This is a genomic window from Vibrio sp. V10_P2A27P122, from assembly GCF_963874335.1.
GTDB lineage: Bacteria > Pseudomonadota > Gammaproteobacteria > Enterobacterales > Vibrionaceae > Vibrio > Vibrio anguillarum.
In genome coordinates, this window is the sequence record NZ_CAWNHY010000255.1 from 1 (window position 1) to 57,671 (window position 57,671).

Here is a 57,671-nt window from a genome sequence, read left to right on the forward strand (position 1 = left end):
AATAGCAGCCACAAAGCATCAAAAGAGAGCATTTCGCTCTCTTTTGATAGGCTTTAATCTCTCGATCTTAAATAAAAGCGTAGGCATCAGCAAACATGTGATCGCTTTTTGCATTTTTGTATTGGGTAAACTGTTCTCTTGCTGCTCCAGCCATATCAAAACGACCTGCAATATAAATGTCGTACGCTTCTAACGACTCGAAATCATCATTGATCGCTTGGAGTACATTGCCAACTTTACCATTCCAACTTTCATCAGCCGTTTCAACAACAGGTACAAAGTGGATGTTCTCAAATTGCTGAGCAATCTCACTCAGTTCTGTTTTTGCATAGAGTTGGTAAACGTCTTTTGCTCCCCAGTACAAATAGATAGCGTTACTTTTCTTTTGGCTAATACAGTGATCTAAAATCGAGCGTACATAGCTAAAACCTGTTCCTCCAGCAATGAGTAGTAGAGGGCGCTCATTTTCTTTTACCCACGCATCACCGTGAGGTGCATCTATATTGACTAAACCATTGTTGCTTAATGCCGTTCTCATTTTCTCAACCACTTCCTGTGCATAAGCATTGTGCTCGGCGGCACCAATGTGCAACTCTAGTTCACCAGAACGGCAAGGGCTGCTTGCGATAGAAAATGGACGTTTATCTTTCTCACCCATTTCTACCATGAGATATTGCCCAGCTTTAAATGCAAGAACACTTTCAGGTTGGAGGATGATTTTATAAGTATTAGAGGCTAATGGCTCAATTGACTTTACTTTACATTGGGTGGTCATGTTTTTCCTCTGACTTACTCTGCAAAAGTAAGTACTAAGTTACTTGTTGCAAAGGCTTGGCAAGGGAATATCCAACCTTGTCGCTGCTCTTCGTCAGTCAACATAGGTTCTAAGTTATATTCCACTACACCTTCTAATTTTCTGCACATACACATAGCGCATGCACCTATTTGACAACGGTGTGGAAAAGAGATGTTCTTGTTGAGCGCAGCTTCCAACACCGTTGTACCGTCTTGCACTTCAAAAGTATCGCCTTTCGGCAGCAAGATCACCGTATAAGTCATAAAATACCTAGCTCATCCCAGAGCGAGTCTATTTTGGTGACGACCTCGTGATCTTTTTGGATTGGCGTCCCCCACTCTCGCTGAACTTCACCAGAGAGTTTGTTGGTTGCATCCAGTAGGAGCTTGGAACATTGCCCTTCATTAGCTTCTATACGATCAGTATCTCGAGACGGATCCATGCGCGTGGTTATCGCCCAAATCACATCATTCCAATCTCGGATATTCACATCATCATCACAGAGCACAACAAACTTCAGATTTGAAAATGTCTCTAAAAATGCCCATATCTTTTTTAACAGCTCTTGAGATTGACCAGCGAACGCTTTGTTCATGGATACAATCAAGAAACCATCATTAGAAAATGGCACTAAATAGATATCAACAATCTCAGAATGATGTGCTCTAAGCTGATCCAAATGCTCAGCTTTGATCTGAGGAGCCGTTGATGGGGATGACTGTTGTCTTGTACCGTCACTCTCAACATCCCATTTAATGGTAGCATCTAAGCCCATTTTGGAGCCTAGCCCCACCACTGGAGAGGCAAAATCAAGTGAATCAATCGGTGTATGTTCGATGAATAAAGTGTCTCGGACTGGGTCCATATGTGTTGTCATTGCATTGATAACTGAATTCCAATCACGAGCATCGACTGATTCATCGCACACCACCACATATTTAGTGTACATAAACTGGCGAAGGAACGACCAAACTCCCATCATGACTCGCTTTGCATGACCAGGGTATTGCTTTTTCATCGTCACCACCGCCATTCGATAAGAACAACCTTCCGGCGGTAAATAGAAATCGACGATTTCAGGGAACTGTTTTTGGAGTATAGGTACAAACACTTCATTTAACGCAACACCAAGCACAGCTGGTTCATCAGGTGGGCGTCCGGTATAAGTGCTATGGTAGATAGGATTGCTGCGCATTGTGATATGCGTAACCGTAAAGACACGATGCTTTTCAACTTCATTATAGTAACCCGTGTGATCACCATAAGGCCCTTCGTCAGCATATTCGTTTGGATCTATGTAGCCTTCCAGCACAATTTCCGCACTAGCAGGCACATCTAGATCATTACTGAGCGATTTAACCACTTCTGTTTTACTGCCTCGTAGCAATCCCGCAAAAGCATATTCAGAAAGCGTATCTGGCACTGGTGTCACCGCGCCTAGAATGGTTGCAGGATCAGCACCAAAAGCCACTGAAACTGGGAAATTCTCTCTGGGGTGAGTGTCCATCCAATCTCTTAAATCTAGAGCACCACCACGATGCGCCAACCAACGCATGATGACTTTGTTTTTACTGAGTTTCTGTTGGCGATAAATCCCGAGATTTTGTCGCTTCTTGTTTGGCCCTTTAGTGATGGTCAGCCCCCAAGTCAGAAGAGGAGCAACATCATCGGCCCAACAACTCATCACTGGGATTTTGTCTAAGTCAACATCGTTGCCCTGCCAAACAATCTCCTGGCAAGGAGCCTTGCGTAGTCGTTTGGTTGGCATGTTGAGCACTTGCTTAAATAAAGGCAATTTATCGATAGCATCTTTGAAGCCCTGTGGTGGCTCAGGCTCTTTGAGATAAGCCAGTAATTTGCCGACTTCCCTTAACTCTTGGACATCTTTACGCCCCATGCCGATCGCGACGCGTTTTGCGGTGCCAAACAAGTTAGTGAGCACCGGAACCGTATAACCGATCGGGTTTTCAAATAGCAAAGCAGGACCTGCGGCACGCAAAGTGCGGTCGCTAATTTCCGTCATTTCATAATGAGGGTCAATCGGGCAAGTAATGCGTTTTAGTTGGCCTGTTTTTTCCAGATGGTCAACAAATTCACGTAAATCCTTAAAGCTCATAGGCCTACTACATCGCTGATTAAACTGCAGGCAGTATAACAAAAACAACCCATTAACGATCCCCAAATTTCATAGGGTTATTGAGAGAGGGCTTGCAAAATACCACGACTTTTCACCTGAGAATTACTCACCAGTAAATCCTTTAGCCAGCGGCTGTGTCCTTGCTCGACCAAAGCAGTGGCCACTAAATTGACCTCTTCATTGATTGACATTCTGGCTATCAGAAAGTCGCGGATATCAGAACGCATGGGGCTGATGCGAACTAATGCCTTAATCGCTTGTACTTTTAAACTTGGATTTTCACTGGCGGCCATGATCTGTTTTATCGCAAATTCATCGCTTACGCTGGCTAATCGTGTGAGTTCCTGCTGAATGGAGAAATCGACCCGCATCAGCCACAGGAGTTTATAAATTTTAGGATCTTCACTAACTTGAGCTAATCGAACCATCACTTGTGTGGAAGGCAACCATCCGGTCACTGGCTCTGATGTCAGTTGCTCAGTGAGCGCAGCTAAAGCACTTGGGGATAGTGTATCTAACTCGCGGATCAGTAACGTTTCGCGAATTTTTACTTGATATTGAGTCCCTGACAACCATGTTTTCAGTACTAGCTCTTGGCGCTCCGCCTTCACCAAGAAATCGAGAATGGTTTGTTCCTGCCGCCAACGCTTTAATAAACGGCTGGCTATCGCAGAAGAGTCAAAAGCTGGGGTTGAGAATTCATAGCCTTGTTCTTTTTCGACAACTTGATAAGTGGGTGCAAGCGCTTGCTGCTCTTCAATGAAGATCACCATATTCGGCGTTAGCGCGAGATCCAACTGCTCGATTTTTTGCAGCAACAGAAAACGTGCGGCTTCTTGCGGTAATAGCGCTAAACGTTGTAATGAAAAACGCAAAGAATCAAATTCATCATGTACCGCGTACTGCAATAGCTCTGCACTTTTATGGCGAATTTGTTCTTCCTGAAGCCATTTTTGAGCTGTATCAGACGTTATTTCTATAGAGGCAGCACTTGGCCACGCACAAAATAAAAATAGCGAGAGGAGAAGCGACGACAACATTCCTTGTTGCATTTTAACCTCCTTGTAACATTTAGCCTATTGTGGAAGGTTAATGGGTCAAATGCAAACAAAAACGCCACCGATAAACGGTGGCGTTGGTCATACTAAACTTAGCGTCTATTATTGACGGCGCATCGCATCAAAAAACTCATCATTAGTTTTCGTCATCGCGAGCTTATCAATTAAGAATTCCATTGCGTCACTTTCACTCATTGGGTGAACGATCTTACGCAGAATCCACATTTTTTGTAACTCATCAGGCTTAGTAAGCAACTCTTCACGACGAGTACCGCTGCGGTTGAAGTCGATAGCAGGGAAGACACGTTTTTCCGCAATTTTACGGTTAAGGTGCAATTCCATGTTACCTGTACCTTTAAACTCTTCGTAGATAACTTCATCCATTTTAGAGCCAGTATCAACCAGTGCCGTCGCAATAATCGTTAAACTACCGCCTTCTTCTACATTACGAGCCGCACCAAAAAAGCGCTTAGGACGTTGCAATGCGTTGGCATCCACACCACCAGTCAACACTTTGCCAGATGACGGGATCACTGTGTTGTAAGCACGAGCTAAACGTGTGATGGAATCAAGCAGGATAACGACATCTTTCTTATGCTCAACCAAACGTTTTGCTTTTTCGATCACCATTTCTGCCACTTGTACGTGACGCGAAGCTGGCTCATCGAACGTAGAAGCAACCACTTCACCTTTCACAAGGCGTTGCATTTCCGTTACTTCTTCAGGACGTTCGTCAATCAGTAGCACCATCAACACACAATCAGGATGGTTGTTAGCAATACTTTGCGCGATATTTTGTAGCAACATGGTTTTGCCCGCTTTTGGCGGAGCAACAATCAAACCACGCTGGCCTTTACCAATCGGAGAGGCAAGGTCTAGAACTCGTGCCGTAATGTCTTCTGTCGAGCCATTACCACGCTCCATGATCATACGTTCATTGGCATGCAGTGGAGTTAAGTTCTCAAATAAAATCTTGTTACGTGCATTATCCGGTTTGTCGTGGTTAACGGTGTTAACTTTTAACAATGCGAAATAACGTTCGCCTTCTTTTGGTGGGCGAATTTTGCCAGATACTGAGTCACCGGTGCGTAAGTTGAAACGGCGAATTTGGCTTGGTGATACGTAGATATCATCAGGGCCAGCTAAATATGAACAGTCGGCGCTACGTAAGAAACCAAAACCGTCTTGAAGAATTTCCAAGACCCCATCACCAAATATATCTTCACCACTTTTTGCGTGCGCTTTTAGGATGGAGAAGATGATGTCTTGTTTTCTTAGACGCGCTAGGTTTTCGAGGCCTAGGCTCTCACCAAGTTTCACAAGATCAGACACAGGTCTGTTCTTCAATTCTGTTAGATTCATTGTGGTGGATACTTGTTTAGTCAAAATAGGATCTATTTTCTAGTTAAGATGGATTTTGGTCTCAGGATCGACCAAGAAGTGAACACTTGTCTAATTAACGTGCGATAAACTAGCACTAAATAATAGCCTAGTCTAGAGTTTGTTTCTTTTCAAAAAAACAAAGCCGTGCATCAGAAAATGTACGGCTTTGCGATACCTGTTATAGGTTTGCGTCCAAAAACTCTTTCAATTGAGTTTTTGATAACGCACCAACTTTCGTTGCAGCGACGTTGCCATTTTTGAACAGCAGCAAGGTTGGGATGCCACGAATACCAAACTTAGGTGGAGTACCTGCGTTGTGGTCGATATTTAATTTACCGATAGTCAGTTTGCCTTCGTACTCGCTAGCGATTTCATCCAAAATTGGTGCAATCATCTTACAAGGACCACACCATTCTGCCCAAAAATCAACAAGAACAGGGCCTGCAGCTTTGATTACATCGTTCTCAAAACCATCATCTGTAAGCTGCAAAATCTTATCGCTCATCTTCCACTCCAATATGTTTTTCTGCACTGATTATAAGCTAACCAGTAAATAGATGCTCTATTGGAATGTATTTACTTTCGTATTGCAAGCTTAAGCTGATATTCTATGGCGATGAAAAAGACACATATCACAGAGCAAAAGTTCGCCGATTTGGGATTACATCCTCAAGTTGTTGAAGGATTGGAAAAAAAAGGGTTCGATTACTGTACCCCGATCCAAGCCTTGGCGTTGCCGGTACTGCTCACCGGCCAAGACATTGCAGGCCAGGCCCAAACAGGGACTGGTAAAACGCTTGCGTTTCTCGCTGCTACTTTTAACCACTTACTAACAACCCCTGAACATGAAGGGCGAAAACCGACGCAGCCGCGTGCCATTATTATGGCTCCGACTCGTGAGTTAGCGATTCAAATTTATAACGACGCCGAACCTCTGATTGCCAGTACTGGCATCAAAGCCGCGCTGGCTTACGGTGGTGAAAGCTACGATAAGCAATTGTCTAAGCTGCAAGATGGTGTCGACATATTGATCGGTACAACAGGACGTATCATCGATTTCTACAAACAACACGTGTTTAACTTGAATAATATTCAAGCTGTAGTGCTGGATGAAGCCGATCGCATGTTTGACCTTGGTTTTATCAAGGACATTCGTTTTCTGTTTCGCCGTATGCCTGAACCTAAAGAACGCCTGAACATGCTATTTTCAGCCACGCTTTCTTATCGCGTTCAAGAATTGGCGTTCGAGCACATGCATAACCCTGAGCACGTGGTTGTTGAACCAGAACAAAAAACTGGCCATCGCATCCAAGAAGAGCTGTTCTACCCGTCTAACGAACATAAGATGGCGCTATTACAGACACTGATAGAACAAGACTGGCCAGATCGCGCCATCATTTTTGCCAACACAAAACACCGCTGCGACTCTATTTGGGGTCATTTAGCCGCAGATGGGCACCGTGTCGGCTTGCTAACGGGCGATGTACCACAGAAGAAACGTGAAAAGATCCTTGAGCAATTCACTACCGGTGATGTCGACATTCTTGTTGCAACCGACGTGGCAGCGCGAGGCTTACACATTCCTCAAGTCACACACGTATTCAACTACGACTTACCTGATGACTGTGAAGACTACGTGCACCGTATTGGTCGTACAGGTCGCGCAGGAGAGAGTGGTCACTCGATTAGTTTTGCCTGTGAAGAGTACGCCATTAACCTAACCGCGATTGAAGAGTACACCGGGCACGCAGTTCCTGTTTCTGATTACGATGCATCGGCGTTGATTGAAGACTTACCACCGCCAATTCGTCTGCGTTCTCGTAATCCTCAGCAGCGCCGTACTAATAACAATGGCCCTCGTACTGGCAACCGTAAGCCACAAAGTCGTCGCCCACGTCAACCGCATCAAAGTAATAAGGGTTCGTAATCCATTTATGAGTAAAGCCGTCTCCTCGCCGCTCTACGCTGCCATCGACCTTGGGTCGAACAGTTTTCATATGCTCATCGTGCGTCATATTGATGGCAGTGTACAAACGATGGCCAAAATAAAGCGCAAAGTACGCTTGGCCGCCGGGTTAGATGATAACAACGCTCTTAGCCAAGAAGCGATGCAGCGAGGATGGGACTGCCTCAGTTTATTTGCGGAACGACTACAAGATATACCCGCCAGCAATATCCGTATTGTTGGCACTGCCACACTGCGTACAGCCACCAACGTTGAGCTGTTTTTAACTCAAGCCAACCAAATACTCGGCCACCCCATTCAGGTTATTTCCGGTGAAGAAGAGGCGGCCACTATCTATAAAGGAGTGGCGCACACTTCGGGTGGCTTAGGACGACGCTTGGTTGTCGATATTGGTGGGGCCAGTACTGAACTCATCATTGGTGAAGGGTTCGATGCCAAAGCGTTAACCAGTTTAAAAATGGGCTGCGTCACTTGGCTTGAGCGCCATTTTAAAGACAGACAGCTTAACGCGGCTAACTTTAATCGAGCGATCGATGCGGCAAAACAGACGTTAGCGCCTATCCTTGAGCAGTACACACAGTTAGGTTGGGATGTGTGCGTGGGTGCCAGTGGCACAGTACAAGCGTTGCAAGAGATTATGCTGGCGCAAGGGATGGATGAGGTGATCACTCATACCAAACTAAAACGCTTGCAAAAACAAGCGATGCTCGCCGATCACTTGGAAGAGCTTGATATTGAAGGCTTAACTTTAGAGCGAGCGTTAGTTTTCCCAAGTGGCCTATCGATTTTAATTGCCATCTTTGAACTGCTCGAGATTGAATCGATGACTTTAGCTGGCGGCGCATTGCGTGAAGGCTTAGTGTATGAAATGGTCGAAGAGCTGCGCCAAGATGACATTCGAACGCGTACCATCAATAGCGTTCAGGTGCGATATCAAATTGATGTTGACTACGCCAAGCAAGTGGCTCAACTTGCCCAATCGCTGCTCAAACAGTGTGGGGGGGAAGATTGGATTGCGGAACCGCAAGCTGAAATGCTGCTCACTACCGCTGCACAATTGCATGAAATAGGGTTAGCGATTGATTTAAAAAAAGGCGGTGAACACAGCGCCTACCTGCTACAAAACCTCGACTTGCCCGGCTATACCCGTGCACAGAAACACTTTCTAGGCGAAATTGCTCGTCGTTATCGCGAGCAGCTCTCTTCATTGCCAGAGCAGTACGCTCTGTCGGGTAACAGCGCCAAGCGGGTGTTACGTTTACTGCGCCTTGCCGTATTGCTCAGCCATCGTCGTAACGAGGCTCTACAGCCTAAATTTACACTGCAAGCTCAAGGTGACCAACTGACTCTTCGGTTATCCGCCAAATGGTTAGCGGCCAATCCTCTCACCACCGCCGAACTGGATATTGAAGCAAACCGTCAAAGCGACATTGGTTGGCCACTCATTATCGACCCATCATAGTTATAAGATGCAGACACATGAAAAAGCCCGAGCAGCACTTGCTCGGGCTTTGATTTTCTCTCTTCCTAGTATAATGGCTTGCTACTCCACTACTGAACATTTCAACTACTGAGCATTGATCCCAACGGTTCGAAAATCAGGGTTGACCGCTGTCAGCTTCCGGATCAAGTAATTGAGCAGCACACCGTACATCGGCACAAACAGGCCTAAACTGATCACCAGTTTAAAACCATAATCAACCAAGGCAATTTCGGTCCAATGTTCAGCCATGAACGGATCGGGGCTTTGATAGAAAGCAATCGCAAAAAAAGCGACCGTGTCTAATGCATTACCAAATAACGTAGAACATGTTGGCGCAACCCACCACTGCTTCATCTGGCGCAGACGATTAAACACATGCACATCCATAATTTGCCCTAGCAAATACGCCATAAAACTGGCAATCGCAATACGAGCAACAAACAGATTAAACTCATGAAGCTGAGCAAGCCCTTGGAATTGACCTTCAAAAAATAGCACCGAGAGTGCATAAGAAACAATCAAAGCCGGTAACATCACTAAGAAAATGATTTTACGAGCCAACGCTGCACCAAAAATGCGTACAGTGAGATCCGTTGCCAGAAAAATGAATGGGAAAGTAAATGCGCCCCAAGTGGTATGTAAACCGAATACAGTAAAGGGCAACTGAACCAGATAATTGCTTGATGCAATAATGATCAAATGAAATAGCACTAAAAGTGCCAAAGCTTTGCGCTGCTGCGCAAGGGTAAAGTAACTCATTGTGTACCTTTTTAGTTTGTTTTGGGGGCGAGGGAACCCAAATCGAAGAATTAGTCTTGCATTAATTTATAGGCCTAACACGCGTTCATATTCAAATCACGAGCTCAGCGGCGGGCGATTATACAGTAATAAACCCCCTCGACAAGCCTTGAAATAAGAGCAAACGTTTACTCATTGAAGAAAATATAACCATTCCAAAATTCCCCTTTCACAGCTAAAGGCCGACCTTTTTGTTGTAGACATCCATGGGAACGTGCTACTCTTCGCCTCCATTTTTTCTGGCCTTATTTTCATTTTCTAGGATGAAACTCTCTGGGTCAGTGCTATCTTTTAACATGCTGATAGACGCAAATATCAGTATTCAATCCTAACCTAACGTGGAACAGAACAGATGGGCAAAGGTACTCTTTATATCGTCTCTGCACCCAGTGGTGCAGGCAAATCAAGCTTGATCTCTGCGATGTTGGAAACCAACCCAACCTATGCGATGAAAGTCTCTGTTTCACATACCACACGCGGCATGCGCCCGGGCGAACAAGATAGTGTTCACTACCATTTTGTGCAAAAAGAGCTGTTTGAAGAGTTGATTGCTAAAGGTGAATTTCTCGAACATGCTGAAGTATTTGGCAACTACTACGGCACCTCTAAGGTATGGATTGAAAATAACCTCAACAAAGGCATTGACGTTTTTCTTGATATTGACTGGCAAGGCGCGCGTCAAATACGCGACAAAATGCCTGATGCAAAAAGTGTGTTTATCCTTCCTCCTTCAAAAGAAGAATTGGAACGCCGCTTGAATGCTCGTGGTCAAGACAGTGAAGCCGTCATTGCTAAACGTATGAATGAAGCTCAAGTTGAAATCTCGCATTACACCGAATACGACTATGTCATCATAAATGATGATTTCGATGTGGCATTAATGGATTTCAGAGCTATTTTACGTGCTGAACGATTGAAGCAAGACAAGCAAGCTGCTAAATATAACAGCATGCTCAACGCGCTACTGGCGGAATAATCACCCGCTCAAACAAGGCAAAGTCTATCGCTAGTATAAACAAAGATTAGACTGTATACTTTCTCGTCATTTAAAAATTTTTAGTTAACTATTTGGAGTTCTCATGGCACGCGTAACTGTTCAAGACGCTGTTGAAAAAGTGGGCAATCGTTTCGACCTAGTTCTGATTGCGGCTCGCCGCGCTCGTCAAATGCAAACTGGCGGTAAAGATTCATTGGTGCCAGAAGAGAACGATAAGCCAACCGTTATCGCTCTGCGCGAAATCGAAGAAGGTCTTATCACGAAAGATGTGCTTGATGCTCGTGAGCGCCAAGAGCAGAAAGAGCAAGAAGCCGCAGAATTGGCCGCCGTAAGCAGCATCGCTCACAACCGTTAATTCTGCCATTCAAATTCAACAACCTTCCGGGCCTATAATTTGTATCTATTTGATAGCCTTAAAGACGTTGTCCAAGAATACCTAACAGAGCCTCAAATTGAGGCTCTGCGTCAATCTTATGTGGTCGCACGTGAAGCCCATGAAGGGCAAACCCGTTCTAGCGGCGAACCTTACATTATTCACCCTGTTGCGGTTTCTCGAATTTTGGCTGATATGCGCCTTGATTTGGAAACGCTACAAGCAGCGTTATTACATGATGTCATCGAAGATTGCGATGTCACTAAAGACGATCTTGAAGCGCAATTTGGTCACGCCGTGGCGGAATTGGTAGACGGGGTTTCTAAACTCGACAAGTTGAAATTTCGTGATCGTAAAGAAGCCCAAGCCGAGAACTTTCGTAAGATGGTGCTGGCAATGGTGCAAGACATTCGCGTTATTCTCATCAAACTTGCTGACCGCACACACAATATGCGTACCCTTGGCGCATTGCGCCCGGATAAAAAGCGTCGTATTGCCCGTGAAACGTTAGAGATTTACGCGCCTCTTGCTCACCGCTTAGGGATTCATAACATCAAAACTGAGCTAGAAGAGCTTGGCTTTGAAGCATTGTACCCGAATCGTTATCGCGTATTGAAAGAAGTGGTGAGATCCGCTCGCGGTAACCGCAAAGAGATGATCCAACGCATCCACAGTGAAATTGAAGGCCGCTTGCAAGATTTCGGTTTGAAAGCACGCGTGGTCGGCCGTGAAAAGAACCTGTTCTCCATCTATAACAAGATGAAAACCAAAGAGCAGCGCTTTCACACCATTATGGACATCTACGCTTTTCGAGTCGTGGTCGACACTGCAGATACCTGTTACCGTGCATTAGGCCAAGTTCATAGTTTGTACAAACCTCGCCCGGGGCGCATGAAAGATTACATCGCCGTGCCCAAAGCGAACGGCTACCAATCTTTGCATACCTCGATGGTCGGCCCACACGGCGTCCCAGTTGAAGTGCAGATCCGCACTGAAGACATGGAACAAATGGCCGACAAAGGTGTTGCTGCTCATTGGTCTTACAAAGGTAATGGCGAACGCACTGGCACCACCGCGCAAATTAAAGCACAGCGCTGGATGCAAAGCCTACTTGAACTACAACAAAGCGCTGGCAACTCGTTTGAGTTTATTGAGAACGTTAAGTCGGATCTTTTCCCTGATGAAATCTACGTCTTCACCCCCAAAGGCCGCATCGTTGAGCTGCCTGTCGGGGCAACTGCGGTTGATTTTGCCTACGCGGTACACACCGATGTCGGTAATACCTGTGTTGGAGCTCGTGTTGATCGAAACCCTTATCCGTTAAGTAAATCACTGAAAAACGGCCAAACGATTGAAATCATCAGCGCACCTGGGGCTCGCCCTAATGCCGCTTGGCTCAACTATGTGGTCACATCTCGCGCTCGTACTAAGATACGTCAAGTGCTCAAAACCATGCGCCGTGAGGAATCGATCACACTTGGTAGACGTTTGCTCAATCACGCGCTGGGTGATCTTTCACTCAGTGACATCAGTGACGAGAACATTAAGCATGTGATTGGTGAGCTTAAAATGGCCACGGTCGATGATCTGCTGGCCGCGATTGGTTTAGGCGAACTGATGAGTATTGTCATTGCGCGTCGTCTGCTTGGCGATGCTGATGAGCTGACCGAAGTGGAAAGCAATGATGGCAAACCGAAAAAGAAACTGCCGATCCGCGGCGCTGAAGGTATTTTGCTCACGTTTGCTAACTGCTGCCACCCCATCCCAGACGATCACATCATTGCGCATGTATCTCCGGGTCGTGGTTTAGTGGTGCATCGTGAAACCTGCCCTAATGTTCGTGGCTACCAAAAAGAGCCGGATCGTTACATGGCGGTTGAGTGGTCTAAAGATTACGACCAAGAGTTCATCACCGAACTGAAAGTGGACATGCAAAACCACCAAGGTGCGTTAGCGGAACTGACGAATGTAATCTCGAAAACAGGTTCCAACATTCATGGCCTCTCCACCGAAGAGCGTGATGGACGTTTGTATACTGTTACTGTGCTGCTGACCACCAAAGATCGCATTCACTTAGCAAACATCATGAAAAAAATTCGTGTGATGCCTCATGCACTGAAAGTGCGACGCCGGAAAAATTAAACTATCCAAATAAATAAAACCCCTTGCGGCTAACCACTCATGGGGTTTTTTATTTGCCGATACCCTACTTCATCTTGCATTTTAGACGTCACTATTCAAATTAGCCGATGGCCTGCCGCTTATCGACCATTACATGATTTTATGCTGTACAAAAAAACAGTTCGATGGTTGAATAATACATAACGATACTGTTAATGAGCCCTGTTATGTCACAGCTACTGTCCGCGATTCCTCTCACCTCACTCTCTGGCGTGGGCGCTAAAGTGGCTGAAAAACTGGAAAAGGTTGGCTTAATCAGTGTGCAAGATCTGCTGTTCCATCTCCCTTTACGTTATGAAGACCGAACACGGATCTACCCTATCGCTAAATTGCATCCCGGGCTTTGGGCCGCTGTGCAAGGTAAAGTCATGGCGGTGGATACGGTTTTTGGCAAACGCAAAATGCTCACAGTAAAAATAAGCGATGGTAACGGCACCATTACGCTGCGTTTTTTTAACTTTACGGCTGGGATGAAAAACAATTTTGCTGAAGGTAAGTTAGTGCACGCTTACGGTGAAATTAAGCGTGGTGGATTCGGCCTTGAAATTGTTCATCCTGATTATAAATTTTATGCTCCTCAGCAACAGCCAGATGTCGAAGCTAACTTAACACCCGTTTACCCAACAACCGATGGCCTGCGCCAACTCACGCTACGCACACTCACTGATCAAGCATTAAGTTTACTCGACAAAGCCGCCGTACAAGAATTGCTACCTGCCGGGTTGTATGATCACCAAATTACGCTCTCTGAAGCGCTGCACATCATTCACCGACCGCCGCCGGGCATTAACCTGCAACTGTTTGATGAGGGGAAACACCCGGCGCAGGTTCGCTTAATTATGGAAGAGCTGTTGGCGCAAAACCTCTCCATGCTGGCTGTACGCCATCAAGGCCAGCAAGATATCGCATTGCCACTGGCTGGGTCTGGCAAACTCAAACAACAACTGCTTTCACAACTGCCTTTCTCTCCCACTAAAGCACAAACACGTGTTGTAACAGAGATCGAAGCCGATCTGGCACAAGCTCACCCCATGATGCGTTTAGTACAAGGTGATGTGGGCTCAGGGAAAACCTTGGTCGCAGCATTAGCCGCCGCACGTGCTATCGAACATGGCTATCAAGTAGCATTAATGGCACCGACGGAATTGCTGGCCGAGCAGCACGCAATTAACTTTGCCAACTGGTTTGAAGCAATGGGCATCCAAGTCGGCTGGCTGGCGGGTAAATTAAAAGGCAAAGCGAAAGAAACAGAACTGGCTCGCATTGCCAGCGGTGAGGCAAAAATGATAGTGGGTACTCACGCTCTTTTCCAAGAACAAGTTGAATTTCATCACCTTGCGCTCGTCATCATTGATGAACAACACCGCTTTGGCGTCCACCAGCGTTTAGAACTGCGTGAGAAAGGGGCGAAGCAAGGCGCATATCCGCACCAGTTGATCATGACCGCAACGCCGATCCCACGAACTTTAGCGATGACCGCTTACGCTGATTTAGAAACCTCCGTTATTGATGAACTGCCACCGGGACGAACGCCCATTCAAACTGTCGCTATCCCAGATACAAAGCGTGATGATATCGTCGAGCGCGTACGTCATGCCTGTTTGAATGAAGGAAAACAGGCTTATTGGGTCTGTACTTTGATTGATGAGTCTGAGGTGCTAGAAGCGCAAGCCGCCGCCGACACAGCGCAAGAGCTACAACGCACTCTGCCCGATGTCAAAATCGGTTTGGTGCATGGACGAATGAAGCCGAGCGAAAAACAAGCGGTGATGCAAGCCTTTAAAAACAATGAACTGCACTTGCTGGTTGCCACAACGGTGATTGAGGTTGGCGTTGACGTGCCGAATGCGAGCTTGATGATCATCGAAAACCCTGAGCGTTTGGGCTTAGCACAGTTGCACCAATTACGCGGCCGCGTAGGGCGAGGCTCTGTCGCCAGCCATTGCGTATTGCTCTACCATGCACCACTATCGAAAACCGCGCAAAAACGCTTGGGTGTACTGCGTGAGAGCAATGACGGTTTCGTAATTGCTCAGCGAGACTTAGAAATTCGCGGTCCGGGGGAGCTGCTTGGTACCAAACAGACTGGCCTCGCGGATTTCAAAATTGCGGATTTAGTCCGTGACCAAGGTTTAATTCCTGAAGTACAGCGCATTGCTCGCTACTTACACGACCATTATCCAAGCCACGCGACCGCCATTATCGATCGCTGGTTAGGAGAGAAGGACATCTACGCCAAAGCATAAGATTGTTCGTTCTGTATTCCCCTCTCCCTTACACAGCAAAGCAAACGTTTGCTTTCTTGCGTAAACCCTCTATAATTTCGCCAATTTTTTTAGTGAACTACTCACTTATCCAGTCCGAGCAGATTCTGATTAACAGCAATCACAGATGACGTGTCTGCTCCACTTAGTGCTCCCACTCAGCGAACGCTAAGACAATAACGCACCATTAGGAAAACAGTATGACTATCCACAACGCTTCGCGTAAGTCTGATTTGGTTTATCAACTCAACGATAGGCCACCGCTACCCCAAACCATTTTCGCCGCTTTACAACATTTGCTAGCCATGTTTGTTGCGGTCATCACCCCTTCGCTCATTATTTGCCAAACACTTGGTGTTTCTGCCGAACAGACCAACACCATCATCAGCATGTCGCTGTTTGCATCTGGCTTATCCTCCTTTATCCAGATCCGTACCATTGGCCCGATTGGCTCCGGTTTACTTTCTATCCAAGGCACCAGTTTTAACTTTCTTGGGCCAATTATTGGCGCAGGCTTGTCATTAAAAGCAGGTGGTGCAGATATAAGCACTATGATGGCGGCGATCTTTGGCACCATTTTAGTCGCCTCTTTTGCTGAAATCCTATTATCACGAGTGCTGCAATACGCGCGCCGCGTGATCACGCCGCTGGTGTCGGGCATTGTGGTTACCCTGATAGGCTTAACACTGGTACAAGTTGGTTTAGTTTCTATGGGTGGCGGCTATGCTGCGCTCAGCGATGGCACTTTTGGCAGCTTAGACAAACTGGCGCTGGCGGGAACCGTGCTTGGACTTATCGTGCTGCTCAACCGCTCAAGTAACCCATACATTCGCGTAGCATCGATTGTGATTGCGATGTTCGTCGGTTATATCATGGCCTACTTGATGGGGATGGTGAACACTGATTCACTGAGTGAAACGGCCCTGATTGCACTACCAATACCTATGCAGTTTGGTTTGGGTTTTGATTGGTCACTCTTTATCCCTCTGGTACTGATTTTCTTGATCACCGCATTGGAAGCGATTGGTGATATCACCGCCACTTCTGAAGTGTCGGGCGAGCCTGTCAAAGGGCCGATTTACATGAAGCGTATTAAAGGTGGTGTGCTGGCTGATGGTTTGAACTCCGCGCTGGCGGCGGTTTTTAACAGTTTTCCCAACTCGACCTTTAGCCAAAACAATGGCGTAATTATGCTCACCGGGGTTGCCAGCCGTTATGTGGGTTACTTTATTTCCGCCATGTTGGTGTTGCTCGGCCTGTTCCCAGGCGTGGCAAGCTTTGTACAATTGATTCCTGAACCGGTACTTGGCGGTGCAACCATCGTAATGTTCGGCACCATTGCAGCCGCAGGTGTGCGTATTATTTCCCGTGTGGATCTCGACCGCCGCGCGATTTTAATCATGGCGCTGTCGTTTTCGATGGGGTTAGGCATTGCGCAAAAGCCAGAGATTCTGCAATTTATGCCCGAGTTCATTAAGAGCATTTTTTCATCCGGCGTAGCGGCTGGCGGTATCACCGCCATTTTGCTCAACTTGCTACTGCCAGAAAAATTGCCACGCGAAGAAGAAGAACTCGAAGAGCTCAAAACCAACTGATTGCATGGATGGGCCCAAAAACTTCGGTCAGCAGCCGAAAAGACATAAACCGCAAACACAATGGGCTCAACTGAGCCCATTGTGTTATTTAGTGAATAAGCCCCTATTTGGTCGGGAAGCTCAGTTGCGCTTTGAGTCCACCTTCACTGCGGTTACTCACCACAACGCTGCCATGATGCTGGCTAACAATCCGTTTCACTATCGCCAAACCAAGTCCTGTGCCTTCACTGCCGCGCGCGGTATCACCACGCGTAAAAGGTTCAAACACTTTACTCACTTGGCTAGGATCAATACCCGGGCCATTATCCTCCACACAAACCCAAGCCATTTTGTTATCTGCGGTACTGCCCGTGCTCACCTTAACCCAACCATTACCATAACGAATGGCGTTCACCACTAAGTTGCTCACCGCGCGTTTAATGGCGATCGCATTGCCAAAGGCTGGCTGCATTGGTAAATACAGCGCGACATCGATTTTGATCTCGTAGCCCCCTTCGGCAGTGGCGACATCATTGGCGATCTCATTGAGATCAACGGCGGTAAAGGTCTGTTTATTGACGGGTTTAAGGTAGTCCATAAACTGACTGATGATCTCGTTACACTCTTCCGTATCACTGATGATCCCTTCGGCGAGATAACTCTCTTCTGGAGACATCATTTCCGTGGCTAAGCGAATACGAGTCAGCGGCGTACGTAAGTCGTGGCTGATCCCCGCCATCAATAATGAGCGATCCTCTTCAAGCGCTTGGATCCCTTTCGACATTTGATTAAACGCCAACGTCACCGCGCGAATTTCAGAAGCGCCTTTGAGCGGCAATGGTGGCGGGTTCTCACCTCGGCCAACGGCTTTGGCGGCTTTTTCTAAGGCAATTAAGGGACGATTTTGCAGACGAATAAACAACCATCCTCCTAAGACGATCAGTAACGCCATCACCAAACTATTGTGAAATAGTGGCGCAAAATCCTCTTTTTGCAGCTCAGAGAGAGGGATGCGTATTAATGACCCCGGAAAAGAGTCCACTTTCATCCATAAAATATAACTCTCTTTACCCAAAATCATCCGCACATCGGTCGGCGAGCCGAGCTCATTGCTCATCTCCTCGCTCATCAAATCAATGCTGATGGCATCGTGATACTCTTGGGCCATCTCACTCTCTTCACTATGAATGGTGACGCCCAATTGTTCTAACACTCGGCGGCGCTGTAAGGCGTCCATTCCCAGCTTCGATGTATTGTTCGCCGCATCGTCCAGCATTAGGTTGATCTCATGGCCCAAAATCTTATTGAACTGCTGCAAACTGGGCATCAAAGCATAGTTAAATACGGCGTAATAAGAATACACTTGGCTGGCGATCAGCAATGAAAAGAAGAGCAAAATCGATTGAGTAAAGGAACTGCGAATGCGCATAGGAAAACCCGCTATGAACGTACTATCAAAAAGGCGACAAAAAAGCTCCTGCGGGTTAACCGACAGGAGCTGATTGAAATTTAAGACTCTTTACCATCTGGAACGAAGACGTAACCTAAGCCCCACACCGTTTGTATGTAGCGTGGTTTGCTTGGATCCACTTCAAGCATGCGACGTAAACGCGAGATTTGCACATCAATCGAGCGCTCCATTGCGGAGTATTCACGCCCTCTTGCCATATTCATCAACTTATCGCGCGACATTGGCTCACGCGCATTGGTGACTAAGGTCTTCAATACGGCAAATTCACCGGAAGTGAGCGGCATCGGCTCATCGCCACGGAACATTTCGCGGGTACCTAAATTCAGGCGAAACTCACCAAATTCAACCACCGATTCTTCAGCACTTGGCGCGCCGGGGGCTTCAATCACTTGGCGACGTAGCACGGCTTTGATTCGCGCCAGTAGTTCACGCGGGTTAAACGGTTTGGGCAGGTAATCATCCGCACCCACCTCCAAGCCAACAATACGATCCACTTCGTCGCCTTTGGCGGTCAGCATTAAAATCGGCAACATGTTATTGGCGTTACGCAAGCGGCGGCAAATAGACAAACCATCTTCACCCGGTAACATCAAATCAAGCACCATTAAGTGGAAGTTTTCACGAGTGAGCAGGCGATCCATCTGTTCGCTATTGGCGACACTACGCACCAGAAAACCTTGCTCTGACAAGTAACGCTCAAGCAATGCACGTAAACGCGCATCATCATCCACCACTAAAATTTTATAGTTTTCTTGCATCTGAGATCCCACCTAATTCTGAGCTTCAGCCAATATCAAACCGAGCGAGTAAAATGTAACACCGTTGCGGCTAAAATCATGCAAAGAATTGTTAACGTTTATGTCTTTTGTCGCGCTTCGTTGTTAGACACTAAGCGGATGACATCGTTTGTCAGTTCGGCTCTTTATCAAAGCGGCCAAAGCGATAGCGATAGCCTAAACCAAAGGCAATATCGGTGCTGTTGTTGGCATTAAACATATTTTCGACCACAGTAATTTCAATCGCTGAATGGCTCATTTGATAACGATACCCCAAAATAAACTCGGTCGATGGTTTAGAAAAGTCATCCTCCCCCGTTGAAAGGCCTTGATAGAATGAGACCTGCCCAATCAGATAATGGCGTTCTAACCACTGATATCGATAACTGGTACCCATCGACCAAGTGCTCGAATGATACTGGGTTTGGCCTGGTACATTGGTCGGGTTGCGAAAGGTGATAGCCAACAGCGTATCAAGTGCATGCTTACCTCTTCGGTAGCCATAATTAAGCTGCACCGCTTGTTCAAACTCGGATAGGTTGAATATTCCATGGTGTGGATCGTTGTAATAGAGTGAAACTCCCAATGACAAACCGTGATGAGGCTTATCCACCAGCTGGTACTGTAAATAGCTGGTCAACGCACGGCTCAATGTCTCGCCTCGGAACGCTTCCTGATCAATGCCGTACTCTGGCATTTGAATGATGAAGCGATCGTTATCGACATCCTCACGCCCATTTTGATCAATGCCAAACCAGTCATGAAAAGCAATGGTTAAGCCATCTAAATGATTATTGGCAGCAAAGTTCCAACGATAATTAAACTCAACCTGCCACTTCGAAGTGAGCTGCCATTTACCGCCCATTGCAAGCTGATTCTGGTAATAATCCAGCGTATAGTCAGGCGTGATCGCCCAAATGCTGGCGATAGTCGCGCTGGTGTAGAGCTCCACTTCTTCCTCTTGCATCGAAAAGCCGGAGCGAAGTTGTGCAGAAAGGCTATTGGTATGCAGTGGCGATTGCACATAGCTTTGCGCAGGCCCGTAGTCAATGTCCGCCCACGCCGAGGGGATGGAAAGAGAAAAGAGAATAAACCAACAAATGCACTTACACTCCGTCATGCATACTCTCCGGCCAAAGCAACCTTTTGAATATATTAGACAATCATTAACGCTTAGTGAGTGACCATATCCCTTAATGATGATCTACCGTACACATTAAGTGTATGCGCTAATTCAGAAATATCATGAGATAGTGCTAACTTTTTCCGCAAGCTAGGGCGTTTTCAAATTCGGATTATCAAATTTTTTTTGAAAATGAATTAAGCAAGAGGCGGTTTCTTGTTTGGACTCAGTCCGTTATCTTAGCGCCATCTCGAATGTTATCTTCCCTAGGAGGGAAAAATGAATATTGTTCAAGCATCGCAAGCGCGCTATTCCACCAAAGCGTTTGACACCAACCGTAAACTGACTGAACAGCAAGTCGCTGATATTAAAGAACTGGTACGCATGAGCGCCTCTAGCGTCAATTCGCAGCCTTGGCATTTTATTTTGGCGGCTAGCGAGGAAGGCAAAACGCGTATCGCCAAAGCGGCGCAAGGTCAATTTTCCTTTAACGAACGCAAAATTTTGGATGCGTCTCACGTGATGGTGTTTTGCGCCAAAACCGATATTGATGATAACTACTTATTGACGCTGCTGGAAAACGAAGAGAAAGATGGCCGCTTTGCCAATGAAGAAGCGAAAACAGGCATGCACGGCGGACGCAGCTATTTTGTTAACTTGCATCGAGAAACGCTCAATGACGCCGAACACTGGATGCAAAAACAAGTTTATTTAAATGTTGGAACACTGCTGCTCGGAGCGGCTGCGATGGGCATTGATGCTGTCCCCATTGAAGGGTTTGATGCCGAGGTGCTCAACCAAGAGTTTGGCCTGACTGAAAAAGGGTTCACCAGCTTAGTGATTGTACCGCTCGGTTACCACAGCGAAGAAGATTTTAACGCCAAGCTGCCGAAATCTCGCTGGCCAGAGCAAACCGTCTTTACTGAGTTATAAGCCATGATCCACTTATTAGCCGAAATCAAAGCCCTTCCCGACTCAATAGAGCGAGTGCAAGCCATGCTTGAAGCGCTGCTTGAACCGAGCCGCAACGAAACAGGCTGCTGCCAATATGAGCTCTATCGTGATAACTCGATTGACGGCTTATTCTTGATGCAGGAGATTTGGTGCTCAGAGGAGAGCTTGCAACAACACCAACAGAGTGCACATTTTCAGCACTTTCAACAACAGCTTAGCGAGCAAGAGGCATTGGAATACCTACAAATCCGCCCGCTAACGTTTGTTGGCTAATGCGGGATTAACTCTCACGCTGTTTGATGGCTGTCAGTACCGCTTGTCGTTGCTGGCAGCCTTTTCCACGAATAAATTCCTGAAAAGCGCGAATGGTTGGGGTGATCAAACGTCGATCTGCGCACACGATATAAATTGGCACTGGCCCACTTTCCCATTGCGGTAAAATGCGTACTAAGCGCCCATCAATAATATCCTGACTGATATCCATTAATGACTTATTGGCAATGCCTTTGCCTTTAACAGCCAATCGATGTACCACGTCACCATCGTTGCATGCGGGGTTTCCTTGCACTACCACACTCTGCGTTTCGCCCTCTCGGCTCAAAACCCACTTATTATGCAGCGTGTCGGCCAGCATATAACAAAGACAATTGTGATGTTGCAGATCGTCAGGATGGAGGATAGGTGGATGCGTTGCCAAATATTCTGGCGAGGCGCACAACACGCGCTCGTTTGATTCACACAGCGGCATCGCAACCAAATTGGAATCAGCAGGATGGCCATAACGAATCGCAATATCCATCGGGTGAGCATACATATCCGCTAAGCGATCAGAGAGATCCAGTTTAACAATGACATTCGGGTGCAAGGCAATAAATTCATCGATCCAATCCAGCAGTAAATTGCGCCCCAAATCCGAAGGGGCACTGAGGTGCAGCTTCCCCGCCAGTTGACCGCGCGCGCATGCTATCTGATCGAGCCCTTCTTGCAACGTGGCAAGGGCTGTCTGAGTTTTGGCGAGGAAAATCTCCCCCTCTTGGGTTAAGCGCATATGACGTGTCGAGCGGACAAAGAGCGGAAACTGCACCTGCTCTTCTAAGCGGCGAATGGCGGCACTGACCGCGGCCGTGGTCAGCGATACGCTGTTGGCCGCCTTAGAAAAACTGCCTTGGCGTGCGGTTTCGACAAACAAGTTCAGATCATTGAGTGCTTTCATATTCTCCGCCTATTGGGCTATTTCCATCGCTAAAATTTCCACGACAAGTGATATTAATCGGCTGATAGGCTTGCCAACACTTTTGCGCGCTAACATCACCGCCTTGCGCTTTACGCTGATAATGCTGTTGCAATTGCGTCAGATAACGCTGGGCAATCATTTTTTGCTCATCATTGGCCACTTGCCAGATCGATTCACCGACCAAACTAAGGGGGGGTAATTTTGGTTCTTTGCCTCGTACTGCAAGCGGATTAATCTGCACGTTCAGCAGCTCGTAGATACGCCGATTCTCTTCCACCAGTTGTTCCTGTTGTAATCTCGCGCCCAGTGTCATCAACTGTTCACGTAAGGTGTAGCCGTGATGCACAGGACAAAGCAGAAAATCGAACGAGCGATGCGGATAACGCTCAACCAGCGCGGCAATGAATTCACTCATTAAATCACCGCCAACCCCAGCGATGATCAGTAGATGCGAGCCAGAATGGCTATCAAGCGGCAAATCGCGCACATCCAGGCAATGTGTACGCCAGCGCGGTAACGCCGCCGTTGCAGGGAAATAGCGCGTTAAATCAAGCGTCACCTTTTCAATCAACGCTGGCACAATATCTACAAAATGCACCACACTATTTGGACAGCGCTTCAGTAACGCCGCGCCAAGCAAACCGTGATCGCAGCAGCAATCCCAAATATGATCATAGTGGCGGTTGATCTGCAGTACTAGTTGCGTGAGCCGTTTTCCTAATTTCATCTTTGCCCAACCAAGCCGCATGATACAACACGCCGCCGAATAAAAAGAGTGACGGCCATTTTACTTGGATTTGAAGAAATGTTGCAGAGAAAATAACAAACCCATCAATGAACATTTCTAGTTAACCTGTCAGTGATTTATAGTGAGCAACACTTAATCTATTCTGACAAAAGGAAATGTCATGGCAGCTCTGTTTTTCAAGTGCCTGCTTGGTGCGCTTGCCGTGTTGATCATCGCCCTGCTCTCCAAAAGCAAAAGCTTTTTTATTGCTGGTCTTGTACCGCTATTTCCTACCTTCGCTCTGATTGCGCATTACATTGTCGGCACCGAACGCACGATGGAAGACCTGCGCACCACCGCGTTGTTTGGCCTTTACTCGCTTATCCCGTATGCGGCATACCTGTTGGCAGTATACTACTTCAGTTATTGGCTACCTCTCACCAGTACACTGGTATGTGCCACTTTGGTGTGGTTGGCATTCGCTGCATTATTGTTAGTAAGCTGGACACGTTTAAACCCTGCGATGGCCTAAATCATCATCCCCCGACGGTCATATCGATACGGGAGAAAGCCAAACGCAAGCACTACAACGTGAAGTGCTAGAGGAGCGATGGCATTTACGCTGCACAATTTTATTAAGGAAAGGCATAATGTTCGAAAGAGCTTCTTTTACTCTGTTTATTCACATTGTGGTGATCGCAGCTGTTGCGGCGAGTGTGGGAAGCCTGCTCGCCATTCCGCTTTCTGAAATGTTTATTGCCGCAGCTTTGGTCATTGTGCTGCATAAAAAACGCCTCTTATCCATTCGCGTTCCTAACGGGTTATTGTTGACGGTGCAAATTGTGCTCGGCATCAGCGTTGGGGCGACCATCAGTTTAAGTCAATTGGGCGAAACCTTAAACCTACCGGTGATTATCGGTTTGGTTTGCTGCTTAAGCTTGCAGATCGCCAGCAGCTTTCTTTGGCTCCGCAAAAGAGAAGGTTGGTCACCGTTTGAATCTCTACTCGGTGCGGTACCGGGCGCGATGGCAGCGATTTTGGTGATCAGCGAATCAAGCCAGACTCCTTCAACCAAAGTGGTTTATTCGCACTCGGTGCGCTTGATGATCCTCACGTTACTGGCTCTTTTTATCTCCAATAGCACGCCCGACGCTGCCCCCGTTGAGAGCAGTTTAACGATTTACGCGTGGTTGATTTTCTTTGCGCTTGCGCTGCTTAGTCTACTGCTGGGCAAAGGCTCGACCTTGCTCGGCATTCCCGCGCCCTATATGTTGGCGGCACTGCTGGTCACGGCCAGTTTCAATAGTTTTTCGACAGGCATTGCGCTACAACTTCCAACATGGATGGTAGTATTCGCCACCGCACTGCTGGGCATTTTGATTGGCGCACGCCTTGCCGATACCACATTGCGCGAAGCCATGGCTTATTCGCGCGCGGGTGTGATGGTTACACTGATTGGTCTGCTGGTCGCCGTCGCCGTGTCTGGCTTGTTTGCGTTACTGCTGGATAAATCTTGGGTGGTATTACTTTTAGCTTGGGTCCCCGGCAGCGTAGAAGCGATGACCGCCGTCGCCCTACTGCTGGGCATGGAACCCGCGTTTGTGATGATCAACCACGCCCTACGGCTACTGCTGCTCTACTCGCTACCCGCCGTGTTGAAAAAGCCGTTAGAGACGTTGCGAAGCAAGTGAGGTGAGAAAAATGAGCGACCGAGGAATATTTTGGATAACCGAATACTCCGTTCACTGCCCTTTTTCATACTCAATCGAGTTAATAAACCACTCTTTGATACCGGTGGGCGTGGGCACTTGCACCTCGTCATCAACCTCTTTTTTCAGCAGAGCACGCGCCATCGGTGAATCGATGGAGATGTAATCTTTCGCGTCACCGTAAATCTCTTCTGGGCCCACAATGCGAAAGCGCTTTACATCACCCGCTTCATTTTCAATTTCCACCCAAGCACCGAAAAACACTTTCCCCTCTTGTTGAGGCGAATAATCAACTATCGTCACTTCCGGTAAAAATTTTCTCAAAAAACGAATTCGGCGATCAATTTGGCGAAGTAAACGCTTATTAAAGGTGTAGTCTGCGTTTTCAGAGCGATCCCCAAGGCCAGCAGCCCAAGTGACTATTTTGGTAATTTCTGGCCGTTTTTCATGCCAAAGATGGTCATGCTCTGCCTTTAATTTATTGTAGCCCTCACGGGTTATCAGTTTGGTCTTCAAGATCTTTTCCCATTACACAGCGCCGTACATTCAAGGTAGCCGCGGGTTATACATTCATCACGATGGCTTGCTACTATACTGTCATTTTCGCTCGGCACCAACTGACTGAGCTTATCTTTAGCCACCAAACTCATCTTCGGTTTTAGCGCTGCCAACGCTGAAAAATGACATCAAAATCACACGCGTTACGTGACCTCTTTGGCACAATCGGGTAGAAGGTTATCTCACTAATCTCATAACAGCGCGCCATTAGACTAGAAATAAGTCTAACGTGCCCCAATAGTTACCCTATTCAAACCACCCTGAGTGGTGGTGCTACTGAACTACAAAAGAGAAACCACGGATGAGCCAAGCTATCTGCAAATTGATCGCACAAGAGCTAAATGTGCGTCTTGAGCAAGTGACAGCGACTGTCACACTTATTGATGACGGAAACACCGTTCCTTTTATCGCCCGTTACCGTAAAGAGGTCACGGGTGGGCTAGACGACACCCAACTGCGTACCTTAGACAGCCGTTTATCCTATCTGCGCGAGCTCGATGATCGCCGCCAAACCATTCTGAAATCGATTCAAGAACAAGGCAAACTCACCGCCGAGCTAGCACAAGAGATCAACCAAGCAGACAGTAAAACTCGCCTTGAAGATCTCTATTTGCCCTACAAACCTAAGCGTCGTACTAAAGGTCAAATTGCGATTGAAGCAGGGCTTGAACCACTGGCAGACAAGCTGTGGAATGAAGCGCAAACCGACCCTGAAACCGAGGCCGCACACTATGTGAACACCGAGAAAGGGATCAGTGATATCAAAGCAGCACTGGACGGTGCACGCGCCATTATCATGGAACGCATTGCGGAAGATGCCAACCTGCTGGACAAAGTGCGCCGCCATTTGACGCGCAGTGCCGAATTGGTCTCTCGCGTGGTCGAAGGCAAAGAGCAAGCAGGGGAGAAATTTAAAGATTACTTCGCGCATAACGAAACGCTCAGTAAAGTGCCTTCACACCGCGCATTGGCCATGCTTCGCGGCCGCAATGAAGGCTTTTTAAGCTTGAGCATGAATGCCGACCCAGAGCAAGATGAGGGCGTGCGCCAATCGTATTGCGAAACGCTGATTGCACAACACTATGGCATTCACTTAAGCAGCGCCCCTGCCGATGGGTGGCGCAAACAAGTGATCAGTTGGGCGTGGCGCATTAAAGTGTCAATGCACATGGAAACCGAACTGATGGGCACAATGAAAGAGCGTGCCGAAATCGAAGCGATTGAAGTGTTTGCCACCAACTTAAAAGATTTGTTGATGGCCGCACCCGCTGGCCCACGTGCCACTCTCGGCTTGGATCCTGGTTTGCGAACGGGTTCGAAAATTGCGGTAGTGGACGCCACGGGTAAAGTACTGGCAACTGAGACGATTTATCCGCATCAACCGCATAACCAACATGACAAATCAGCGAAAATTGTTGAGCAGTTGGTACGCCAATTTAACGTCGATTTGATTGCGATTGGCAACGGTACCGCATCGCGCGAAACCGATACTTTTGTCGCTGATGTCATTAAGCGCGGCAACCTGAAAGTGCAGAAAATCATTGTTAGCGAAGCAGGGGCCTCGGTCTACTCAGCCTCTGAGTTGGCGGCCAAAGAGTTCCCCAATATGGATGTGTCGCTACGCGGCGCGGTGTCGATTGCTCGCCGCCTGCAAGACCCACTTGCCGAGCTGGTGAAAATCGATCCGAAATCGATCGGTGTGGGCCAATACCAACACGATGTCAGCCAGTCGATGCTCGCCAAACGCTTAGATGCGATTGTTGAAGACTGCGTCAACGCAGTGGGCGTGGATGTGAATACCGCCTCTGCCGCGCTGTTAACACGCGTGGCCGGCTTGTCTAACGCACTGGCGCAAAACATCGTTGATTATCGGGATGAAAATGGACGCTTCGCCTCACGCGCTACACTGAAAAAAGTCGCGCGCTTAGGGCCAAAAGCATTTGAGCAATGTGCGGGCTTCTTACGCATTATGGATGGAAAAAATCCACTCGATGCCTCTTCGGTTCACCCAGAAGCGTATCCAGTGGTGAAAGCCATCGCCGAAAAAAACAGCAAAGAGATCAAAGCACTGATCGGCAATAGTGAATTTTTGCGCAATTTACACGCCGTCGATTACACCGACGAGCATTTTGGCCTACCGACTGTCACTGACATCATCAAAGAGCTCGATAAACCGGGCCGCGATCCACGCCCTGAGTTTAAGACCGCGACCTTTGCTGACGGCGTGACTGAAATGAAAGATCTGGAAATTGGGATGATTTTGGAAGGCGTGGTATCGAATGTGGCCAACTTTGGTGCTTTTGTCGACATTGGCGTTCACCAAGATGGCTTAGTGCATATCTCTGCATTGACTGATCGTTTCATTGCCGACCCGCGTGAAGTGGTGAAAGCGGGCGATATCGTCAAAGTTAAAGTGATGGAAGTCGATGTGCAGCGAAAACGCATTGCTCTCTCGATGCGCTTAAACGATGAGCCGGGGCAAGATAACCGCAGCCAACGCTCTGGCTCTACAAGTGGCAACACGCGTTCGCATCAAAACGGTGGCCAACCGCAACGCCGTCGTGAAGAGCCACAACAAAACGCGGCAATGGGTGGAGCTTTCGCCGCCGCCTTTGCTAAAGCGAAAAAATAGCGGCGATGCGTAACTTACTGGATAAACGAATCACAGTGAAAAGCACCTAACCACGTCGCTCATATCAGAGCCGCAAAAAACACAAATCCCCACTGCGGCCAATGCCTAAGTGGGGATTTTATTTATCGCGATAAGTCGCATTCATCGACCTACAACACCGCAATCACTTCAGAAGGCGTATTGGGTGCAACCGCGTGACCATAATAGTACTTAATTACAGTTCGCCGGCGCGCCATTTTGCCTTCGGTTATCGCAGCATCAATAATGTGTTTAGGTAACCTAAACCGCATCGTATAGCTTTTACCTTGATCCTTGCTGTAGGTGGCGAGAGCGAGCAAGTCAAACAGCCTTTCGAGCTCGCTTTTCTGCTCCTCTTGATAAGAAGTCGATGTTTCGTATTCGGTGCCAACCTCATAGCTTGGGTGCTCTGAAGGGTCCCATGACGACTGTTTTCGTCTTTTATCATCCGCCTTTACCTTACGCTCAGCGTTGGTTTTAGCCAGTTCGACGGTTGGCATCACAGGGGCGCGGATCCGATTGTCACGCGCGGCCTGTTCCGTTTGCACATTAACCGATGGGGCGATAAGTGGCACACTTACGTTCGTTGGTGACACCATCATAGCCGAAACCTCCTCAGTATCGCCCGCCCCGATAGACCTGCTTTCGCTCAGCACTACTGGGTTAGACTTTATATCGACCAGATTGCTCAAACTTTTAGCAAATTTATTTTTAATTTAACATTTGTACCCAACGGCTTGACGTTTCAGGACGCTACAGATAAAGACAGCAAACGGGTGAATCCCCATGAGAGAGATCAACGATGTGATTGAGGTGAGCCAACACAGCTGTAGCTTTAAGTAGAAAGACATTGCATGGGTATCAATGCCTTAACGTGCAAAGGCGATGAGCTGCTGGCAAAAATCGTCCAGTTCAGTGATGAACGGTGCGTGGGAGGAATTGCCAAAAATGTACTGCTCGCTATTGGGCAAGGTTTTTTGCAACTCTTGCGCCACCTTAACCGGCACCAAACCATCAAGCCGACCATATAGACGAAGCATGGGAATCGAGAGTGCTGTCAACGGCTGGCGCAAATCCACCTCCGCCAACATGACCAAACCCGCTAACAATGATTGTGGGTTCGGCGCGGGCCGTGATAACACCGCTTGTTTTAGGTATTTGACATCTTGCTTTGCCTGAGGGCTGCCCATCGCTTGCAGCGCCATAAAGCGCTCAACAGTAGCCTGAAAATCGTCCATTAACTGTTCAGTAAAGGCACTGAGCACTTGAGGGAGAATGCCACGCCACGGTTTCTGTGCCGCAAATTTGGGAGAGCTCGCCACAGTGACCAATTTGCTCACATAACTTGGGTGATGCAGTGCCATATGAGTCGCCACTAACCCACCCAAAGACCAACCGACCCAAATGGCTTGTTTAGGCGCTTGCATGATTAGCGCTTGCGCGATCTCTTCTAGATCAGCGGCGTGGCTAGCAGTGCTGTGACCATAACCAGGCAAATCAACCACGTGCACACGAAAATGTCCTTTAAGCACATCGACCGCTTGCTGCCATACTGCACCATTCATCCCCCAACCGTGCACCAAGACAAGATCATCGCCCTCGCCTGAGGCTTGCCAATATAACGCTGTGGCCATGCTCACAAATTCCCCCACTAAATTCACACTTCTTCGCTGAAAAAATACCGATCATACACTCACTGACTTGAAATCACGGTCAACACAAAGACTGATTCAAGTTGCAAGAGTATAACCATACTTCGTTTCACTGCTTTGGTTGGGTTATGTTATCGCATTGGGTTCAAAAAACCATCACTCGCTTGGTAAGCCGTCAGTGTCTACTGTGTCGTTTACCGATTGAAACTCATCAAACTGGGGCTTGGTGTAAGACCTGCCTAACCTATTTTGCACCGCAACCTCGCTGCCAACAGTGCGGCCTGCCAACGCTTATTACCGTGCCTCAATGCGGGCAATGTTTAGCAAATCCTCCGCCTTGGCAACGCCTATACTGTGTCGGCGACTACATTTTTCCGCTCAGTCACACCATTCATCAACTCAAATATGAAGGTCAATTTTGGCAATCTCGCCATTTGAGTGCCTTACTGACGCCACGTATCGACACTCCCGCCCCGCTCATCACCAGCGTTCCGTTGCACTGGCAACGGCGCTTAAAACGCGGATTCAATCAAAGTGCACTACTTGCCTCTCAATTAAGTCAACAACTGGGGGCTAGCTGCGATAACCAGTTGATCAAACGCAATCGCGCAACACCCCAGCAGCAAGGGCTTTCTAAATTACAGCGCAAACAAAATCTCAAACATGCATTCACACTACGGCACCTTCCCACGCACAAGCACATTGCACTTGTTGATGATGTAGTGACCACGGGCAGCACCGTGCAGCAAATCTGTCAATTACTGCTTGAAGTCGGTGTCGAAAGGATTGATATTTACTGCATATGCCGCACTCCTGAACCTAAAGATTAACCAACACGGTTTTATTTAGCGCGCAAAAAGGACTGGATCCGCCGTGTTTCAGGAGTAGAATGGCAAGTAATAACCTATAAATTTACTCAGGTATTCGTCGTGTCAAATTCTATTATTATTACCGAAACAGCCCAAACCCATTTCGGCAAGTTGCTTGGGCAACAGCCTGATGGTACTAACATCCGAGTTTTTGTAGTCAATCCAGGCACTCAAAATGCAGAGTGTGGCGTCTCTTACTGCCCACCAGAGGCAGTGGAAGCGACTGATACTGAAATTGCCTTTGAAGGTTTTTCTGCGTATGTCGATGAACTGAGCTTGCCGTTTTTAGAAGACGCAGAGATCGATTTCGTCACTGATAAAATGGGTTCACAACTGACACTTAAAGCTCCGAATGCGAAGATGCGTAAAGTGTCTGATGACGCAAGCCTGATTGAACGTGTGGAATATGCGATTCAAACTCAAGTCAACCCGCAGTTAGCTGGCCATGGTGGCCATGTCAGCTTGGTTGAAATCACCGAAGATGGTATTGCGATTGTCGCCTTTGGTGGCGGCTGTAACGGTTGTTCAATGGTCGATGTCACCCTCAAAGAAGGCATTGAAAAAGAACTGCTTCAACAATTTGAAGGCGAATTAACCGCGGTGCGCGATGCTACTGAACACGATCGTGGTGAGCACTCTTACTACTAGTGAATCGCTAGATACGTGGATTACAGAAAAACGAAGCCGAGATGAGATTCTCGGCTTTTTTATACTTAAAATCATTTGCCGCGCTCAAGTCCTTTTCAATTAAGGTCATTTTCTCATATAGTTAGAAAAGTCATTTGCCTTACGGGAATTAGTGTATGCCAACCAGAAAACTGCCCGAAATTTTAGCCCAAAGAACGGCAGCTCAATCGACCCTGTTTACCATCGAATCATTAGATTTACGCTTTTCTAACGGCGAACAGCGCACCTATGAACGAATGAAACCGAGCGGCCGGCATGCAGTCATGATGGTGCCAGTAACGGCACAAGGAGATTTACTGCTGGTTCGAGAGTATGCCGCTGGCACTGAACGCTATGAGCTCGGATTCCCTAAGGGTTTGATTGACCAAGGAGAAAGCCCGCAACAAGCAGCAAATCGTGAACTCAAAGAAGAAATTGGTTTTGGCGCAACCACCTTAACCCCCTTAAAAGAGGTGGTACTTGCCCCCTCTTACTTTTCGAGCAAAATGACACTCTTCTTAGCACAAGATCTATACTCAGAAGTAATGGAAGGCGATGAACCCGAACCTTTAGAGGTCATTCGCTGGCCTCTGGCCCAAGCAGAAGAGCTACTGACTCACCTCGATTTCTGTGAAGCCCGAAGCATTACCGCACTACTGCTTGCTCTGCGCAGCCTAAAATAACAAAGTAGAGCTATAGGATTGATGATGCCAACAGCCAATAATTTATCTTACTTACTGCCTGACGTAATTGAAATCGCTCGCTCTGCCGGGCAATTGATTCTCGATATCTACGAAAAGAAAAACTACGAAGCGTTCACCAAAAGTGACCACACCCCAGTCACCAGTGCCGATCTTGCTGCGCATAAACTGATCTGCGAACGACTGAGTGAACTCACGCCAGATATTCCTGTTTTGTCGGAAGAGGCGGCGGACATTAGCCTAGAAAAACGCAGCCAATGGCAGCGATACTGGTTGGTTGACCCACTTGATGGTACACAAGAGTTTATTGCGCGCAGTGGTGACTTTGCCACCATTATCGCACTGATCGAAGAGAACCAACCAGTGATGGGCGTCGTCTATGGGCCCGTTTCTGGCGTGACCTACTACGCCTACGCAGGCAAAGGCGCATGGAAGATCCCCGACATGTCTGAAAGCTTGCGTATTGAAACACACAAGCACGAAACCGTTGGGCAATCCATCGCGATTGCGATCAGTCGCCGCCAAGATATTAACCGTATTACAAGTTGCATGAGCAGCGCATGGAATTATGAGCTAGTGCCGCTGGGCTCGGCAGCGCTGAAAGCGTGTTTAGTCGCAGAAGGTGCTGTCGACTGCTATTTGCGTCTCGGCCCAACCGGTGAATGGGATACCGCCGCCACGCAATGCATCGTAGAAGAGGCGGGCGGACGCATCCTCAACACGCAACTGCAACCGCTGTCCTACAATGAGCGTGAAACGTTAGAAAACCCCAACTTTATTGTGTTAGGGGATGCCGATTTGCCTTGGAATACCATTTTACAAGTCAAACCATAACGGCCATTACCAATAAAAATGCCGATCAATAGACTCAGCATTTTTATTGGGGTATGAAATGATTACGGTTAAAAAACCAATCAAAGCTGGCCTTGATAATTAAACTGATATTTACCTTGGTTGTCTGGCGCTCCAATCCACTGTAATTGCTCCGCCATTTCGGGTGGGAATTGCGCTTCAGGTTTAAACCACGCTTTCGCACTGTAACTCATATCTGGTTGCAGCTGCAGGGCAAATTCACTGCTCATTTGCTCACTGTTTTGCTGACCGTTCAATGTCATCTGATTGCTTTGACATTGCAGATCTGCCACTACCGGACCAAGCGAGAGCTCTCCTAAAGGTGAGTCAACTCGACCATGAGTCCACGCAAGTGAGCCTTCGGCAGATTCACACCACGGGCTATCATAGCGGTAATGGTTCAGGGACAACTCGACTTGCCCCTGAAAAGTCACTGGTACAGGCAGCGGAAACAGCGTCGCTAATTTATTAGCCGCGACAGAAACCACAACCTTGTCCGCATAAGGGCCAGAAAACCCCAGACCAAGATTGCCTTTGCCACGAACTCCCATATCACTACCGCGTCCAAAGCGTACCGCCACTTCAAACTTGGCCATCAGCAGTTGTGATACTTGGATGTCCCAGTTGAGATCGCCGACATTTTGCCCTTGCCAAAAGAGTTGCTGAGCACTACCAGACCACACCGTACCGTCAACACCAGTGACACGCATGACTTCGGAAGAGGAGAGTTGATTCATCACCAAGGAAGCCGGAATATGCGCGACCACACTGATGAGAAAAACCATTACAAGGAACCCGCTATAGAGCAATTTCTTTTTCACTCACCACCTCGCTTCAGTTGTAAGCGTTTTACTTCGACAACGCCACTTTGCTGAGCACGGTTGATGTCCATAAACTCGACATCGACACCTTGCTGCTCTTTTAGAAAGGCAAGCCAATCCACCAATTTAGAGAAAGGAAGTGGTTGTATCCAAACCTGCATCATTTCATCACGCGGTTGAATACGAATAAGCTCAATTTGAAAACGCTGCACACTTGATGAGATGACTTGATTGAGCGGTTGCGTCGTTGCCACCCCACCACCTTGTGCGCGCAATTGAGTAATGGCATCGGCCTTATCCGTCACCCAATTAAGCAATTGTCTTTCACTGATAATCCGGGCTTGCGCAAGCTCGGTTTTCTGATTAAGTGGCGCTAAAATGCCCCAATAAATGATCGCAACCACACACAGCGACACACCACCTAACAGTAATTTCTGTTCACGAGGGGAAAAGGCCGCCCATCGTTGTTGAAGTGCACTCAGGCTATTTTTCATGTCACTCACCTCACTGGCTTTTCAGTATGAAGGTACCATTAACTACAGAACCCGAGCGGTTTAACTGCCCTTGCTCAACCACAAACTGCTTTTCCAATTTAAGGCGCGCTTGTTCAAAGCTTTCAAAATCATTACTTTGAACTTCAAGGCGAATTTCACCCCGATTGCCATCATATTTAACACTTTGCAACTGCATGTTCGGTACGCTGCCGATACTGCTGGGCAACTTCGACAACCACTCCAACATCGAACCATTGGCCCCACCGCCAGAGAGTCGAGCCGCTTCATCATTCATCAGTCTTTTCAGGTAACTGATAGTGGGTATTTTCTGTTTATCAGGGAAAACCGCGCGAAAAACACGTTCACTCTCCGCTCGATAAGCATCGGCTTGCGCTTCGTAGTGCCCAGCTTGCAAAAGATGGTGGCTGGTTGAAATTACAATCAACACCGCGGCCGCTAATGCGCATTTTTGCCATACTTGCCAATGCTTCAAAAACGAGGACTTGGTTTTAAAACTTCCCGTCAGTAAAGTCACTTTGCTCGCTATTGCTTGCTGAGTCAGCAACGCCATGACTAAATGAGGCTCGGCCTGTTGCCAATGTTGCCCTTCAGCCAATGTCAGCTCAGGGAGCGGGGTATACGCCTCTAGCGGTAAATAGTGCCCCTCTTGCTTGACCCATTCTGAAGCACTAAACAGCGTTAACCACTGCGGTTCAATGCTCACCCCTAAATACTCACCTTTACGGATTAACCATTCTTGGCCGATCTGCAGTGCCGACAACCCCTCTGATGCAGGGATAGCCAACACATCCGGTAATACCTTTTTCACGTCAAAACCCGCGGCTTTGAGCTCATCTAAGCGGGTACGCAACCAAGCACGATCCACCCCGACAACGTAAGCAGTGGAAGCGTTTTTATGCAAAATTGAAAAATGCAGCTCATCCACATCTTGTGCGATCTCATCTTCGATTAGATAAGGCAACATTGACTCTAAGCGACGAGCCGCCCCTGATGGAATCGCGACCTCAGTGAGAACTAAATCACTGGCAGCGAGCAGCACAATCGTGGCGCGTTCAGCCGCATAGCTAGAGAGCTGAGATAGCTGCTCCCATCCGGATATTTCACCGCTGGCAATCACTTCTTGCTGCTGTGTTGACCACACCAGCCAAGGTATTTCAGCGTCTTGTTGACTACTCAGCCGAACGGTCAGAAACTCGCTCACTGATCCCTCCAAAGCGACGGCGTATGACCGTTGCGGTTTCTCTATTATCACTAAACAATAAACTGCGAATACGAACTCGCGAGTCATCAACCAAGATTTGAGCATCCAGTTCAAAATAAGCACTATCGACAGCTAGGTACTGTTTCGCTTCTTCTTTCACTTTGCTCTCCACAGCAGCCAATGCGGCCTCTGCGAGAAAATTGTCTACCGAAGCCCAGCCATCAAATGGTCGGCTCTCGAGTAAGTTTTTTGCATCCCCTGCACTTAAGTGCGGGCTGAACATCGCCACCAATAACTTGGCATGATCGGGTTCCAAGGTATTGATATTCAAACGCCAATCATCAGTGGGGAGAGTGCAGATATAAGGCGCTATTTTATTCATTACATCACCGCTCACCTGCTGAACCGCGCGCAACTCACTGTTATCCGCAAGTAAACTATTCGCCGCCAGATAAGCAGGAGACATTGATTCATACTGGCTGTCTTCTACGCCATAAGAGGACTGCACATCTGAATCGCCATCAATATACTCCCAAGCCGAATCGGCAATCACTTCGGCTTGATAGCTGTCGACCTCAAGCTCTTCCAATAACCGTTGCAACACTTGCACTAAATAGGGTTTTTCGACACTCCCTGCCGCAGGTCTGGCTCTCGAGAGTACATTCAGGTTAAAACAAGCCTGTTTATCAAGGATGCGCCCTTTCAGAGTGCCGTAATCCAATGGATACGTTTGCTCTTTCATCGCCCAAGGTTGACTTAAGTTAATCGTTTCGTTGTCTTTGTAGCTCTGCTCGATAGCAACTTTGGCTAAAGCTTCACTACCCACACTATACCAATAGGCTTGCTGGTAACTAATTTGATTATTCGCTCTTTGAAACTGTGTGAATAAACGCTCGGACATGGTTGCGGCAATCGACACCATAATCGCCAACAACAGCAAGATAACGATTAACGCCACACCGCGTTGGGCTCGATTAGGGTGCGCCATTATTATCAGCCTCTTTATTGGTCGAATTGATGCCACCACCAGCAGTAAGGTAGATACGCTCAATCTCGCCATAATCTTTCAGCGCCAATTTCACGGCCACCGCCCGTGGGATTTTCAAGGCATCACTCCACTCTTCACTCCATTTATCTTGGTTATAAAAGCGCAGAGATAGTGACTCAACATCATGTAACAATGGCGTGATGATCCCTTCTTGCCCTACAGGAGTATCAGGATAACGCCACCATATACGCTCTAACACGCCCTCTTTAATTCGGTAGCCGACCTTAGTGACTTCCCCGCGTGGAAATTGCTGCTGTGGGTTATGCCAACCTAATCGTGCAAACAGCACTCCTTTTTGATCGGAGTCGAGCAAGTACTCTTTCCAAATCAGCATCTGTTGACTTGGCTCTTCACCATTGGTGCGAAATTGACGCGTTGCCATCTGCCGAAAATCGCCATCCATTAACACCATGGCGCGCTGCAATTCGTTCAAACGTTGGCTACGTTGGGCTGAAATCTCATTACTGCGCTGGACTTGGTTCAATACTTGGTAAGCACCAACGCTCAAACTAGCGAAAATCGCAATCGCCACCAGCACTTCAATCAGGGTAAAGCCTTTGTTTTGTTTATTTGGCGACATAACTTCTCACTGTCACCAAAGGTGATCCTTCTTTTTCACTAGCCACGCTGACATCAAAAGCTTTCAATAAATTATCCGCAGTGGGTACTAAAGTGACTTTCCAATACCAGGTTCGGCCCGCCAATACCTCACTGCCATTTTTCGCTTGTACGTTTTGAGGAGTAAGCATCACTTGCGCCATCTGGTTATCGACCACCATGGCGGCAAACGCTTTTTCTTCCAAATAACTCACGGTATTGATGTGTTGGCTGACCGAACGGATCACACTGATGGAAGCGGTGGCAAAAATAGCCAGCGCCACCAAGACTTCTAACAGCGTCATCGCTTTTTGTTTACCCATCGATCGCATCTCCCGGAGCGAACAGCGTGATTTCCCCGTTTTCTTTCACTACCACTCGCCAGCCTTGCTCTGCATCTTGCTGATTAAGATGGATGCTCAGGACAAAAGGGGTCAGCTCACCACTCGATAAAATAAACACTTGTGGTGGTAGCTGCTTTTTCTGTTCGTTTTCATCAGCAAACTTATCGTCATCAAACAGACTGCCCGGTTTGAAGAGTCGATCGTCGTTTTTCCATGCACTTCCTCCCAGCTCAAACTGGAGAGATAACCCCTCAGGCAGTTGGAGCTGTGAAGCCATTTTCTTGCTCTCTAGCGGCTTCCATCCCTTGTCCTCCATCGATAGGAAAACCAGATGCGATTTTTTTTCATCGACCCGCAAACCAAAATCTTTGCCACTGAGAATGGCTTCTTCATTACTCAGTTGTAGACGCTGATAAAGGCTCATCGCGTACTGTTTCGCATCATCGTTGTTCGTGCTAGGTAGCGTCGATATAACGGCCACAGCACTGAGCGAGAGCAGCACGAGCACCAGCAGTATTTCGAGTAGGGTAAAACCGCGTTGAGATAGCATCAGATAAATGGGGCGGCTAAGGCCGCCCTCTCTCTTATTGGAAATCTTGCATGTTCCAGTTGCCTATGTCGGCACTGGCGCCTTCGCCACCTTCTTGACCATCAGCACCTAGCGTGAAGATATCAATCGTACCGTTATCACCAGGGCTTAAGTATTGATAAGGGTTGCCCCAAGGGTCATTTGGCAAACGGCGAATATAACCGTTATCGCGGTAGTTGCGTGGCTCAGGATTCGACGGCTTGGTCACTAGCGCTTCTAAGCCTTGATCTGTCGTTGGGTACACGCTGTTGTCTAATTTATACATATCCAACGCATTTTCGAGTGCGACAATATCGGTAATCGCTTTTTGTTGGTCAGCTTTTTCTTTATTACCGAGCAAATTAGGCACCACAAAACTCGCCAAAATACCCAAAATAACCACAACCACCATCACTTCAAGCAAAGTAAAGCCCGACTGTTTATTTGTTTTTGTTCTCATTCCAATCTCCAACATAGTTTGGTCGTTATCATTGCAGAATTCAGTCATGATCAACGACTCATTAAATTATTCATTTCTAAAATCGGCATCAAGGTCGCCATCACGATAAACAGTACCAACCCAGCCATTAATGCAATCAATGCCGGGGTAAAAATACCTAATGCGATGTTGACCGTCGATTCAAAACTCGCGTCTTGGTTATCGGCCGAGCGCGTCAGCATACTTTCGAGCTCACCACTTTGTTCTCCACTGGCGATCATATGCAGCATCATCGGTGGAAATAACTTGGTTTGCTCAAGCGCTTTACGCAAGCTCGACCCTTCGCGAACATTGTCAGCCGCCAACAACACTTGTTGCTTAACGTATTTATTGGACATCACATCCACCGCTACACGCATCCCATCCAAAATAGGAATCGCACTGGAGGTACAAATAGACAAAGTTCGCGCAAAACGCGCAGTATTGAGACCGCGAGTGATTTTGCCAATCAACGGCATGCCGATGATTTTTTTATCCCACTTCAACCGCAAGTTCGGCTTGCTTAGCAACCATCGGACGAGATAAATCAAGATCACCAATAGCACCAGCAATTGGACACCCCAATGCTGGATAAAATCACTTGAGGAGAGTAAAAATTGAGTCGACTTCGGTAATTCTTGCCCCATTTGGACAAATTGTCCGACGATTTTAGGCACCACAGCCGCCAGCAAAAAAGCCACAATACACACCGCGAACACCACCAACACCACTGGATAAATCATCGCTTGTTGTAACTTGGAACGCATTTTTTGGCGATTCTCAGCATAGTCCGCTAAACGCTCAAGCACCGAATCCAAATGACCTGATTTTTCGCCCGCTTCAACCATCGAACGAAACAGGTCATCAAAGATATGTGGATAATCACCCAAGCTGTCTGACAAGGTATAACCCTCGGTCACTTTGGAACGAACAGCGGCCAACATGGTGCGAATACGCGGCTTTTCCGATTGTTCAGATACCGCTTTCAAACACTCTTCCAATGGCATGCCTGACTGCACTAAAGTGGATAACTGGCGAGTAATGAGCGCTAAATCCGGTGTACTGATACCGCGCTTAAAACTCAAAGGCGATTGCTCACGCTGAGCCGCTTTCGCTTGCGTCTCAATGAGTTCAATCGGTATAAGCCCTTGCTCTTTTAAGCGCTGGCGAACCTGCCGAGCATGGTCCCCCTCAATAACACCCTTTTTTTGTTTGCCTTTGGCGTCGAGCGCTTTATATTCAAATGCCGCCATTATGCTTCCTTCGTCACTCGCATCACTTCTTCAAGTGAGGTAATGCCTTTCAGCACTTTATCGAGCCCGTCATCACGAATGCTCGGTGTTTTCGCCCGCACCGCTTTTTCAATTGCTTGCTCTCCGGCTTCGCTATGAATTAAGGCTTGTACCTCATCATCAATCAGCAACAATTCATGTATACCCGTTCGGCCTCGATACCCTTTGTGATTGCATTTGTCACAGCCCTTCGGACGATACAGTGTCAGCGACTCTTTTTTCTTACAATTGAACAGTTTTTTCTGCTCATTGTCTGCTTGGTAGGCCTCTTTGCAATCGGGACATAAGGTACGCACTAAGCGTTGTGCCAATACGCCAAGCAGCGATGATGAGATCAAAAAGGGTTCAATTCCCATATCGCGCAAACGTGTTATCGCACCGATGGCGGTATTAGTGTGCAAAGTCGACATCACCAAGTGCCCAGTTAAAGACGCTTGCACCGCAATCTGCGCGGTTTCTAAATCACGAATTTCCCCAACCATGACCACATCCGGGTCTTGACGCAAAATAGCACGTAATCCTCGTGCGAAAGTCATGTCCACTTTAGGATTAACTTGAGTTTGGCCGATACCATCAATATCGAACTCAATCGGGTCTTCAACGGTTAAAATATTACGCTCGTTGCTGTTGAGCTCTTGCAGGCCAGCGTACAAGGTGGTGGATTTTCCTGAACCGGTTGGGCCCGTCACCAAAATAATGCCATGCGGTCGTTTGATTAATTGACGGAAGCTTTCGTGGTTAGCGGCCGTCATTCCTAGACTGTGCAGATCTAAGCGCGTGGCGTTTTTATCTAGCAAACGCATCACCACACGCTCACCGTGAGACGAAGGCATGGTTGACACGCGAACATCGACCGCTCGGCCGCCAATGCGTAATGAAATGCGTCCATCTTGTGGTACACGTTTTTCAGCGATATCAAGCTTAGCCATTACTTTGACGCGTGAAACCAGCAACGGCGCTAATTTACGACTCGGCGCTAACACTTCACGCAGTACCCCATCGACACGAAAACGAATCGACAAGATTTTCTCAAAGGTTTCAATGTGAATATCCGACGCGCCCTCTTTGATCGCTTCGCCAAGCATGGCGTTGATCAATTTGATGATGGGCGCATCGTTTTCTGACTCTAACAAATCTTCATTTTGCGGCAGCTCTTCGGCTAATGAGAAGAAATCATCACTGTCAGCACCGATATCTTCCATTAATTGTCGCGCTTCTGACGAGTCTCGTTGGTAAGCTTGGGTCAACTTACTTTCAAATTCGGCCAGTGAAATTTCAACCAAGTTGAGCGGCTGTTTCACGACTCGTTTCACTTCGACTAATGATTCGATAGCCAGCGGAGCGACATAAAATAACGTCGGCAGCTCGTTGTCTTCTACCAGCTCTAATACCAATTTAAAACGATTGGCAAAGCTAAACGGTAAACGACGGTAGTGAGGTTGCGACAAAACTTCGGTCATTGCTGTTTTTCCATTTGTTCGATAAAGGCTTGTACTTCCGCAGAATGGGTGCGCTCATCGCCAAACTTAGGCAGCACAGGAATATTGTCGTTCGCCATCAACTTCAAACCGCGATCAGCATTATAAAGCTGCTCTGCACGAATGTAGTTGTACTTACGCTGAGTGATGCCATCGGCCGTCATGCCATCACGAATGATGGTCGGCTTAATAAAGACCATCAGGTTTTTCTTCTCAACTTGGGTACTGGTCGATTTGAACAAATAGCCTAAAACCGGTATATCGCCTAATAGTGGGACTTTGGATTCACTTTCGACCGCGCGCTCATCAATCAACCCTCCCAGCACTAACATTTGCCCGTCTTGAATGATGACCGATGTGTTTAATTGACGCTTTGCAAAACGGACATCGACGGCACCATTCGCTCCTAATACGTTGGATACCTCCTGTTCAATTTTCAGTTGAACTGAGTCGCCTTCGTTGATTTGTGGTACCACTTTCAGCTTGATACCGACCTCTTTGCGTTCTACGGTTTGGAAAGGATTATCGTTATTTGCGCCCGCGCTCGAACCTGTCAAAACAGGCACCTCTTCGCCCACGATGAAGGAGGCTTCTTCATTATCCATCACCGTAATACTCGGTGATGACAAGATGTTCGAGTTGGAGTCACTCGACACAGCGCTGATAAGGGCCGTCCAGTCGCCCATCACTAAGCTCATGGCTGCACCATTGACCGCACCGAGCGCTGACGCCAAAGTAGAGTAATCCCCTTTCTTCGTTGTTTCTTCGTAGTATTTTATTTCGCCTGTTGAGCTATCTCGAATCGGTTTTTTCTCAACGCTATCTTTGGCTTCTTCTAAACCAATCATTACCTTACCGATTGGCGCGCCCGCGTTGCCATACTGAATTACAGAGCCGTTATCGAGTGAGCCCCATTGCACGCCTAAGTTGATGCCATCCCCTTCGGCCATTTCAACAATCAGCGCTTCAATCAATACCTGAGCGCGACGAATATCCAACTGCGCAACCACATCTTCTAGCTCTTTCATGATGTCTTGCGGAGCGGTAACAATTAAGGAATTGGTCGGTGCATGTGCTGAAATCATCACTTCGGTGCGTTGTGAACTTTGCCCTGTTTTTTGCCCAGACTGTTTTTCAGCCTGCAAGTTGTCAGACACCCCTTTCAACACATCAACCAAATCTTCCGCTTTCGCATTCTTAAGATAAATGACGCGGTTATTGCCTCTGGTCGCCATCTCAACATCAAGCTGAGTGATCAATCGCTTTAGACGTTCACGGACTTTAGGATCACCTGAGATCAAAATCGAATTGGTACGATCATCGGCCACCAGCTTAGGCTGCAAAAACTCTGGGGTATTTTTAGCATCCGTAGTTTTGTTTAATGCCTCCACAATACGCACCATTTCAGCGGCAGATGCATTACTTAGTTCCACAACCTCGATGTCTTTGTCACCGGCTTGGTCAACTCGTTTGATGATATCGGCTAAACGGTTGACGACCGCAGCACGACCTGTAATCAAAATGATGTTCGCCGGATCATAATGCACTACGTTGCCCGCTCCTGCGTTATCGATCAACTGGCGTAGCAAAGGTGAAAGCTCTCGTACCGAAACATTCCGCACCGCAACAACGCGCGTGATCACGCTATCACCGTTCTCTTTTCCTTCATCGCCAACGACAGGAATCGCAGACGTTTTGGCATCTTTCGACTTGATCACTTTGAGCACACCGTTGTCCATCTCCACCACGGCAAAACCATACACTTCCAATACATTCAAAAAGAAGCTGTAGTATTGCTCTTCATTAAGCGTGTCATAGCTGCGGACATCGACTTTCCCCCGAACTGAAGGATCAACAATGATTGTTTTTTCAAGATTACGGCCCACGATATTGATGAATTCTTGAATATCGGTGCCTTTAAAGCTGGCACTAAAATCGTTTGCCATGGCTAACGGCGATGACAACAAGCCACCCATCAATAACCACGTCGTTTTGTTTAACCAATGCTTCACGTCTTACTCCCTAAACTCATGCTCATGCATCAGTCTGTCTAAAATTGGATATAAATGTCATGGGATTGCCCGTCTCTTTCGACTGTTAAGTTCATTTCGGTTAACTCAGAGACTGACTGAAAAATCTTATTCATGGCGTCCGGGTCCGTTAAATCCTGACCGTTTAACGCGATTGCGACATCGCCATCTTGTAGCCCTACCGACTCAAACAACTCAGGAGATTGCCCAGGGCTCACTCTGTATCCAAGCACTTTGTCATCACGTTTCACTTGCGACAGGCGTACATATTTAAAGATTTCTTGCGGATTGCTGGCAATAGCGGCGCGAATGTCATCCAACTTCTCTTCTGCAGACGCTGGGTTATTACCACGCACATTCGATGCAACAACGCGCTCAGGCGTTGCCACACTCGGTTTATGATAGTCAATTCCATCCAACATCAAGGTTTCATCGCGCCCTGAGTTATCAATAATAACGCGATCATTGAACACCGCTTTCAATTTGACACGGGTTCCTTCAATGACTTCGTTAACACCATAGGTCGCTTGACTACCACGATTTGCGATTACCGCTAGACTCTTACTCGGTTCATTGCTCGCCACCACTCCAACCAATAATAAGCTAAGGCTGGTTTTAGGGGCATCTTTGACCACAGGCTGTGCGGCTTCGACCTTCTGCTCGCTATAGCGACCAAATAAACTTCCTTGTTGTAAAGAAGAGAGATCAAGCGAACGCGCCGCATTCGGCGTTGATGCGATTGCTCTTGGAGACCAAGGCGTTATATCAACCGCGTTTTGCTGAATCAGCCACACCATTTTTCCTAGAATCCAAGCCGACGTGACCAGCAATACTAAGGTAAGAAATTGGCTGATTTGTTTCTGCCATTGCGGTATTTTTTGTAGCAAACCTGCTTGCCATAAGCGAGATGAGGTCATACTGCTAAAATCGATTCGCCTCAAAAGATGTCCTTACTGATATTTTCTTACTTCAACCATGATGTTTCACATTCATGAGCCGTTAGCCAGACGAAAACCGGCGGATTGGCCTCAAACTATACTTCCATTTCATTTAAACTATGCTTCCATTTAAATGGAACAGATACATAAGACCGCGAAGATCGCGCTACAAAAACACATTAATATATCATAGGAGACATTCTCGTCATTTTTACTGACATTATTTTGTCGGGTAGCTTGAAAATCTGGAACCAAAACACCATTGTAAAGGCCATAAAACGTACAAGACTAACTCCCTTTGAGGCACATTTGTAGTATGAGTTCTGCGACAGAGCAAATAAGATTGGATAAATGGCTATGGGCAGCACGATTTTATAAAACGCGGTCGATCGCACGCAGTATGGTCGATGGTGGTAAAGTCCATTATAATGGCCAACGCACCAAGCCAAGTAAAATTGTCGAGCTTGGGGCAACGATTACCTTGCGCCAAGGCCAAGAAGAGAAAATCGTCACTGTGATCAATCTGTTAGGGCAAAGGCGCAGCGCGCCAGAAGCACAAACCCTGTATTCGGAAACCGCAGCAAGCATCGCCAAACGTGCCCATCATGCCGAGCAACGTAAGCTCAACGCACACAACCCAAGCCCCGAACGCAGACCAGACAAAAAAGAGCGTCGTGACATCATTAAATTTAAACATCAATAAAAGCTGGACCATGTTCCGAGGAAATAGCTAAATGGCAAATAACATTTTAAATCGCTACTTATTTGAAGATCTATCCGTACGTGGCGAGTTGGTACAATTAGACGACGCGTATCAACACATCCTTTCGAGCCAGGAATATCCAGCCCCAGTACAAAAACTTTTGGGCGAACTGCTCGTCGCAACGACCTTGCTAACCGCAACGCTGAAGTTTGAAGGCTCAATTACCATGCAATTGCAAGGCAATGGCCCAGTTTCCTTAGTCGTTATCAATGGTGATAATGAACAGAAAGTGCGTGGTGTCGCACGCTGGAAAGGCGATATTGCCGATGATGCCGACCTACACACTTTGATGGGTAAAGGTCATTTAGTTATCACTATCGAACCCAAGAAAGGCGAGCGCTACCAAGGTGTGGTCGGTTTAGAGGGTGATAACTTAGTGGAAGTGCTGGAAGGTTACTTCATCCGCTCTGAACAGTTGAAAACACGCCTTTGGATACGCATTGGTACGCAAGATGGAAAAGCCTGTGCCGGTGGCATGTTACTGCAAACTATTCCAGATGGAACGGGTACGCCCGATGATTTTGAGCACTTAGAGCAGTTAACTAACACCGTAAAAAACGAAGAGCTGTTCACCTTAGAAGCCACTGATCTGTTGTATCGCCTGTATAACCAAGAGAAAGTTCAGTTGTTCACCCCACAACCCGTGGAATTTCATTGTGGTTGTTCACGTGAACGCAGTGGGGCGGCCATCATCACAATAGGCAAAGAGGAAATTTACGACATTTTATCGTCTGAAGGATCCGTTTCTTTACATTGTGACTACTGTGGCACCAACTACTCATTTGAAGAGGCTGAGATCGCAACACTCTACGCACAAGCCTCCTCAGGAAGCGACACAATTCATTAATTTGCATGAATTAACAAGCACGAAGAAAACGTATCAGAGCCAGCTTTATGCTGGCTTTTTTTGTGATCAAAACCCAGCAAAATCAAGCCTTAAACAAACAGAATGGCGTACTTATTTTTTTAAAAGTATTAATCTTATTGATCTAGCGCAAAGGTTTGCGTACGCGATAAAATAGTTGCGCCAATATGTGACGGGACACCTAAAACCACAGGAGTGTCATGGGCAATTTTTGAACTGTGTCCCTGTTTTATCCCCCACCCGTTGCTAGCATGGTGAGCAGATAACAATTACAAACATTATTACAAAATCCCTACAAAATCTCTTACAAGGAGCACCTATGACCGTTATGGAACATACAAAGGCTGCACAACTAGACCTGACCAAATACGGAATAACCAACGTAGTCGAAGTGGTTCGCAACCCAAGCTATGAACTGTTATTTGCCGAGGAAACTCGCCCAGACCTTGAAGGCTACGAAAAAGGCGTCGTCACTGAACTTGGCGCTGTTGCCGTTGATACTGGCATTTTTACAGGCCGCTCACCAAAAGATAAATTCATTGTCAAAGATGACACCACACGCGATACCCTATGGTGGACATCTGAACAAGCGAAAAACGATAACAAGCCGATTAACCAAGAAGTATGGAATGATCTAAAAGCACTAGTGGGTCGTCAACTATCCGCTAAACGTCTATTCGTTCTTGACGGTTACTGTGGTGCCAACGCAGATACGCGCCTTTGCGTGCGCTTCATTACTGAAGTGGCGTGGCAAGCGCACTTCGTCAAAAACATGTTCATTCGCCCAACAGAAGAAGAGCTAGCTAACTTCGAACCTGATTTTGTGGTCATGAATGGTGCCAAATGCACCAATGACAAATGGCAAGAGCAAGGCCTGAACTCAGAAAACTTCACTGTGTTTAACTTAACGGAAAAAATGCAGTTGATCGGCGGTACTTGGTACGGCGGTGAAATGAAGAAAGGGATGTTCGCAATGATGAACTACTTCCTTCCACTGCAAGGTATTGCTTCAATGCACTGCTCAGCCAACATGGCTAAAGATGGCGATGTGGCGATTTTCTTTGGCCTATCTGGCACAGGAAAAACCACACTCTCTACCGATCCAAAACGCGCGTTAATCGGCGATGACGAGCACGGCTGGGATGATGATGGCGTGTTTAACTTTGAAGGAGGTTGCTACGCGAAAACCATCAAGCTCTCCAAAGAAGCCGAGCCTGACATCTACAACGCGATCCGCCGTGATGCGCTACTGGAAAACGTCACAGTACGTAGCGATGGTTCGATTGACTTTGATGATGGTTCTAAAACCGAGAATACTCGTGTTTCTTATCCTATCTACCACATCGAAAACATCGTTAAGCCTGTATCAAAAGGTGGTCACGCCAATAAAGTGATCTTCCTATCCGCGGATGCATTTGGTGTGCTTCCACCAGTCTCTAAATTGACTCCAGAACAAACCAAGTATCACTTCTTGTCTGGCTTTACGGCAAAACTAGCGGGTACTGAACGTGGCATCACCGAACCAACACCAACCTTCTCAGCCTGTTTTGGCGCAGCGTTTTTAACGCTCCACCCAACACAATATGCCGAAGTGCTGGTAAAACGTATGGAAGCAGCTGGTGCTGAAGCTTATCTAGTCAACACTGGTTGGAACGGCAGCGGTAAACGCATCTCGATTCAAGATACCCGCGCCATCATTGACGCTATCTTAGATGGTTCGATTGAGAAGGCAGCAACCAAGCATATTCCAATCTTCAATCTTGAAGTGCCAACCTCACTACCTGGTGTGAACCCAACCATTCTCGACCCACGCGATACTTACGTGGATCCTCTACAATGGACAAGCAAAGCCGAAGATCTCGCCTCGCGCTTTATCAATAACTTTGCCAAGTATACTGATAACGCAGAAGGTAAAGCATTAGTGGCCGCAGGCCCACAACTCGACTAAAACTGATAAGTCAGTAGCAAGCCCCTTTGATAAGGGGCTTTTTTTGTTGCTGCGTGAGGTAATTTGTTTCACTCTGTCGCAGGTAACGGTTTACGAGTAAGGACACCATGAACAAGGCTTTGGCATTGCTGATTGCGATCATCGCGCTATTTCTCACTTTCATGCTGGGTATGTTTGCACTGCTACATACCTCTTATGCTACTCCCGTTGCTCAAACTCTCGTTGAACGACTTTTGAAAGGAAACGTGACGTTTCAATCTCTTCAATACCAGTATCCTTTGCATTTTCAGTTCAACCAATTAACACTGCGGCAAAATAAGCAGTACATCCCGATAGAGCAAGCCGATATTTGGCTCAGCCCACAGCTCATTCGCGACCAAAAAATCGCCGTTGATAGCGTGCTACTTAGTGGTATCAGTCTACAAAATGGCCTTCCTACCGATTTGCGATCATGGCCCATTTCGGTGAGCCAAATCGCGCTCAATCACGCCGACATCGCCCAACAAGGTTGGCTAGCGCGCGGTGTTAACCTACAGATTAAAAATCCACATTGGTCGGATGATCCAACAGCTCTGCCTTTCGGCGAGATACAACTCTCAGCTGAACAATTTTATTGGCAAGGAGAAGCGCTGAATAACCTACTGCTCGATATGGATTACAAACCTGCCAACAGCACCGTCTATGGGCTCTCGTTGTCATGGCGCGGCGCGGCTATTTCAGGTCAAGCCGAGCAGTATCCTCAAGGTTGGTCGCTGATCAATGTGACACTGGAAAAACTCAATCTTAGCCGAGATATGAGTCATTCCTTACGCCAATCGGGTTGGTTTCAGCTCTTTGACAAAATAGACCATATCAATAGCTTAGATATTTTAAACAGTCAGATCGAGCTTGCGGATATCAGCTTGCGTAACGTCGATATTTCGCTGGAGAACATTTATCCACACAGCAATATTTGGCAGCAGCAACAAGGTAAATTATCGCTGCGAGCCGACGATGCAACTTGGCTAGGTCAGCAGTGGGTGGAGCCGACCTTTAGCCTGCGCACCGAGCCGGGTAAACTGATCATTGAGGATTTTAGTAGTGAATTTAAGCAAGGTGATATTCAATGGGCGGGTGTTATCACCCCAACCTCAGCATCGCTGCAACAGCTCACTATTCGCGGTGTAAAATGGGTGAGCGAAAGCAAAGATGATTTTACGTCGCTGAGCCAGCATTGGCCGTGGGTTGATAACCTCACCATCGAGCAACTCACCATCGCCAATAGCCAACTCATTCAATTATTTGCGCCACCTTATTGGCAATTGTCTGGTGTCCATGCCAAAGGGAAGCAGTTAACTCTCGTAAAAGAAAAACGCTTGGGATTGTGGCAAGGCACGCTCAATATCAGCGCAAACAGCGCCAGCTACGATTCACTATTGAGCACGCAAAGCGTCGTTGAGATGCGCAGCGAGCAAAGCCAATGGTACCTAGATCGTTTATTCATGCCGTTAGAAAACGGTTATATCGATGCCACTGCGCGTTGGAATTTCCAAACGTTAAGTCAGCCTTGGCAAGCCAACATTCATGCCGATGGGCTACCGCTAGCTGTGCTCAATAAAGTCACCCAGCTTCCCTTTACCATAGAGGGTATCAGTGAATTGGAAGCGCAGGTCAACGGCCTCGCCGGAGACTACGCCACCTTCGCCCACTCCCTCACAGGTGAAGCAACGCTCAATATTCGACAAGGCATATTAACGCTAAGCGATCCTGAGCAAAACCTCAGCCATGAGCCGTTTACGCTCGAAGGTTTAGTCATTCACTCAGACAGAGGGCGGATGATGATTAATACAACGCCGCTGGTTGGAAAGACGCTCAAGGCAAACCTTGATGGTCACGTGGATTTGGTCAAGTTGGAGAAAGGACAACTTAACCTTAACCTCCAACAGATGTGCCGTGAGATGCACTTCGAACTGCTCCACAACACACAGCACACCATCTATTCGTGTGATCCAGAAACCGACACTTACTCAGCCAATGATGCGGCGGCTAACAATGCCTTGTAATTGGGGATCAACATATAGGTTCCCGTAAATTCAACGGCTGGTTTACCGCCACTGGTGATAGTGACATTGACGACGATACGCGCTTTACGTCCACTGGCTAAACGATCTAAATCGCCACTAATGCCATCCAATGAAGTGAAGGCTAAAGGGTTATGCACCACAGGGTGACGATAGCGGATGCGGCTATCAACCAAAACAATATCGCCATTCAGACTTCGCTCACGCATCAGCAACCATGCCATTCCCCATCCGGTCAAGGTGGCAAGGGTAAATGCCGAGCCTGCAAATAAGGTGTTGTGTGGGTTCAAATTCGGATTGAGCTGAGCGCTGCACTCAAATTGGTAGCCCGTATATTGAGTCACCTTAATGCCCATTTTTTCGCTGATAGGAATGTGCGTGGCCCAGCGTTCTTGCAGTTCAGTACACCATTCAGGTTTGCGAATCACATTGGCCATGGGATCAAGCGGTTTGACCATTTGTTGATGTCGAACCGGACCGCGTTCATCATTGAGCGAGCCCCGGCGTTCAAAGCCGTTCTTTTCATAAAATGCAATCGCATCTTCACGGGCGCTACAGACTAGGCGCTTTGCACCTTCTTGACGAGCCAGCGACTCTAGCGCCACCAGCACCAAAGAGCCCATACCTTTATTGCGACGGCTACTTTTAACCGCCATATAGCGAATTTGCCCTTCGCAATCTGGCGTAATGTACAAGCGACCAATGGCAATCGGTCGGTTACGACCATCGACAATCATCCTGTGATGGCTCATGCCATCATACTCATCGCGCTCCGAGCCGATCGGTAGATGCCATGGCTCACGCAGCATTTGCCAGCGAAAATGGTAGTATTTATTCAGTTGGTTGTCGGTACTTGGCGTAATCAGTTTAAACATTTGGTTATCCCTAAATCACAGCCTCTCATACTCCGCATGATCCCAACGAAGGAGGCTCTATCCATTTCTTTATTAAACCTGAAGCCAGAATGTCACTGGGCCATCATTAATCAGCGAGACTTTCATATCTTGTGCAAAGCGGCCACGCTGAGTTGGCAAAATGTGCTCACACAAATCCGAAAAGTAATCATACAGACGCTCAGCATCAGCAGGGTGTGCACCTTTTGAAAATCCGGCACGCGTCCCCTTTTTGGTATCGGCTGGCAATGTAAATTGAGACACCACTAAAACCTGACCGTTCACTTGTTGCACGTTCAAGTTCATTTTTCCCTCTTCATCTTCAAACACGCGGTACTGAGTCACGCGTTCGACTAGACGTTTGGCCTTTGCCTCATCGTCATCTCTTTCGACCCCAAGTAGCACCAGTAAGCCTTGATTGATTTCGCCAACCACTTCCCCATCAACACGTACCGCCGCTTCACTCACTCTCTGGATCAACGCTATCACTCTGATTTCCCTTTATCATTTGCTCGGAGATAGGCAATGAGTTTAGCATTTCTTGCTCATTGCCCCAGTGCTCTTTTTCACCCAAAGTCGCCGTCACCTCCGCCCCAACGAGCACAATCATCCAGCATAAGTAGACCCACACAAACAGGATAGGGATCGCCGCCAGTGCGCCGTAAATCAGTTGATAGGAGGGAAACTGAGTAATATAAGCAGCAAACCCTTTTTTACTGAACTCAAATAAAATAGCCGCCACCATTGCCCCGACCAAGGCGTGTGAAAGATGCACTTTTTTATTCGGCACCAGCAGGTACAAACCGACAAAAGCAGAGAATGACAAAATAAAAGGTAGCCAGCGCAGCAACAAATTATAAGCACCAGAGAGTGCTTCGCTGTCAATAATCTTGAGTGAGGTAATATACGAGGTTGCCGCAATACTCGCGCCGACTAAAATTGGCCCGAGCGTAAGAACCATCCAATACATTGAAAAAGAGAGCACCATGCGCCGTTTATCTTTAACTCGCCAAATGTAGTTTAAATTCTTGTCAATATTAGAAATCAGCATTAAAGCTGCAACGAATAAAAATACCCCGCCCACGGCCGTCATCTTACCTGTATTCGCGATAAATTCGAGCAACGCCTCTCGCACTACATCGCCTGCGGCAGGCACAAAATGGGTGATCACAAAATCTTGAATAACCATACCGACATTGGCAAAAATAGAAAATGAGGAGAGAATTGATAACAGCACGGTAAGCATAGGTACGATCGACAACAACGTGATATAAGCCAAATAGCCCGCATTAACATTGACGCGGTCATGATCCATCCGGCTGAGTAAATAACGCGTAAACAGTAAACATTGTTTGCCAAGCTTTTTGATTTTCAAATGCCTTCTCCCTGCTTATTTTTATCATCAATCACCATTCTATACCTAAAACTGACTATATTGCAGATAAGCAAAGGGCGAGAAGTACACTCCTCGCCCTTAGATTAACTCGTTAACTTATACCATGACGGTATTAGCCACGGCTTGCACGTTTACGATCATTTTCAGTCAAATGACGTTTACGGATACGAATGCTCTGTGGGGTCACTTCCACTAGTTCATCGTCGTCAATAAACTCAAGTGCTTGCTCAAGTGTAAACTTGATTGCAGGTGACAATACTTGCGCTTCATCAGTACCAGAAGCACGAACGTTTGTCAGCTGCTTGCCTTTCAGGCAGTTCACTGTTAGGTCGTTAGAACGGTTGTGGATACCGATCACTTGTCCTTCGTACACTTCATCTGCGTGCTCAGTAAATAGGCGACCGCGCTCTTGTAGGTTGAACAGAGCGTAAGTCAACGCTTTACCTGTCGCGTTAGAGATCAACACGCCGTTGTTACGTTGACCAATGTTACCGCCTTTGTGTAGGCCGTAATGATCAAACGTATGGTAAAGCAAACCTGAACCTGAGGTTAAGGTCATGAATTCTGTTTGGAAACCAATCAAACCGCGAGAAGGCATCATGAAATCAAGACGCACACGGCCTTTGCCGTCTGGAGTCATGTTCGTCAGCTCACCTTTACGTAGGCCGATTTTCTCCATCACGCCGCCTTGGCTCTCTTCCATCACATCGATCGTTACGGTTTCGAACGGTTCCATTTTCTGGCCGTCTTCTTCCTTCAAAATAACTTCAGGACGAGAAACCGCAAGTTCAAAGCCTTCACGACGCATGTTCTCAATCAGGATTGATAGGTGAAGCTCACCACGACCTGAAACGCGGAAGCGATCTGGGTTGTCGGTTTCTTCAACACGCAATGCTACGTTATGAACAAGCTCTTTTTGCAGACGCTCAAGGATATTACGTGAAGTCACGTATTTACCTTCTTTACCTGCAAACGGTGAGGTATTGACTTGGAAAGTCATGGTCACTGTCGGTTCATCAACGGATAGCGGCACCATGGCTTCAACACAGTTTTGGTCACAAATGGTGTCTGAAATTTTCAGCTCACCTAAACCTGTTACCGCAATGATGTCACCAGCGTTAGCTTGTTCAACTTCGTTACGCTCAAGGCCAAGATAACCCAGAACTGTACCAACTTTACCGTTACGTTTCTTACCATCAGCGCCGACAACTGTTACTTGTTGGTTCGCTTTTACGCTACCACGAGTCACACGACAAACACCGATAACACCAACGTAAGAGCTGTAATCAAGTTGAGAAACTTGCATTTGTAGTGGGCCATCAAGGTCAACTTGTGGTGACTCTACATTGTCAACGATCGCTTGGAACAAAGGTTCCATGTTTTCGCCAACTTCACCTTCGTTAAGTGTCGCCCAACCGTTCAGTGCAGAGGCATAAACCACTTTAAAGTCGAGCTGCTCATCCGTTGCACCAAGGTTGTCGAACAGATCGAACACTTGATCCATAACCCAATCAGGGCGAGCGCCAGGACGGTCAATTTTGTTAATAACAACGATTGGTTTCAAACCGTGAGCAAAGGCTTTTTGTGTTACGAAGCGAGTTTGTGGCATTGGGCCATCAACCGCATCAACAATCAGCAAAACAGAGTCAACCATTGACATGATACGTTCAACTTCACCACCGAAGTCGGCGTGTCCTGGAGTATCTACGATGTTGATACGGAAATCATTCCAGTTAATGGCTGTATTTTTTGCAAGGATAGTGATACCGCGCTCTTTCTCGATATCGTTCGAGTCCATGACCCGCTCTTCCGTATTACCGCGAGACTCTAACGTACCTGACTGTTGCAGCAGTTTATCAACCAACGTTGTTTTACCGTGGTCAACGTGTGCGATGATCGCGATATTTCTTAATTTATCAATCTGTGGAGTAGCCATGGATTTTGCTTCACTTATTAAGGGAGTAACTCGCTTCGGCATGAGGCCGCAACGAGCATAGAACTTGATTAAAAAAACGGTCAATAATGTACCAGATTTTGGCGAAAAACCTAGAAATATGTGATCTATCGCGCTGATTTTCGCTCACCACAAGCTTAGTCCGCTACTTGCTTTAAAACAAATTGCATCAAAATGGACTAAATCAGCATTGACAAGCCTAGTAAACCTAGGCTGAATAGTGTGCGCTTTGGTAGTTAATGGTGCAACATAAAACTCAAGGCACCAAAATAGTGCAAATAAGGATCTTTTTGGTGCAGAGAAGCATTTAAATTCGACAAAGAACAACCAAAACACTTGAAATTAAAGGATTAATTTAATTGGCACGAATTTAGCTTTATTAGAAACAGCATCGATTAATAAGTTTAGAATGAAATTAATCAATGCTAGTTTCAATTCGATTCGGGCCATTACCGCTTTAATAACACTGGAGGTTATCCAAGATGTCAGTAGAAAACGTTCTATCGCTGATCCAAGAAAACGAAGTTAAGTTTGTTGACCTGCGCTTTACCGACACGAAAGGCAAAGAGCAACATATCTCTATTCCTGCTCATCAAGTCGACGCAGACTTCTTCGAAGAAGGTAAGATGTTCGATGGTTCATCCGTTGCTGGCTGGAAAGGAATCAATGAGTCTGACATGGTGATGATGCCTGATGCATTAAGTGCAGTTCTTGACCCGTTCACAGAAGACGCAACACTTAACATTCGTTGTGACATTCTAGAGCCTGCAACCATGCAAGGCTACGATCGTGACCCACGCTCTATCGCAAAACGCGCAGAAGATTACATGCGTTCAACAGGTATCGCAGATACCGTTCTTATCGGTCCAGAGCCAGAGTTCTTCCTTTTTGATGACGTGAAATACACCAACAATATGTCTGGTGCCTCATTCAAAATTGATGATATCGAAGCGGCTTGGAACACTGGCGCTGAAATTGAAGGTGGTAACAAAGGTCACCGCCCTGGTGTGAAAGGTGGTTATTTCCCTGTTGCACCGGTTGACTCATCACAAGACATCCGTTCAGCCATGTGTTTGATCATGGAAGAGATGGGCCTCGTCGTTGAAGCTCACCACCATGAAGTAGCGACTGCAGGTCAAAACGAAATCGCCACTCGCTTTAATACGCTAACTACTAAAGCCGATGAGATCCAAATCTACAAATACGTGGTGCACAACGTTGCGCACGCCTTTGGTAAAACAGCAACCTTCATGCCTAAGCCTCTTGTTGGCGACAACGGTTCAGGTATGCACGTTCACCAATCTCTTGCAAAAGATGGTGTAAACCTATTTGCTGGTGACAAGTACGGCGGTCTATCTGACTTAGCGCTTTACTACATTGGCGGTATCATCAAGCACGCACGTGCCATCAACGCATTTGCTAACCCATCAACAAACTCGTACAAGCGCCTTGTCCCTGGGTTTGAAGCACCGGTAATGCTAGCTTACTCGGCTCGTAACCGTTCTGCGTCTATCCGTATTCCAGTAGTACCAAGCCCGAAAGCACGTCGTATCGAAGCTCGTTTCCCAGATCCAGCAGCAAACCCATACCTAGCGTTTGCCGCTCTTCTTATGGCTGGTCTTGATGGTATCAAGAACAAGATCCATCCAGGAGAAGCGATGGATAAAGATTTGTACGACCTACCAGCAGAAGAAGCCGCTGAGATTCCAAAAGTAGCCGAGTCACTTGAAGTGGCACTAAAAGCACTGGATGAAGATCGTGAATTCCTGACCGCTGGCGGCGTATTCTCTGATGATTTCATCAACTCATACATCACGCTAAAAGCAAAAGATGTAGAACGCGTCAACATGGCCGTTCACCCACTAGAATTTGAATTGTACTACTCGGTATAATTCTTAGCTTTAGTACAAAATGTAACTTAGGTTACGGATTTATTAGGCTCGCCTCGCAGGTGAGCCTTTTTCATATTTGGGGTTAATTCCGGACGTCGTAACATTAGCGTTACAACAATAACGGCACTCAAAAGCTGATACCCTTAACGTGAAAACATCTCTATATAGGGGGATGACTGTGAATCTGATCCGAACTTTACTCCTAACACTCATCATGCTTTATTCTGCGACTTCAATTGCACAAAACGTCTATACGTGGGTGGATGCGAATGGCGTGTTGCATCTTAGCGATGTCCCACAAGATAAGGGAGCAAAGCAAATTTCGATTCCTGATTTTCAGGCCGATGCGCCTGAGCCAACCTTTGAAACCTCTCACCCCGTCACTGACCTCACCAAAGAGCCGCCACTGGAAAAATCCGCAACCCATGTCAACAAAATAGAACCGCTGACCATTGCAATTCGCTCTCCGGCTGACGATGAAACCTTACGCAGCAATGCGGGCGTTATTTCAATCAACGCCGAACTCAATCGCAACTTAACCGTCAATGAACAGTTGCAATTGGTCATGAATGACAAGGCCTATGGCGCCCCCGCCACTCAACCTACTTGGACGCTGAAAAATCTAGATAGAGGAACGCATCGCTTTTTAATTCAAGTAGTTGTAAACGGCAAGATTATTGCATCGTCTAACCCTGTGACGGTGCATTTACATCGAGCCAGCATCAAGTGATGAACTCTTCGCCAATAAGCTCGATATAACAACAGGTTTCACTTTTTCTTCTGACACCGATGCGCCATACTTAGCCATGCGATGCACCAAAGTTGTGCATTGCATCATTTGGGAACACGGACAAGGATGAAAACGTGAATTGTGAGCTAAGCCAAACGATTTTAAATAATATCGTTACCGCCACCTTGATGCTCGATGAGTCTCTTTGTATTCGTTATGCCAATCCAGCGGCTGAACAACTCTTCTCCCAAAGTGCTAAGCGAATTATCAACCAACCACTGTCAAAACTCATCCAGCACGCTTCTCTTGATTTAGCGCTGCTTTCTCAGCCGTTGCAAAGTGGCCAAAGTATTACTGATAGCGATGTCACGTTTGTGGTCGATGGTAAGCCACTGATGCTGGAAGTGACCGTGAGCCCTATATCTTGGCAACGCGAGCTGATGCTTTTGGTCGAAATGCGCAAAATTGGCCAACAACGACGGTTAACACAAGAGCTCAATCAGCACGCCCAACAGCAAGCGGCAAAACTCTTAGTTCGCGGGCTGGCGCATGAAATTAAAAACCCATTAGGTGGGCTACGCGGCGCGGCGCAACTGCTAGAAAAGATGTTGCCGGACCACAGTCTCACTGAGTACACCCAAATTATTATTGAACAAGCCGATCGACTGCGCGCTCTTGTTGACCGTTTGCTCGGCCCACAAAAACCAGGCAAGAAGTGCTCTGAAAATCTCCATGTAATTTTGGAAAAAGTCCGCCAATTGGTTGAGCTAGAAGCCAGCACACACTTGGTGATTGAACGAGATTATGACCCCAGCTTGCCCGATATTTTGATGGATACCGATCAAATCGAGCAGGCATTACTGAATATCGTCAGCAATGCGGCACAGATTTTATCTCATGATCCGCAT

At 47.1% G+C, this 57,671-nt stretch carries 55 protein-coding genes (1 of these 55 running past the window's edge); 23 read left to right on the forward strand and 32 right to left on the reverse strand.

The window, feature by feature from the left end; genetic code table 11:
- Positions 1–67: 67 nt before the first annotated feature.
- The 6 genes from fre to trxA all read right to left on the reverse strand — a co-directional run bounded on the left by fre (position 68) and on the right by trxA (position 5,879).
- Positions 68–775: an NAD(P)H-flavin reductase gene (gene fre, locus AACQ17_RS12265; protein WP_088728573.1), complete on the reverse strand. Its 708-nt coding sequence runs from the start codon at positions 773–775 to the stop codon at positions 68–70.
- A 14-nt stretch (positions 776–789) separates the two neighbouring features.
- Positions 790–1,059, reverse strand: coding sequence for a 2Fe-2S iron-sulfur cluster-binding protein (locus AACQ17_RS12270; protein WP_013855397.1), 270 nt, complete (start codon positions 1,057–1,059; stop codon positions 790–792).
- Entirely contained in the window at positions 1,056–2,912 is a 1,857-nt protein-coding gene (ubiD, locus tag AACQ17_RS12275) for a 4-hydroxy-3-polyprenylbenzoate decarboxylase (RefSeq protein ID WP_094146967.1), read from the reverse strand. Before ubiD ends, AACQ17_RS12270 begins: the two co-directional genes overlap by 4 nt.
- Positions 2,913–2,989: 77 nt before the next feature.
- Positions 2,990–3,985: a hypothetical protein gene (locus tag AACQ17_RS12280; protein ID WP_094146968.1), complete on the reverse strand. Its 996-nt coding sequence runs from the start codon at positions 3,983–3,985 to the stop codon at positions 2,990–2,992.
- A gap of 108 nt (positions 3,986–4,093) precedes the next feature.
- Positions 4,094–5,353 (reverse strand): transcription termination factor Rho, encoded by a 1,260-nt coding sequence (rho, locus tag AACQ17_RS12285; RefSeq protein ID WP_010319292.1) that lies wholly within the window; start codon positions 5,351–5,353, stop codon positions 4,094–4,096.
- 199 nt (positions 5,354–5,552) lie between these two features.
- On the reverse strand, positions 5,553–5,879 hold the full coding sequence (trxA, locus tag AACQ17_RS12290; protein ID WP_010319293.1) for a thioredoxin TrxA: 327 nt from the start codon (positions 5,877–5,879) through the stop codon (positions 5,553–5,555).
- Between the two features lie 111 nt (positions 5,880–5,990).
- On the opposite strand from trxA, the gene rhlB reads away from it, so the two are divergent.
- On the forward strand, positions 5,991–7,301 hold the full coding sequence (gene rhlB, locus AACQ17_RS12295; RefSeq protein ID WP_026027733.1) for an ATP-dependent RNA helicase RhlB: 1,311 nt from the start codon (positions 5,991–5,993) through the stop codon (positions 7,299–7,301).
- A 7-nt stretch (positions 7,302–7,308) separates the two neighbouring features.
- Positions 7,309–8,802: a guanosine-5'-triphosphate,3'-diphosphate diphosphatase gene (gene gppA, locus AACQ17_RS12300; RefSeq protein ID WP_017045714.1), complete on the forward strand. Its 1,494-nt coding sequence runs from the start codon at positions 7,309–7,311 to the stop codon at positions 8,800–8,802.
- 105 nt (positions 8,803–8,907) lie between these two features.
- Here gppA and AACQ17_RS12305 read toward each other — a convergent pair whose 3' ends face one another.
- Positions 8,908–9,582: a 7-cyano-7-deazaguanine/7-aminomethyl-7-deazaguanine transporter gene (locus AACQ17_RS12305; protein WP_026028324.1), complete on the reverse strand. Its 675-nt coding sequence runs from the start codon at positions 9,580–9,582 to the stop codon at positions 8,908–8,910.
- Between the two features lie 391 nt (positions 9,583–9,973).
- Here AACQ17_RS12305 and gmk point away from each other — a divergent pair, with 391 nt between their 5' ends.
- From gmk to AACQ17_RS12330, 5 genes are all read left to right on the forward strand, one after another.
- Complete coding sequence (gene gmk / locus AACQ17_RS12310) at positions 9,974–10,597, forward strand: guanylate kinase (RefSeq protein WP_094146969.1); 624 nt, start codon at positions 9,974–9,976, stop codon at positions 10,595–10,597.
- 103 nt (positions 10,598–10,700) lie between these two features.
- Positions 10,701–10,973 (forward strand): DNA-directed RNA polymerase subunit omega, encoded by a 273-nt coding sequence (rpoZ, locus tag AACQ17_RS12315; RefSeq protein ID WP_013855406.1) that lies wholly within the window; start codon positions 10,701–10,703, stop codon positions 10,971–10,973.
- A 39-nt stretch (positions 10,974–11,012) separates the two neighbouring features.
- Positions 11,013–13,133 carry a bifunctional GTP diphosphokinase/guanosine-3',5'-bis pyrophosphate 3'-pyrophosphohydrolase gene (gene spoT / locus AACQ17_RS12320; protein WP_017045712.1) on the forward strand — a complete coding sequence of 707 codons (2,121 nt, stop codon included), beginning with the start codon at positions 11,013–11,015 and terminating at the stop codon, positions 13,131–13,133.
- Positions 13,134–13,339: 206 nt separating this feature from the next.
- Positions 13,340–15,418, forward strand: a complete 2,079-nt coding sequence (gene recG / locus AACQ17_RS12325) for an ATP-dependent DNA helicase RecG (RefSeq protein WP_094147642.1) — start codon at positions 13,340–13,342, stop codon at positions 15,416–15,418.
- A gap of 218 nt (positions 15,419–15,636) precedes the next feature.
- Positions 15,637–17,031: a uracil-xanthine permease family protein gene (locus AACQ17_RS12330; protein ID WP_047688004.1), complete on the forward strand. Its 1,395-nt coding sequence runs from the start codon at positions 15,637–15,639 to the stop codon at positions 17,029–17,031.
- Positions 17,032–17,134: 103 nt separating this feature from the next.
- Here AACQ17_RS12330 and envZ read toward each other — a convergent pair whose 3' ends face one another.
- The 3 genes from envZ to AACQ17_RS12345 all read right to left on the reverse strand — a co-directional run bounded on the left by envZ (position 17,135) and on the right by AACQ17_RS12345 (position 20,377).
- On the reverse strand, positions 17,135–18,439 hold the full coding sequence (gene envZ, locus AACQ17_RS12335) for a two-component system sensor histidine kinase EnvZ (protein WP_094147643.1): 1,305 nt from the start codon (positions 18,437–18,439) through the stop codon (positions 17,135–17,137).
- 80 nt (positions 18,440–18,519) lie between these two features.
- A complete protein-coding gene (gene ompR, locus AACQ17_RS12340; protein ID WP_010319303.1) occupies positions 18,520–19,239 on the reverse strand; it encodes an osmolarity response regulator transcription factor OmpR in 720 nt (239 codons plus the stop codon).
- Between the two features lie 151 nt (positions 19,240–19,390).
- Positions 19,391–20,377 carry a DUF3187 family protein gene (locus AACQ17_RS12345; protein ID WP_094147644.1) on the reverse strand — a complete coding sequence of 329 codons (987 nt, stop codon included), beginning with the start codon at positions 20,375–20,377 and terminating at the stop codon, positions 19,391–19,393.
- A gap of 282 nt (positions 20,378–20,659) precedes the next feature.
- Here AACQ17_RS12345 and nfsB point away from each other — a divergent pair, with 282 nt between their 5' ends.
- Both nfsB and AACQ17_RS12355 read left to right on the forward strand, forming a co-directional pair.
- Positions 20,660–21,313, forward strand: coding sequence for an oxygen-insensitive NAD(P)H nitroreductase (gene nfsB / locus AACQ17_RS12350; protein ID WP_088731492.1), 654 nt, complete (start codon positions 20,660–20,662; stop codon positions 21,311–21,313).
- Between the two features lie 3 nt (positions 21,314–21,316).
- Complete coding sequence (locus AACQ17_RS12355) at positions 21,317–21,607, forward strand: putative quinol monooxygenase (protein WP_013855414.1); 291 nt, start codon at positions 21,317–21,319, stop codon at positions 21,605–21,607.
- A gap of 7 nt (positions 21,608–21,614) precedes the next feature.
- On the opposite strand, the gene AACQ17_RS12360 is transcribed toward AACQ17_RS12355, so the two are convergent.
- On the reverse strand, positions 21,615–22,547 hold the full coding sequence (locus AACQ17_RS12360) for a LysR family transcriptional regulator (RefSeq protein ID WP_013855415.1): 933 nt from the start codon (positions 22,545–22,547) through the stop codon (positions 21,615–21,617).
- The gene (locus AACQ17_RS12365) at positions 22,531–23,295 is read right to left on the reverse strand and encodes a tRNA (adenine(22)-N(1))-methyltransferase (RefSeq protein WP_170935140.1); all 765 of its coding nucleotides are present in this window, start codon (positions 23,293–23,295) and stop codon (positions 22,531–22,533) included. Before AACQ17_RS12365 ends, AACQ17_RS12360 begins: the two co-directional genes overlap by 17 nt.
- A gap of 181 nt (positions 23,296–23,476) precedes the next feature.
- Between AACQ17_RS12365 and AACQ17_RS12370 the strand changes: the two genes are divergently transcribed.
- A complete protein-coding gene (locus tag AACQ17_RS12370; protein ID WP_017048724.1) occupies positions 23,477–23,827 on the forward strand; it encodes a GlpM family protein in 351 nt (116 codons plus the stop codon).
- Positions 23,828–23,945: 118 nt separating this feature from the next.
- A complete protein-coding gene (locus AACQ17_RS12375) occupies positions 23,946–24,986 on the forward strand; it encodes an AbrB family transcriptional regulator (protein ID WP_094147646.1) in 1,041 nt (346 codons plus the stop codon).
- 51 nt (positions 24,987–25,037) lie between these two features.
- Here AACQ17_RS12375 and greB read toward each other — a convergent pair whose 3' ends face one another.
- Entirely contained in the window at positions 25,038–25,520 is a 483-nt protein-coding gene (gene greB / locus AACQ17_RS12380; RefSeq protein WP_010319306.1) for a transcription elongation factor GreB, read from the reverse strand.
- A gap of 343 nt (positions 25,521–25,863) precedes the next feature.
- On the opposite strand from greB, the gene AACQ17_RS12385 reads away from it, so the two are divergent.
- Positions 25,864–28,194, forward strand: coding sequence for a Tex family protein (locus AACQ17_RS12385; protein ID WP_094147647.1), 2,331 nt, complete (start codon positions 25,864–25,866; stop codon positions 28,192–28,194).
- 149 nt (positions 28,195–28,343) lie between these two features.
- On the opposite strand, the gene AACQ17_RS12390 is transcribed toward AACQ17_RS12385, so the two are convergent.
- Both AACQ17_RS12390 and bioH read right to left on the reverse strand, forming a co-directional pair.
- Positions 28,344–28,814: a hypothetical protein gene (locus AACQ17_RS12390; protein ID WP_026027513.1), complete on the reverse strand. Its 471-nt coding sequence runs from the start codon at positions 28,812–28,814 to the stop codon at positions 28,344–28,346.
- A gap of 267 nt (positions 28,815–29,081) precedes the next feature.
- Positions 29,082–29,846 carry a pimeloyl-ACP methyl ester esterase BioH gene (gene bioH / locus AACQ17_RS12395; protein WP_094147561.1) on the reverse strand — a complete coding sequence of 255 codons (765 nt, stop codon included), beginning with the start codon at positions 29,844–29,846 and terminating at the stop codon, positions 29,082–29,084.
- A 146-nt stretch (positions 29,847–29,992) separates the two neighbouring features.
- Here bioH and AACQ17_RS12400 point away from each other — a divergent pair, with 146 nt between their 5' ends.
- The 4 genes from AACQ17_RS12400 (at position 29,993) to cysQ (ending at position 32,934) form a co-directional block, all read left to right on the forward strand.
- Positions 29,993–30,694 carry an amidophosphoribosyltransferase gene (locus AACQ17_RS12400; protein ID WP_019282843.1) on the forward strand — a complete coding sequence of 234 codons (702 nt, stop codon included), beginning with the start codon at positions 29,993–29,995 and terminating at the stop codon, positions 30,692–30,694.
- Between the two features lie 99 nt (positions 30,695–30,793).
- Positions 30,794–31,381, forward strand: a complete 588-nt coding sequence (gene nfuA, locus AACQ17_RS12405; RefSeq protein ID WP_013855425.1) for a Fe-S biogenesis protein NfuA — start codon at positions 30,794–30,796, stop codon at positions 31,379–31,381.
- Between the two features lie 155 nt (positions 31,382–31,536).
- Positions 31,537–32,082, forward strand: coding sequence for an ADP compounds hydrolase NudE (gene nudE, locus AACQ17_RS12410; protein ID WP_064624176.1), 546 nt, complete (start codon positions 31,537–31,539; stop codon positions 32,080–32,082).
- 24 nt (positions 32,083–32,106) lie between these two features.
- On the forward strand, positions 32,107–32,934 hold the full coding sequence (gene cysQ / locus AACQ17_RS12415; protein WP_010319313.1) for a 3'(2'),5'-bisphosphate nucleotidase CysQ: 828 nt from the start codon (positions 32,107–32,109) through the stop codon (positions 32,932–32,934).
- An 80-nt stretch (positions 32,935–33,014) separates the two neighbouring features.
- Here cysQ and AACQ17_RS12420 read toward each other — a convergent pair whose 3' ends face one another.
- From AACQ17_RS12420 to gspC, 12 genes are read right to left on the reverse strand one after another with little or no spacing between them, the layout of a single operon-like run.
- The gene (locus AACQ17_RS12420) at positions 33,015–33,773 is read right to left on the reverse strand and encodes a type II secretion system protein N (protein WP_017043523.1); all 759 of its coding nucleotides are present in this window, start codon (positions 33,771–33,773) and stop codon (positions 33,015–33,017) included.
- Positions 33,770–34,267: a type II secretion system protein M gene (locus tag AACQ17_RS12425; protein WP_013855429.1), complete on the reverse strand. Its 498-nt coding sequence runs from the start codon at positions 34,265–34,267 to the stop codon at positions 33,770–33,772. Before AACQ17_RS12425 ends, AACQ17_RS12420 begins: the two co-directional genes overlap by 4 nt.
- A 10-nt stretch (positions 34,268–34,277) precedes the next feature.
- Positions 34,278–35,489, reverse strand: coding sequence for a type II secretion system protein GspL (gene gspL, locus AACQ17_RS12430; RefSeq protein WP_094147562.1), 1,212 nt, complete (start codon positions 35,487–35,489; stop codon positions 34,278–34,280).
- Complete coding sequence (gspK, locus tag AACQ17_RS12435) at positions 35,458–36,477, reverse strand: type II secretion system minor pseudopilin GspK (protein WP_094147563.1); 1,020 nt, start codon at positions 36,475–36,477, stop codon at positions 35,458–35,460. The genes gspL and gspK overlap by 32 nt, the downstream gene beginning before the upstream one ends.
- Positions 36,464–37,117 (reverse strand): type II secretion system minor pseudopilin GspJ, encoded by a 654-nt coding sequence (gene gspJ, locus AACQ17_RS12440; RefSeq protein ID WP_094147564.1) that lies wholly within the window; start codon positions 37,115–37,117, stop codon positions 36,464–36,466. Before gspJ ends, gspK begins: the two co-directional genes overlap by 14 nt.
- Positions 37,104–37,466: a type II secretion system minor pseudopilin GspI gene (gene gspI, locus AACQ17_RS12445; protein WP_017045697.1), complete on the reverse strand. Its 363-nt coding sequence runs from the start codon at positions 37,464–37,466 to the stop codon at positions 37,104–37,106. The genes gspJ and gspI overlap by 14 nt, the downstream gene beginning before the upstream one ends.
- Complete coding sequence (gspH, locus tag AACQ17_RS12450) at positions 37,450–38,028, reverse strand: type II secretion system minor pseudopilin GspH (protein ID WP_088728560.1); 579 nt, start codon at positions 38,026–38,028, stop codon at positions 37,450–37,452. The genes gspI and gspH overlap by 17 nt, the downstream gene beginning before the upstream one ends.
- 34 nt (positions 38,029–38,062) lie before the next feature.
- On the reverse strand, positions 38,063–38,506 hold the full coding sequence (gspG, locus tag AACQ17_RS12455; protein WP_010319321.1) for a type II secretion system major pseudopilin GspG: 444 nt from the start codon (positions 38,504–38,506) through the stop codon (positions 38,063–38,065).
- Between the two features lie 50 nt (positions 38,507–38,556).
- Positions 38,557–39,777, reverse strand: coding sequence for a type II secretion system inner membrane protein GspF (gene gspF, locus AACQ17_RS12460; protein ID WP_017045694.1), 1,221 nt, complete (start codon positions 39,775–39,777; stop codon positions 38,557–38,559).
- Positions 39,777–41,276 carry a type II secretion system ATPase GspE gene (gspE, locus tag AACQ17_RS12465; RefSeq protein WP_019282846.1) on the reverse strand — a complete coding sequence of 500 codons (1,500 nt, stop codon included), beginning with the start codon at positions 41,274–41,276 and terminating at the stop codon, positions 39,777–39,779. Before gspE ends, gspF begins: the two co-directional genes overlap by 1 nt.
- Complete coding sequence (gene gspD / locus AACQ17_RS12470; RefSeq protein WP_019281044.1) at positions 41,273–43,306, reverse strand: type II secretion system secretin GspD; 2,034 nt, start codon at positions 43,304–43,306, stop codon at positions 41,273–41,275. Before gspD ends, gspE begins: the two co-directional genes overlap by 4 nt.
- Before the next feature lie 38 nt (positions 43,307–43,344).
- Positions 43,345–44,241, reverse strand: coding sequence for a type II secretion system protein GspC (gene gspC / locus AACQ17_RS12475; RefSeq protein WP_231140402.1), 897 nt, complete (start codon positions 44,239–44,241; stop codon positions 43,345–43,347).
- 337 nt (positions 44,242–44,578) lie between these two features.
- On the opposite strand from gspC, the gene hslR reads away from it, so the two are divergent.
- The 4 genes from hslR (at position 44,579) to AACQ17_RS12495 (ending at position 49,880) form a co-directional block, all read left to right on the forward strand.
- Entirely contained in the window at positions 44,579–44,965 is a 387-nt protein-coding gene (gene hslR, locus AACQ17_RS12480) for a ribosome-associated heat shock protein Hsp15 (RefSeq protein WP_026028320.1), read from the forward strand.
- Between the two features lie 31 nt (positions 44,966–44,996).
- Positions 44,997–45,872 (forward strand): Hsp33 family molecular chaperone HslO, encoded by an 876-nt coding sequence (hslO, locus tag AACQ17_RS12485; RefSeq protein ID WP_094147565.1) that lies wholly within the window; start codon positions 44,997–44,999, stop codon positions 45,870–45,872.
- A 337-nt stretch (positions 45,873–46,209) separates the two neighbouring features.
- Complete coding sequence (pckA, locus tag AACQ17_RS12490; protein WP_013855443.1) at positions 46,210–47,838, forward strand: phosphoenolpyruvate carboxykinase (ATP); 1,629 nt, start codon at positions 46,210–46,212, stop codon at positions 47,836–47,838.
- 107 nt (positions 47,839–47,945) lie between these two features.
- Positions 47,946–49,880 carry an AsmA family protein gene (locus AACQ17_RS12495; RefSeq protein ID WP_094147566.1) on the forward strand — a complete coding sequence of 645 codons (1,935 nt, stop codon included), beginning with the start codon at positions 47,946–47,948 and terminating at the stop codon, positions 49,878–49,880.
- On the opposite strand, the gene AACQ17_RS12500 is transcribed toward AACQ17_RS12495, so the two are convergent.
- The 4 genes from AACQ17_RS12500 to typA all read right to left on the reverse strand — a co-directional run bounded on the left by AACQ17_RS12500 (position 49,841) and on the right by typA (position 54,123).
- Positions 49,841–50,773 carry a bifunctional GNAT family N-acetyltransferase/hotdog fold thioesterase gene (locus tag AACQ17_RS12500; protein ID WP_017048711.1) on the reverse strand — a complete coding sequence of 311 codons (933 nt, stop codon included), beginning with the start codon at positions 50,771–50,773 and terminating at the stop codon, positions 49,841–49,843. The genes AACQ17_RS12495 and AACQ17_RS12500 overlap by 40 nt on opposite strands.
- A 72-nt stretch (positions 50,774–50,845) precedes the next feature.
- Positions 50,846–51,280 carry a D-aminoacyl-tRNA deacylase gene (gene dtd, locus AACQ17_RS12505; RefSeq protein WP_013855445.1) on the reverse strand — a complete coding sequence of 145 codons (435 nt, stop codon included), beginning with the start codon at positions 51,278–51,280 and terminating at the stop codon, positions 50,846–50,848.
- A complete protein-coding gene (locus tag AACQ17_RS12510; protein ID WP_094147567.1) occupies positions 51,252–52,166 on the reverse strand; it encodes a virulence factor BrkB family protein in 915 nt (304 codons plus the stop codon). The genes dtd and AACQ17_RS12510 overlap by 29 nt, the downstream gene beginning before the upstream one ends.
- A 133-nt stretch (positions 52,167–52,299) precedes the next feature.
- Positions 52,300–54,123 carry a translational GTPase TypA gene (gene typA, locus AACQ17_RS12515; protein ID WP_010319743.1) on the reverse strand — a complete coding sequence of 608 codons (1,824 nt, stop codon included), beginning with the start codon at positions 54,121–54,123 and terminating at the stop codon, positions 52,300–52,302.
- Positions 54,124–54,623: 500 nt separating this feature from the next.
- On the opposite strand from typA, the gene glnA reads away from it, so the two are divergent.
- Together glnA and AACQ17_RS12525 are read left to right on the forward strand one after the other, a co-directional pair.
- Positions 54,624–56,033, forward strand: coding sequence for a glutamate--ammonia ligase (glnA, locus tag AACQ17_RS12520; protein ID WP_094147614.1), 1,410 nt, complete (start codon positions 54,624–54,626; stop codon positions 56,031–56,033).
- 148 nt (positions 56,034–56,181) lie between these two features.
- Positions 56,182–56,763, forward strand: a complete 582-nt coding sequence (locus AACQ17_RS12525; protein ID WP_013855449.1) for a DUF4124 domain-containing protein — start codon at positions 56,182–56,184, stop codon at positions 56,761–56,763.
- Here the strand turns inward: AACQ17_RS12525 and AACQ17_RS12530 are convergent.
- Positions 56,740–56,871 carry a hypothetical protein gene (locus AACQ17_RS12530; RefSeq protein WP_013855450.1) on the reverse strand — a complete coding sequence of 44 codons (132 nt, stop codon included), beginning with the start codon at positions 56,869–56,871 and terminating at the stop codon, positions 56,740–56,742. The two genes, AACQ17_RS12525 and AACQ17_RS12530, sit on opposite strands and share 24 nt — an antisense overlap.
- A gap of 26 nt (positions 56,872–56,897) precedes the next feature.
- Here AACQ17_RS12530 and glnL point away from each other — a divergent pair, with 26 nt between their 5' ends.
- Positions 56,898–57,671, forward strand: partial view of a nitrogen regulation protein NR(II) gene (gene glnL / locus AACQ17_RS12535; protein WP_026027507.1) — the 5' portion only. 273 nt of this gene lie beyond the right edge of the window; 774 of the gene's 1,047 nt are visible here — the first part of the coding sequence; the start codon lies at positions 56,898–56,900; its stop codon lies off the right edge, out of view.

What these genes read in the sequence shown, in the direction of transcription:
- fre (WP_088728573.1), bottom strand. Translation starts at nt 775, where the DNA reads ATGACCACCCAATGTAAAGTAAAGTCAATTGAGCCATTAGCCTCTAAT.
- AACQ17_RS12270 (WP_013855397.1), bottom strand. Translation starts at nt 1,059, where the DNA reads ATGACTTATACGGTGATCTTGCTGCCGAAAGGCGATACTTTTGAAGTG.
- ubiD (WP_094146967.1), bottom strand. Translation starts at nt 2,912, where the DNA reads ATGAGCTTTAAGGATTTACGTGAATTTGTTGACCATCTGGAAAAAACA.
- AACQ17_RS12280 (WP_094146968.1), bottom strand. Translation starts at nt 3,985, where the DNA reads ATGCAACAAGGAATGTTGTCGTCGCTTCTCCTCTCGCTATTTTTATTT.
- rho (WP_010319292.1), bottom strand. Translation starts at nt 5,353, where the DNA reads ATGAATCTAACAGAATTGAAGAACAGACCTGTGTCTGATCTTGTGAAA.
- trxA (WP_010319293.1), bottom strand. Translation starts at nt 5,879, where the DNA reads ATGAGCGATAAGATTTTGCAGCTTACAGATGATGGTTTTGAGAACGAT.
- rhlB (WP_026027733.1), top strand. Translation starts at nt 5,991, where the DNA reads ATGAAAAAGACACATATCACAGAGCAAAAGTTCGCCGATTTGGGATTA.
- gppA (WP_017045714.1), top strand. Translation starts at nt 7,309, where the DNA reads ATGAGTAAAGCCGTCTCCTCGCCGCTCTACGCTGCCATCGACCTTGGG.
- AACQ17_RS12305 (WP_026028324.1), bottom strand. Translation starts at nt 9,582, where the DNA reads ATGAGTTACTTTACCCTTGCGCAGCAGCGCAAAGCTTTGGCACTTTTA.
- gmk (WP_094146969.1), top strand. Translation starts at nt 9,974, where the DNA reads ATGGGCAAAGGTACTCTTTATATCGTCTCTGCACCCAGTGGTGCAGGC.
- rpoZ (WP_013855406.1), top strand. Translation starts at nt 10,701, where the DNA reads ATGGCACGCGTAACTGTTCAAGACGCTGTTGAAAAAGTGGGCAATCGT.
- recG (WP_094147642.1), top strand. Translation starts at nt 13,340, where the DNA reads ATGTCACAGCTACTGTCCGCGATTCCTCTCACCTCACTCTCTGGCGTG.
- AACQ17_RS12330 (WP_047688004.1), top strand. Translation starts at nt 15,637, where the DNA reads ATGACTATCCACAACGCTTCGCGTAAGTCTGATTTGGTTTATCAACTC.
- envZ (WP_094147643.1), bottom strand. Translation starts at nt 18,439, where the DNA reads ATGCGCATTCGCAGTTCCTTTACTCAATCGATTTTGCTCTTCTTTTCA.
- ompR (WP_010319303.1), bottom strand. Translation starts at nt 19,239, where the DNA reads ATGCAAGAAAACTATAAAATTTTAGTGGTGGATGATGATGCGCGTTTA.
- AACQ17_RS12345 (WP_094147644.1), bottom strand. Translation starts at nt 20,377, where the DNA reads ATGACGGAGTGTAAGTGCATTTGTTGGTTTATTCTCTTTTCTCTTTCC.
- nfsB (WP_088731492.1), top strand. Translation starts at nt 20,660, where the DNA reads ATGAATATTGTTCAAGCATCGCAAGCGCGCTATTCCACCAAAGCGTTT.
- AACQ17_RS12355 (WP_013855414.1), top strand. Translation starts at nt 21,317, where the DNA reads ATGATCCACTTATTAGCCGAAATCAAAGCCCTTCCCGACTCAATAGAG.
- AACQ17_RS12360 (WP_013855415.1), bottom strand. Translation starts at nt 22,547, where the DNA reads ATGAAAGCACTCAATGATCTGAACTTGTTTGTCGAAACCGCACGCCAA.
- AACQ17_RS12365 (WP_170935140.1), bottom strand. Translation starts at nt 23,295, where the DNA reads ATGAAATTAGGAAAACGGCTCACGCAACTAGTACTGCAGATCAACCGC.
- AACQ17_RS12370 (WP_017048724.1), top strand. Translation starts at nt 23,477, where the DNA reads ATGGCAGCTCTGTTTTTCAAGTGCCTGCTTGGTGCGCTTGCCGTGTTG.
- AACQ17_RS12375 (WP_094147646.1), top strand. Translation starts at nt 23,946, where the DNA reads ATGTTCGAAAGAGCTTCTTTTACTCTGTTTATTCACATTGTGGTGATC.
- AACQ17_RS12385 (WP_094147647.1), top strand. Translation starts at nt 25,864, where the DNA reads ATGAGCCAAGCTATCTGCAAATTGATCGCACAAGAGCTAAATGTGCGT.
- AACQ17_RS12390 (WP_026027513.1), bottom strand. Translation starts at nt 28,814, where the DNA reads ATGATGGTGTCACCAACGAACGTAAGTGTGCCACTTATCGCCCCATCG.
- bioH (WP_094147561.1), bottom strand. Translation starts at nt 29,846, where the DNA reads ATGGCCACAGCGTTATATTGGCAAGCCTCAGGCGAGGGCGATGATCTT.
- AACQ17_RS12400 (WP_019282843.1), top strand. Translation starts at nt 29,993, where the DNA reads ATGTTATCGCATTGGGTTCAAAAAACCATCACTCGCTTGGTAAGCCGT.
- nudE (WP_064624176.1), top strand. Translation starts at nt 31,537, where the DNA reads ATGCCAACCAGAAAACTGCCCGAAATTTTAGCCCAAAGAACGGCAGCT.
- cysQ (WP_010319313.1), top strand. Translation starts at nt 32,107, where the DNA reads ATGCCAACAGCCAATAATTTATCTTACTTACTGCCTGACGTAATTGAA.
- AACQ17_RS12425 (WP_013855429.1), bottom strand. Translation starts at nt 34,267, where the DNA reads ATGAAAAATAGCCTGAGTGCACTTCAACAACGATGGGCGGCCTTTTCC.
- gspK (WP_094147563.1), bottom strand. Translation starts at nt 36,477, where the DNA reads ATGGCGCACCCTAATCGAGCCCAACGCGGTGTGGCGTTAATCGTTATC.
- gspJ (WP_094147564.1), bottom strand. Translation starts at nt 37,117, where the DNA reads ATGTCGCCAAATAAACAAAACAAAGGCTTTACCCTGATTGAAGTGCTG.
- gspI (WP_017045697.1), bottom strand. Translation starts at nt 37,466, where the DNA reads ATGCGATCGATGGGTAAACAAAAAGCGATGACGCTGTTAGAAGTCTTG.
- gspH (WP_088728560.1), bottom strand. Translation starts at nt 38,028, where the DNA reads ATGCTATCTCAACGCGGTTTTACCCTACTCGAAATACTGCTGGTGCTC.
- gspG (WP_010319321.1), bottom strand. Translation starts at nt 38,506, where the DNA reads ATGAGAACAAAAACAAATAAACAGTCGGGCTTTACTTTGCTTGAAGTG.
- gspF (WP_017045694.1), bottom strand. Translation starts at nt 39,777, where the DNA reads ATGGCGGCATTTGAATATAAAGCGCTCGACGCCAAAGGCAAACAAAAA.
- gspE (WP_019282846.1), bottom strand. Translation starts at nt 41,276, where the DNA reads ATGACCGAAGTTTTGTCGCAACCTCACTACCGTCGTTTACCGTTTAGC.
- gspC (WP_231140402.1), bottom strand. Translation starts at nt 44,241, where the DNA reads ATGACCTCATCTCGCTTATGGCAAGCAGGTTTGCTACAAAAAATACCG.
- hslR (WP_026028320.1), top strand. Translation starts at nt 44,579, where the DNA reads ATGAGTTCTGCGACAGAGCAAATAAGATTGGATAAATGGCTATGGGCA.
- hslO (WP_094147565.1), top strand. Translation starts at nt 44,997, where the DNA reads ATGGCAAATAACATTTTAAATCGCTACTTATTTGAAGATCTATCCGTA.
- pckA (WP_013855443.1), top strand. Translation starts at nt 46,210, where the DNA reads ATGACCGTTATGGAACATACAAAGGCTGCACAACTAGACCTGACCAAA.
- AACQ17_RS12495 (WP_094147566.1), top strand. Translation starts at nt 47,946, where the DNA reads ATGAACAAGGCTTTGGCATTGCTGATTGCGATCATCGCGCTATTTCTC.
- AACQ17_RS12500 (WP_017048711.1), bottom strand. Translation starts at nt 50,773, where the DNA reads ATGTTTAAACTGATTACGCCAAGTACCGACAACCAACTGAATAAATAC.
- typA (WP_010319743.1), bottom strand. Translation starts at nt 54,123, where the DNA reads ATGGCTACTCCACAGATTGATAAATTAAGAAATATCGCGATCATCGCA.
- glnA (WP_094147614.1), top strand. Translation starts at nt 54,624, where the DNA reads ATGTCAGTAGAAAACGTTCTATCGCTGATCCAAGAAAACGAAGTTAAG.
- AACQ17_RS12530 (WP_013855450.1), bottom strand. Translation starts at nt 56,871, where the DNA reads ATGATGCAATGCACAACTTTGGTGCATCGCATGGCTAAGTATGGCGCA.